Source organism: Allobosea sp. RCC_152_1, from assembly GCF_041360765.1.
GTDB classification, from domain to species: domain Bacteria; phylum Pseudomonadota; class Alphaproteobacteria; order Rhizobiales; family Beijerinckiaceae; genus Allobosea; species Allobosea spartocytisi.
The window spans coordinates 1-55,332 of record NZ_JBFUPU010000012.1 but is presented as its reverse complement, the minus strand read 5'-3'; the positions used below and the strand labels follow the sequence as shown (position 1 = coordinate 55,332).

Genomic DNA, 55,332 nt, shown 5'->3' with positions numbered 1-55,332 from the left:
TGGCGGCCTCGAGAGCATCGAGAACCTCGTTCCGGATCCGCGAGAACGCATCCGAGCGCCGGTCCCGCAGCCTCGGCAGGTCGATATCGAAGGTTCGGAAGATGCGCCCCGGCCGCGGCGCCATGACCACGACGCGGTCGCCGAGGAGCACGGCCTCATCCACGTCGTGCGTGACCAGCACGGCCGTGATCCGCTCCTTCGCCCAGATCCGTTGCAGCTCCTCCTGCAGATGGGCCCGGGTCAAGGCATCGAGCGCGCCGAAAGGCTCGTCGAGCAGCAGGACGCCGGGCCGGTTGACCAGCCCGCGCGCGATCGCGACACGCTGCGCCATTCCGCCCGATAATTGCCGGGGCAAGGCCTTCGCGAAGGCGGACAGACCAACCAGCGCCAAATGATCGGCCACGCTGCGCCGCTTCGCATCCGCATCGATCGGTGCGTTCTCGAGGCCAAGCGCGACATTGTCCTCGACGGAAAGCCAGGGAAACAGGCGCGGCTCCTGGAAGACCAGCCCGCGGCTGAGGCTCGGCCCCTCGATCCGCCTGCCGTCATGGAGCGCCTCCCCTTGCGCGGTCTCGAGGCCTGCCACGATGCGCAGCAAGGTCGACTTGCCGCAGCCGCTTGCCCCGACGATGGTGACGAACGAGCCCTCCTCGATCGTCAGATCGACGTCGGCGAGCACCTTCAGCGGCGATCCGTCCACCTGGAAGGTTTTGCTAAGCTGGCGGATCGACAGACGATTTTCCGACAAAACTGACCTCCGACGGACCCGATTGATGGAAGAATATTCCATGTCCATATAGTTGACTATTTTGATAAACTAAGAAGACTAATGCGGCAAGGAGCCAATCGATGCCGCTGCGACATCAGAAGAGCCGACAACTGTCCCTGGGCGCTTTCCTGCTGACGGACGGCCACCATGTGGCGGCCTGGCGCAGTCCGCAGACGCCAGCGGGGGCCGCGTTCGATTTCGGGCATTTCGCCCGCGTCGCCCAGGCCGCCGAGCGCGCCGCCTTCGACCTGGTCTTTCTGGCGGACAGCTCCTCCATTCGCTTTCCGGAGAGCCCCTCCCTGCACCGGACATCGCGAGCCGCACAGCTTGAACCGATCACGCTGCTCTCGGCGCTGGCCCCTCTGACCAGCCGCATCGGCCTCGTCGCGACGGCCTCGACGACCTACAATGACCCGTTCAACCTCGCGCGCCGCTTCGCCTCGCTCGACCTGTTGAGCGGCGGCCGCGCCGGCTGGAATCTCGTGACCTCGGTCAATGAGGCCGAGCCCTTCAATTTCGGGCGCGACGCGCCGTTGCCTCACGCCGAGCGTTACGCCCGCGCGACCGAGTTCGCCGAGGTGGTCGAGGGGCTGTGGGAGAGCTGGGACGCCGATGCGCTCCGCTACGACAAGGCCGAGGGCGTATTCTTCGATCCCGACGGCCTGCATGTGCTCGACCACAAGGGCCCCCACTTCCAGGTCAGGGGACCTCTGAACGTTCGCCCCTCGCCCCAGGGCCGTCCGGTCCTGGTGCAGGCGGGCGCCTCGCCAGACGGGCGCGAGCTGGCCGCGCGCACGGCCGAGCTCATCTTCTCGGCGCATCAGACGCTGGCGGAGGCCCAGGAGTTCTACGGCGACGTCAAGGGTCGACTCGCGCGCCATGGCCGTTCGCCCGACGATCTGAAGATCCTCCCCGGCGTCTTTCCCATCGTCGGGCGCTCGGAGCAGGAGGCGCGCGACACATTCGCCGCGCTCCAGGACCTGATCGATCCGGTCGTCGGCCTCTCGATGCTGAACACCGTCACCGCCGGTCTCGACCTCTCCGCCTATCCGCTGGACGGCCCGTTGCCCGACCTGCCGGAAAGCAACTCCGGCAGGTCGCGCCAGCGCCTGCTGGTCGATCTCGCCCGCCGGGAAAACCTGACGATCCGGCAGCTCTATCTGCGGATCGCGGGCGCGCGCGGCCACTGGCAGATCATCGGCACGCCGGCGCAGATCGCAGACGAATTGGAGCATCACTTCGTCAGCGGCGGCGCCGACGGCTTCAACATCATGCCGCCGCAGCTTCCCGGCGGACTCGACGATTTCATCGAGCTGGTGGTGCCGGAGCTAAGACGGCGAGGCCTGTTCCGGGAAGCCTATGAGGGCACCACGCTGCGCGACCATCTCGGGCTTCGCCGCGTCGCCCGCCGCCGCGCCACGCCCGCGCCGGTCGCGGCAGAGTAGGAGCAGGCAGAGATGGTCAAGCCGACTTCGGCGCGGGGGCAACTCAGCCTCGGCGCGTTCCTTCACCCCTCGGGCCACCATGTCGCGGCCTGGCGCCATCCCGACGCATTGCCTGACGGCGGGGTCAACATCGAGAACTACACCCGCCTGGCCCGCCTCGCCGAAGCCGCCAAGTTCGACCTCATCTTCCTGGCCGACACGGCCGGCGTGAGCGACCGCAACCTCGCCTATATCAGCCGGACCACGCGTGCCTCGCTATTCGAGCCACTGACCCTCCTGTCCGCCCTCTCCTCGGTCACGACGACGATCGGGCTCATCGCGACGGTCTCGACCAGCTTCAACGAGCCCTTCAACCTCGCACGCTATTTCGCGTCCCTCGACCTGATCAGCGGCGGCCGTTCGGGTTGGAATCTCGTGACCTCCGGCACGGAGCTGGAAGCGCTGAACTTCAGCCGCCCCGCTCATTACGGGCATGCGGAGCGCTACCGGCGCGCCGGCGAATTCGCCGATGTGGTCAAGGGATTGTGGGACAGTTGGGAGGACGACGCTTTTCTCTTCGACAAGGAAAGCGGGCGCTACTCCGATCCGGCCAAGCTCCATGCGCTGAACCATCGCGGCGAGCATTTCGCGGTACGCGGCCCGCTCGGCGTGCCGCGCTCGCCGCAGGGCCAGCCGGTGCTGGTACAGGCCGGGTCCTCGCCGGACGGCCGGGATCTGGCGGCGCGGACCGCCGAGATCATCTTCACCGCGCAGCAGACGCTCGCCGACGCGCAGGAATTCTACGGCGACGTGAAGGAGCGGCTGCAAACCTATGGGCGGGAGCCATCCGACCTCAAGATCCTGCCGGGCGTCTTTCCGGTTGTCGGGCGCAGCGAAAGCGAGGCACGCGCGAAGTTCGATACGTTGCAGGATCTGGTCCACCCCGTCGTCGGGCTCGCCTATATCGCCCAGCATCTGGGCGGGATCGACCTGTCGGGCTATCCGCTGGACGGCCCGGTTCCGGAAATCCTTGCGGAGACCAATGGTAGCAAGAGCCGCCAGCAATTGCTGTTAGATCTCGCGCGCCGCGAGAACCTTACCATCCGCCAGCTCTATCTGCGGATCGCCGGCGCGCGCGGGCACTGGCAGCTCGTCGGCACGCCGCGGCAGATCGCCGACGAGCTGGAGGAGCGCTTCGTCACGCATGGCGCCGACGGTTTCAACATCATGCCGCCTTCGCCGACCGGCCTGGACGACTTCGTCGCGCTCGTCCTGCCCGAGCTGCGGCGGCGCGGGCTCTTCCGGCACGACTATGACGGCCACACGCTGCGCGATCACCTCGGCCTGCGGCGGCCGGCCAACCGCTTCGCCAATCCCGCCGCCCAGGCGGCCGAATGATCCCTCCGAGAGGACGAGTTATGTTACGCCCCCTGTCACATCTCCTGGTCGCGGCATTGTCGCTGGCCGCGGCATCGCCGGCCTTCGCCGACCCGCTCACGCTGCGCATCGGCTTCGCCGGCATCGGCGCCGATAACCGCCCCTTCGTCGGGGGCTCGCCAAACGCCACGGCACGCGCACTCGACTTCTACGAGAAGGAATTCGCCGGGGACCCGAACGTGAAGGTGGAATGGGTCTTCTTCCGCGGCGAAGGACCGGCCGCGAACGAGGCCCTGGCGACCGGGCAGATCGACATCGTCTCGATCGGCGACCTGCCCTCGATCGTGCATCGCGCCAGCGGCGTGAAGACGAAGATCATCGCCGCCGACGGCGTTCATGCCCCGGTCTATGTGGTGGCGCGGCCGGATCTCGACATCAAGTCGATCGCGGACCTCAAGGGATTGAAGGTCGGCATCCATCGCGGCGTCTCCAGCCATCTCACGATCAGCCGCGTGCTCGATGCCGAAAAGCTGACGGAGAAGGATTTCAAGCTGGTGAGCCTGACGCCGGCCGACCAGGTCGCGGCGCTCGCGACTAAGAATATCGACGGCATCTTCGGCAGCACGGCCCTGCTGCGCAACATCCAGGACGGCACCGGGAAGCTCATCTATACCACGCGCGGCCAGGACAAGCCGTTCCAGCGCAACAATTCGCTGATCGTTCGGGAGGAGTTCGAGAAGGCTCACCCGGAGGTCGTGCAGAAGGTCGTCAACGCGCTCGTGAAGTCGGCGCGCTGGTCCTCGGACGAGGCCAACAGGCAGGCGCTCTTCGCGGCCTGGGCGAAATCAGGCACCCCAATCTCGGTCTACGAGGCCGATTTCGAGGGCGACCCGCTCAAATACCGCAACAGCCCGCTGATCGACCCCTATATCCGCGCGCATTTCGAGGTGCAGGCGAAACTCGCCAAGGATTTCGGCCTGATCCGCCGCGAGATCGACGTCTCGGACTGGTTCGAGCCGAAATACCTCGCGAACGCCCTGAAGGAACAGGGCCTCGAAACCTACTGGACGACCTACGGCCCCGACGGAAAGCCGCTGCCTGCGCAGAGCGCCTCGCGCTGACCGCAGTCGCAATCAGGGAACGATCATCATGAAACGCACGCTCGCGAAGAGCATCCTCGCGCTTCTCGCCGCTCTCGCGCTGGGCGGGGCCCCGGCCCATGCGGCGGAACAGCTCGTGATCCGACTCGGCTATGCCGGCGTCGGAACGGACAACCGCCAGTTCGCCAGCGGCAACACCTGGGCAAGCGCCCATGCCGGCGGCTTCCTCGAGGAGGAGTTCAGGAACGACCCCAACATCAAGCTCGAATGGTACTTCTTCCGCGGAGCCGGCCCCGCGGTGAACGAGGCCCTGGCCAACAAGCAGCTCGATTTCGCGTCGCAGGGCGACCTGCCCTCGATCATCGGCAGGGCGAACGGGCTGAAGACAAAGCTGTTGCTGGTCGGAGGCACCAGGAGGCCGGTCTATCTCGCCGTCCCGAAGGGCTCGCCCATCAGGTCGATCGAAGACCTGAAGGGTCGCAAGGTCGCGCTGCAGCTCGGCACCAACAACCACCTGTCCGCGGTCAAGGTCCTCGCCGCGCACGGGCTGTCGGACAAGTCGGTGTCGATCGTGAATCTCGACGCCAGCGCCGCCAATGCGGCTCTTGCCAGCAAGGATGTCGATGCCGCCTTCGGCGACACCAGCTTCATCCGCTTGCAGGAACAGGGGCTGATCGACATTCCCTACAACAGCAATCAGGACAATCCTGTCTTCGGGCGCACCGGCTCGACCTTCGTCACCGAGGAGTTCGAGAAGGCTCACCCGGATGTGACCGCGCGGGTCGTCAAGGCTTTCGTGAAAGCCGCGCAATGGTCCTCCGAAGAGAAGAACCGCGAGCCGCTGATCGCGCTCTGGGCGAAGTCGGGAACGCCGGAATCGATCCTCCGGGCCGATCTCGCCCCCGATCCGCTGGCGTTCCGTCACTCGCCGCTGATCGACCCCTTCATCGTCGAGCAGTACCGCACCCGCGTCACGCAATCGAAGGAGTTCGGGCTGATCCGCCGCGAGGTCAGCGTCGACGACTGGTTCGAGCCGAAATATCTCGACGCCGCGCTCAAGGAGCTCGGGCTCGCCACCTACTGGACGCGCTACGCCGCGGACGGCAAAGCCCTGACCAACTGAGATGGCCGGTCGACAGGAGCCGGCGAGCGATCTCGCGCTCGCCGCGGACGTGCTGATCATCGGCGGCGGCCCTGCCGCCTGCTGGTCGGCCCTCACCGCAGCGCTGGCCGGTGCCTCGGTCGTGCTGGTGGACAAGGGCTATGTCGGTACCAGCGGCGCGACAGCACCGTCGACGACGGGCTCCTGGTTCGCGACGGACCGGAAGCGGCGCGATGCGCTCGTGGAACGCCGGCTGGGCCGCGCCTGCGGCCTCGGCAATGGCGAGCGGATGGGGCGCGTCGTCGACGTGGCGACCGAGCACATCAAATTGCTGGCCGAGTGGGGCTATGCCTTCCCCGTCGACGATGCGGGAAACCCCTATCTCGCCAATCTTCGCGGCCCCGACTACATGCGCTTCATGCGGCGGCAGCTCCTGCTCGCCCGCGTCAGGATCCTGGACCACCACCCGGCGCTGGAGCTGCTCGCGGTCGGCGATCGCATCGGCGGTGCGAACGGGGTCGCGCGCCAGAGCGGCACGGCGTGGACCGTTCGGGCGGGAGCGGTCGTCCTCGCGACCGGCGGCTGCGCCTTCGGAGACCGCATTCTCGGTTCGACCGGACTGACCGGGGACGCCTATCTGATGGGCGCGGAGGCAGGTGTTTCCTTCTCAGGCATGGAGTTCTCGGCGCAGTACGGCATCGCCCCGCTCGGAAGCGCGGTGAACAAGGGCATCTCCTTCACATTCGCCAGCTTCTTTCGGGAGGACGGGACGCCGATCCCCGCCTCCGTGGCCGATCGCTATCCGCCGCTCGCAACCGCCATGGCGGACGGGCCGGTCTTCGCGGTCTTCGACCAGGCGAGCCCGGCCATTCAGGACGCCTTGCGTCGCGGTCAGCCGAACTGCTTCCTGCCGTTCGACCGCCTCGGCATCGACCCCTTCACGCAGCGCTTCCGTGTCGACCTGCGCTGCGAAGGAACCGTACGCGGTACCGGAGGCATTCGCGCAGATGAAAGCGGTGCGACCGGAATTCCCGGCCTCTATGCCGCAGGCGATACGCTGGATCGGCAGGACCTCGCCGGCGCGACGACAGGAGGCGGCGGCCCCAATGCCGGCTGGGCCATCGCGACCGGTGTCGCCGCCGGTCGGGCGGCGCAATCCTTCGCGCATGGGCTCGGCCAGAACCATGTCGATGCGCCGTCGCGGGCGCTCGGCTCCGTCGGGCTGCGTCCGGAAGGCGCCGCCGACAGGCTGGACGCTCTTGAACTGACGCGCTTCGTCCAATCCGAAATGCTGCCGCTCGACCGCAATTTCTTCCGCACGGCAACCGGCCTGACGCGCTCGCTCGATCGGCTCGATCTCGCCTGGGCGGATGCGCGCGCGTCACTCGGCGGCGGCAATGGCCTCGATCCATCCGGCTCGCTGCGGCAACGCGAGGCGGCTGCCCTGACCTTCACAGGGCGGCTTGCCTATACGGCCGGGCTGATGCGCGACGAAGCGCGCGGCATGCATCGGCGCCTCGATCGGCCGCCCGGCCTCGATGGGGACGCCCGGCGGACTCAACTGGACGGAGCCGCCCTGTTGAACGCCACCCGCTCGACCGCGATGCTCCCACCATCCGCCAGATCGCTACAGGTCGCCTGATGATCGAATTGCTGTCGGATGAGCGCTGTGTCGCTTGCGACATCTGCGTGAAGGCTTGTCCCGCGAACGTCTTCGAAGCCGTGCCTGAGAAAGCGCCGATCATCGCGCGACAGCAGGACTGCCAGACGTGCTTTCTCTGCGAAGTCTACTGTCCTGTCGACGCGCTTTATGTCAGCCCCGTCGCCGAGCCGATCTCCGTACCGGCTGAAAGCGAGCTGGCTGAACGTGGGTTGTTGGGGAGCTATGCCCGCGAACTCGGTTGGCGCAAAGGCAAGCCCGGCGGCTCGGATCGAGACCCAACCTTTCGCTTGGCCAATCTCGTCTAGGGCTTCGTCATCCGCATCGGCGGATGCCTGCACCACCGCCCCCATCATCGTGAGAGCCGACCGGGCCTGAAGACGCCCGGCAAAGGCTTCGGCCTGTGCTGTCGCCAATAGACAGTGTTATTTTCTTAAACCAAGGTCGTACGACTTTTCTTTCCCCGCCGACACTGAACAAAAAAATCTCATTCGGCTTCCACCCGGCCGCCTGTGGCGAAATCATGGCAAAGTTCCCATTTCACGGAGATCGCGCCATGTCTGCCCTGTCCCGCCTGCGAAAGAGCGCCCTCTCACTGGTAGCGACATTGCTGCTGGGCGGTGCCGCGCTCGCCAACTCGGGGCCGCTCGTCACCACCGATTGGCTGGAGAAGAACCTGAGCGATCCGAAGGTTCGGATCGTCGAAGTCAGCATGGAGCCCGGCCTTTACGAGCGCGGGCATATCCCGGGCGCGCAGAATATTGTTTGGCACACCGATCTCGTCGATACGGTTGAGCGCGACATCGCCAAACCGGAAAAGTTCCAGGCCCTCGCCCGCAAACTCGGCCTCGACAAGGACGTCACGATCGTCCTCTACGGCGACAGCAACAACTGGTTTGCCGCCTGGGGCGCCTGGGTCTTCGATATCTACGGCCTGCGCGACAACGTGAAGTTGCTCGATGGTGGCCGCAAGAAATGGGAGCTCGAAAAGCGCCCAGTCTCGACAAATCCCCTGGCGGTCAAGGCTTCCGCCTTCACCGTCGCCGAGCCCAACCGCAAGCTGCGCGCCCGCCTCGCCGATGTCGTCGCCACCGTCGAGAAGAAGTCCGACGCACGCGTGCTCGACATCCGCTCGGCCGACGAGTTCTCCGGCAAGATCATCGCGCCGGCCGGCTTCCAGGAGCTTGCATTGCGCGCCGGCCATATCCCCGGTTCCGTCAACGTGCCCTGGGCCCAGGCGGTCAACCAGGCCGACGGCACGCTGAAATCGCCGGAGGAGCTGAAGAAGCTCTACGCCAATGTCGGTATCGACGGCTCCAAGCCGGTGATCACGACCTGCCGCATCGGCGAGCGCTCCAGCCACACCTGGTTCATCCTTTCGCGCGTGCTGGGCTATCAGGTGGCCAACTATGACGGATCCTGGACCGAGTACGGCAACACCGTGGGCTTGCCGATCAGCAATCCCGCCGGCACCGTGTGGGGCGGCAAGTAAGCGGCCTCTGCGCTGATGAGCCTTTCTGAAGAAAGCGGCGCACTGGATTACCAGCGCGCCCGCGAAGCAGCCATGGCGGCCCCGGCCGCCGCGGCCGAACCCGCCTCCGGCTCATCCCGGAGCATCCTGACGGCACTCGGTTTTACCGCCGCGCTCGCCCTGGCGATCGTCGCCATCGGCCGCCATGGCGACCCTGCACCGCAACTGCAATTGTCCCTGATCCTGGGCGCCGCCTTCGGCTTCGTGATCCAGCGCTCGCGCTTCTGCTTTCTCTGCATCTGGCGCGACTGGCTCGACCGGCGCGATCCGCGCGGCCTGCTCGGCATTGTCACGGCGCTCGCTGTCGGCATCACCGGCTATACGCTGATCTTCGGCGCCTGGCTGCCGGACCCGTCAGGCTCGCGCCTGCCCCCGACCGCCCATATCGGGCCGGTCAGCCTCGCGCTCGTGTTTGCGGGCCTCGCCTTCGGTGCGGGCATGGCGATTTCCGGCTCCTGCCTCAGCGCCCATCTCTATCGTCTCGGTGAAGGCTCCCCGACGGCGCCTTTCGCGCTGATCGGCGCAGTCGGCGGATTTATCTTGGGGTTCCAGAGCTGGAATGCGCTTTATCTCTGGACGATCGCAGACGCGCCGGTGCTGTGGCTGCCTCGCCATCTCGGCTATGGCGGCGCGCTGATGGCCCCCCTCGTCGTTCTGGGAGCGCTCGCGTGGTTCCTGCTGCGCCGGAACAACTCCCCCGCGCAGCCAGCCCTCTCGCAGAACCCGCTCGCCAGCATTTTCGAGCAGCGTTGGCCGGCCTGGCTGGGCGGCCTGCTCGTCGGCCTGATCGGGGTCGCAGCCTATCTGCGCCTGTCCCCGCTTGGGGTGACGGCAGAGATCGGCTCGCGCTCGCGCCAGCTCGCCGGTGCCTTCGAATTCCTGCCGTCGAGGCTGGAAGGCCTCGACGGCTTCCGTGGCTGTGCCACCGTCGTCCGTGACGCGCTGCTGACTCCGAACGGGCTGTTCATCATCGGCCTCGTCGCAGCAGCCCTGATCGCAGCATTGGCCGCAGGTGAATTCAAACCCCGTTGGCCGACGGCCACTCAGGCGCTACGTGGACTTGTCGGCGGCGGTCTGCTCGGCTGGGGCACCGTCATCGGCCTCGGCTGTACCGTTGGCACGTTGTTATCGGGGATTTCGGCCGGCGCCGCCTCGGGGTGGGTCTTCGCGATCGCTTTGGCCATCGGCACGACAGTCGTTCTTCGGCTGGGGCGGCTCCTCGGTCTGCAACCATAGCTGTTGCGTTACGGGGGAATCGCGATCTGCCGAGCCGGATCGGCCTCGTCGGCACCGCCTCGACGAGCTATCCTCACCCGTTCCACGTCGCGCGGCTATTCGCGTCGCTCGACCTCATCCGTGGCGGCAGGGCAGCCTGGAACCAGGTGACGAGCATCACTGATCTCGACGCTCGCAACTTCGATCGTGACAAGCGTTTCACCCACGCCGACCGCGACGCCCGCGCCCGCGAATTCGCGCATATCGTCCGCTGGCTTTGGAACCATCATCGCCTCGGGTCTTGCCGAAGGCTGAGAGCCGACGCCGTCAGCTCGCCACGGCGCGCCGGATCAAGCCGGCGAGCCAGGCGATAGCCGGATCACTCTCGCCCTTCCGCCGCAGGACGAGGTCGATATCGAAGGGCGCGACCGGGTATGGCACCGGCTCGATGGCGACGCCTGCGCTCTGAGCGAAGCGTCGGGCAATCCGTTCCGCCATCGTCGCGATGAGATCGCTGCCGGCGACCGCGAACGGCACGGCGACGACGTGGGGCAAGGTCACAGCAACGCGCCGCTGCAGGCCGCGCGCCGCCAGAAACTGGTCGACCGCGCCCGCCGAGCCATCGCCGCCGATGGCAGAGAACAGAACATGCGGCCTAGCCAGATAGGCGGCTGCGTCGAGGCTGCCTAGCTCCGCGCCCGCATCACGCACGCAGACGAAATGCTCCTCGAACAGTCGCATGCGAAGGCAATGCCGCGAGGACGCCAGATGCCCGCCGACCAAGGCGTCGATTTCGCCGCGCTCCAGCATCGCCAAGGCATCTGCGGCGTCGGTGATCGGGCGAACGGTCAGGTCCACGCCGGGAGCTTCATTGCGCAGCAGGGAAACCAACGCGGGCACGACCACGAGATCGCCATAATCAGTTACGGCGATGGTGAAGCGATGGCGAGCGCTCGCGGCATCGAATATCGTCTGCGGCTGCAGCGCACTTCGCAGCAGGCCGAGCGCCTCACTGACGGCCGGCGCCAGCGTCAGCGCCTTTGCTGTCGGACGCATTCCGGCCGCCGTCCGGATCAGGATCTCGTCGTCGAACAGGAGTCGCAGCCGCGCGAGCGCGCTGCTCATCGAGGGCTGAGCCAACCCAATCCGCTGCCCCGCGCGCGTGACATGCCGCTCCTCGAGCAAGGCCTCGAAAGCGACCAGCAGATTGAGATCGATCGCCGCTAAATTCATAGGAACAATGATAGTTATTCCAATAATCGATTTCCACAATGATGAGCGAACCGACATAGGTCCCTTCAGATATCCTTCCGGACGCGATCATGTCTTGGTTCTTTCCGCGATCACTGCCGCAGCCGCGCGGCCCGTTGCTCCTGGCGCTTGGCGTCGGCCTCGGCCTCGCCGTTCCCGCACTCGCCGAAGCTGCCCGGCCCCTCATGCCGGGTGCAATCTTCGTGATCGTGCTGAGCTCCTTCCTGCGGGTCGATGGCGCTGCACTGGCAGCCGCCCTGCGTAGGCCAGGCTGGCCGCTGATCCTGCCGGCTGCCGTCATGCTTGCCTGCCCGTTGCTGGCAGCCGCAAGCGCACAGCTCCTCGGCCTGCCCCCGGAGCTTGCGATCGCGCTCGTTCTCGCCTGCGCAGCGCCCCCTTCCGGTGGAACCGCCGCTGTTGCCCGCATGCTGGGCCTCGACGATGCAGGACCACTCGTCGTCACGCTGCTCTCGATGGCGCTGGCTCCAGTGACAGTGCCGCTGGTCGCGCGCGCGATCGGAAACGTCGCGATCGATCCACTCGCCTTGGGCGTACGCCTCGCCCTTCTGGTTGGCTCGGCGGCGATCATCGCCCTGCTCGTCCGCCGCTACGCCATGCGATCGCTCCAGCGCGCCGGCAGGCTGGTCGATGGCGGCGCCGTCCTGTCGCTCGTCGTCTTCGCACTCTCTACGATGGCCGGCGTCCAGTCGCAGATCCGGGCCCAGCCCGAACTGACACTGCTTTGCGTGGCGCTGGCCTTCGCCGCCAATCTCGTCATGCAGACCCTCGGCATCGCCCTGACGCCGGGCTCGCTTCGTCAACGGCTGACTGTCGGCCTGACTCTCGGCAATCGCAATGTCGGCCTGGTCTGGTCAGGCCTCGGAGCCAGCCTCAGTTCGCCGATGTCGCTTTTCTTCGCAGCGACCCAGCTACCGATCTATCTGCTGCCATTGCTGATCGAATGGCTCATCACTATCCGCAATCCCAGCCCCGTCATGGAGACAGAACGTGTCGACAGTGCCGAATGAACTGACCGTCGAACTTGCAGAGCGCTTCGCTCGGATCGCGCTCGGCCATGTCGGGCGCGAATATCCCAACAAGCCCGACCATGTGCTGGCCGGTCCGCAGGATGCCCGCACGCCGCGCGAGCTCCACCCGATCTTCTATGGCAGCTACGATTGGCATTCCTGCGTCCACAGCTACTGGCTGCTGGCCCGCGTGCTCAGGCGTTTTCCCGATACGGCGGCAGCCACCGAGATCGCGGCGCTGTTCGACGCCCAGTTCACGCCCGACAAGGTCGCCGCCGAATGCGCCTATCTCGCCCAGCCGACGACGCGGGGCTTCAAGCGCCCCTATGGCTGGGCCTGGCTCCTGAAGCTCGCAGCCGAACTCACGCTCTTGCCAGGCCGCGACTGGTCCGCCACGCTCGCACCGCTTGCCGAGGCCTTCGCCCAGCGCTTCCGCGACTTCCTGCCATTGGCAACCTATCCGGTCCGCGTCGGTACGCATTTCAACACGGCCTTTGGATTGAGGATGGCCGCCGACTATGCCGACGCCACGCAGGACGCGGCACTGGCCACGTTGCTGCGCGAGACCGCCCTGCGCTGGTATGCCGAGGATGTCGATTGTCCTGCCTGGGGCGAGCCGAGCGGCGACGATTTCCAGTCATCGGCGCTGATCGAAGCCGAATGCATGCGCCGCCTTCTGGCACCGGAGACGTTCCAGCTCTGGTTCAGTCGCTTCCTGCCTCGCATCGAGCAGCATCAGCCGCCCACTCTGTTTACGCCGGCCTCGGTCAGCGACCGCAGCGACGGCAAGATCGCTCATCTCGATGGACTGAACCTCGGCCGGGCCTGGTGCTGGCGCGCGCTGGCGGGAGCATTGCCAGCCGACGACCCACGGCGTGTGGTTGCCACCGAAGCAGCCGAACGCCATCTGGCCGCCGGGCTGCCGCATATCGCCGGCGACTATATGGGCGAGCATTGGCTCGCGACCTTCGCGCTCCTTGCGCTCGAAGCCGGGGCGCTGCCCTCGCCCTGACCGCACTCCTCGGAGGACGGGCATCATCATGCGCTCGCCGAGGAGGTTCGTCCGGCGAGCTGATCGCCTCCCCTCTGCCAGCTATTCCCCAGCCCACGCCAGGCTGTGAGTCGGCGAAAAAGGGTAGGCCTCACTCAGTTTCGCTGCAGGTCGGGCTGTTCTGACGCTGGTTTCCAAAAGGAATCAGCAAGATGAGGTAGCGATTTCGGCCGGCCAGCTTGGTTCCAGCAGGTCTTGTCGTCGATGGTATCGCGATCGAAGGCGATCTGAAGAGTCCACGCAGGTTAAGTCACAGTCCGAGGTCCCGAAGGAGCGAAAGCCTCGACATCCCCTTTGCGGAGTTGATCTTGGGCCGCTTACGATCGGCGCGCGCCTCGTCCAGTTCCCGGGCGGATCGCTGCTGACGCTGCACCTTGTCAGGTTCGGCTAGCCGCACAGGATGCGCCGATAGCGGAAATTGGAAGGTCACCAGAAAGCGGACATTGCAAAACCAGAATCGACGCCGTGCGCGGTCGGCATCAGTTTGGACCGAATGCTTCGCTCGAACTCGATGAAATTTTCGTTTCCAACGTCAAAATTAGAAATGGTAAGCAAGTAAAACTTACAGACCGCTGACAATTTTCGGATATTATTGAGATAATTCGCGTATCGCTCTCACAACAATGCCCTTCAACTCGGTAATGACCTTTGGAAATCTAACATTCTCTCCCTCATCCAGCACCAGCTCGCGCTGAATGCCGGGCTTCACGATTTTTGCGCCCTGGAAGCGGCCGTCGTCGAAATCGGACTTGATCGAGCCATAACCCAGAATGCCCGGGGCGAGTGCGTCCCGGATCAGACTCTTGAGTGTCGGCAACCCTTCCACCTCCGCTTCGAGCCTAATCGTCAGCCCATGCTTCCGAGCAGCATCCTCGACCAATTCACGCACGACATGCCCGCGCGGCGGCAGCAAGAGCTTATGTTGGAGCACGTCGGCCAAGGCGATGGTCGGCTTCCTCAGATCGATCAGATTCGGGCGTGCGAAGACATAGAGGTCTTCGAACAGAATCGATTGCGCCGAAATGCCGCCGCGCTCACGCAGGTTCACCGCGAGATCGAAGATGCCGTCGTCGATGCCTTTGCGCAGAAAGAGGCTGGTCCCCTCGCTGAGCCTGAGCTGGATTCCCGGAAAGCGCTCCCTGCATTCGCGCGCGATTCGTGGAGCGACGGAGGTCGCGATCGAGGCGAGCAATCCGACGGTGACGATCCCGGTCGGCTGGCTCTTGCGCTCTCGCATCGCCTGCTCGGTCGCGCGCATGGCCTCCATCACGCGCTTGGCATGGGCGAGCAGCACGATGCCCGCCTCAGTAGGCTCGACGCCATCGGGGCGCCGATGAAGCAGGCGCTCGCCAACCGCCTTTTCGAGTTCGGCGATGTGGTAGGTCAAAACGGGTTGGGTCACGGATGAAGCACTGGCCGCGCCCGTCAACGAGCCCTTCTCGCAGGCATTGATGAAATAGGCCAACCGCCGGCTGTCGAGCATCACCACGCCTTCCTCGCTTTGCTCATGGGTATAGAAATTTTCGATCTCCTACGCAAAATTTTGAATTCGCTTTTTTATAACGACTGCCTCAGGCTGCCTTCAAAATGAGCCAAGCGCGGCCAAGCGCGCATGTGGAGGAAATGCCTGAGATGAAGACCGCAGCCCTTCTGCGCGCCGTTCTCGTCGCGTCCATCGTTACGGTCTTTCCCTTCGGCTACGCATTGCCCGCGGCAGCCCAGGCCGAAATCTCCGCGGAGGTGGTTGCCGCCGCCAAGGCGGAAGGCAAGCTCACGATCTACACCTCCGCCATCGATGCCGAGATGCAGGAGATCGCCGCTCAGTTCGAGAAGGTCTACCCCGGCATCAAGATGGAGTGGCTCCGCTTCCCGTCCACGACGCTATTCACGCGTTTCGTCGGCGAGCAGAATGCCAAGATCTACACCGCCGACGTATTGTTCTCCGGCTCCACCCAGCTCTACCAGCAGCAGCCGGAGCTGTTCCGGGCGCTGACGCCGGAACTGGTGCCGAATGTGAAGGCGCTGCGCGTGCCTGCCAAGAACGGCAATTATGCCGTCGCCGAGATCGTGCCGCACGCGGTCAGCTACAATTCGAGCCTGGTGTCCAAGGCGGATATCGCGAACCATCTCAAGAGCTGGGCCGGGCTCGCCGACCCGCGCTGGAAGGGCAAGATCGCGCTGGTCGATCCGAAGATCTCGACCAATGTCGTGTCCTGGCTGATCAACATGCGCGAGACCTATGGCGACGCCTGGGTCAAGGGCGTGATCGCCAACCAGTTCAAGGTCGTCGGCACGGGCACGTCGGGCGCGCAGCAGGTCGCGGCCGGCGCATTCCAGATCGTGGTGCCGACGGTGCAGAGCCATAGCGCCGACGTCAGGGCGCAGGGCGCACCGCTGGTCGTCTATACACCGGAGGGGCCGTCGCACGGCCTCGAGCAAGGCATCGCCATCCCGGACAAGGCGCCTCATCCCAATGCGGCTCGCCTCTACGTCAACTGGAAACTCGGCCGGGACAGCGCGGCGCTGATCTGCAAGAATCTGAGTGTTCCCAATGTGGAGCCGCCTGCCGGCACGCAATGCCCCGCGCTTTCGCCCCAGCATGTCGGCTCGAACGACACGCTGAGCGCCGAGCAGCAGCGCGAGATCATGGCGCAGTTCGGGCTGAAGCCCTGATCCCTCTCGCGACCCGATCCCTATTCCGCAGGACAGGTTTCCCGCGCCGATGACCGACCGCATCCAGATTTCCAATGTCACCAAGCGTTATCGACGCGCTGGCGGCGCCACAATCGTCCCCGTCGACAGTATCAGCCTCACCGTGGCGCAGAACGAACTCGTTGTCCTGCTCGGCCCCAGCGGCTGTGGCAAGACCACGCTGCTGCGCTGCGTCGCTGGCCTCGAAACACCGGATGAGGGCGAGATCGTCATCGATGGACGGGTGGTGTTCTCATCCGCCAAGGGGATCTTCGTGCCGCCCGACCAGCGGCGCCTCAGCATGATCTTCCAGTCCTATGCCCTGTGGCCGCATATGACGGTGGCGCAGAATGTCGGCTATCCGCTGGAGGGACACAAGCTCCCGGCGGCCGAGATCGCCCGGCGCGTCAGCCAGGCGCTGGAACTCGTCGGCGTCGGCGGCCTGGAAGGGCAATATCCGGGCCGGATCAGCGGCGGGCAGCAGCAACGGGTGGCGCTGGCCCGCGCGCTCGTCTCCAATTCCTCGGTCGTGCTGTTCGACGAGCCGCTCTCCAATGTCGATGCGCAGGTGCGCAACCAACTACGCTTCGAGCTGAAGCGGATGCAGCGGCAGATCGGCTTCTCCGGCCTCTACGTGACACATGACCAGGCCGAGGCGATGGAGCTTGGTCATCGCGTCGCCGTGCTTCAGTCCGGCCGGATCGCGGCGCTCGATACGCCAAGGCGCGTCTACGAGGAGCCGACCAATCACTACGTCGCGAATTTCGTCGGCGTCAGCAATTTCCTCGATGGCCATGTCCGCTCCATCACCGAGGGGAGGATCGTGGTCGAGACCCGGTTCGGCCCGTTCGAGGTAGGGGCTGCGGAGCCGCATTTCGCGCCGGGCTCGGCGGTCCAGCTCGTGCTGCGGCCGGAAAAGATCAGCCTCAATGCCGCGGCTCCGGCCGGGCAGGCCCAGAACACGGTGCCGGTGCGGATCGAGGCGCAGCTCTTCTCCGGGGCCTATACCGAATATGTCGTCAGCGCTGAGGACCACACTTTCCGCGTCTGGTCCCATGACGACGCGCTGCGCGGCTTCGCCGAGGGCGATACGGCCTGGCTGTCGATCAAGCCCGCAGCGCTGCGCCTGATCCGGCATCCCGAGGCGACGAGGGCCATATCGCCATGATGCAGGATCACACCGGCATGGAAGCGGGCAGAGGGCGCCTGCCCAGGATCTTGCAACCGCTCAATCTCCTGACCGGGCTGTGCTTTTTGGTGCTGGCTCTGCTGATCGTCTTTCCGCTGGGCCGGATGTTCCTCAGCACGCTCCTGCCCGGCGGCGTACCCAATGTCGCGGCGGTCTCCTCGCTGCTGGAGCAGCCCTGGCTTCTGCCCGTCCTGGGCAACACCCTGATCGCTGTCGGTATCAGCACCGTGCTGGCAGTGGCGGTCGGGGCGATCTTCGCCTGGCTGAACGAGCGGACGGATGCGAGCCTTGGCGTCTTCGGCACCATCCTGCCGGTCATCCCCCTGCTTCTGCCCAGCGTCGCGCTGACGATCGGCTGGGTCTTCATCGCCGCGCCGAATGTCGGCCTGATGAACGGACTGTTCGGCTGGCTGCTCGGGCCGGACGTCTTCCAGGTCAATATCTACACTTGGTTCGGGCTGATCTGGGTCTACACCATCCACGGCGTGCCTTATGCTTATCTCGTGGTCTCGGCCGCGATCAAGAACCTCGACCCGGCGCTGGAGGAGGCCTCGCGCATCAGCGGCGCCGGTATCCTGCGGACGCTCTTCCGGGTGTCCCTGCCGGCGATCATGCCGGCCCTGGCCGGCTCCTGCCTGCTGGTCGTGATTTCCGGCCTCGGCACCTACTCGATCCCTGCGATCATCGCGACCACGGCGGAAATCAGCGTGCTGCCGACGCAAATCGTGCACCTGCTGGTCAAGGACTACCCGCCGAAGCTCGCCGACGCGCAATTGCTCGGCCTGATCATGCTACTGGTCGTGCTCGGCTTCTGGTTCCTGCAGAGGAAGATCTCGTCCTCCGGCAACTTCGTCACGGTCGGCGGCCGGGCCGGCGGGGCCTCGCTGCTGCCGCTCGGCCGCTGGCGGATGCCGGCGCGAGTCCTGATGTGGCTCTACATCGCCATGGCCTCGGTGCTGCCGATGGCAGCGCTGCTGCTGGTCGCGGTCCAGCGCTTCTGGTCGCCGGTCATCGACCCCTCGAAATTCACACTGTTCCATTTCGAGCAGGTGCTCTTCGTCAACCGGGTGACCTTCGCCTCATTCCGCAACAGCCTGCTGCTTGCCGGCACCGGCGCAACCATCGCGATGTTCATCGCCATCCTCACTGCGATCTATTCGTCCTTCCGTGGCGGGGTCACCGGCAAGGTCGTCGATCTCGTCATCAAGTCGCCGGCGACCATCCCCAATCTCGTGATCTCGCTTGCTTTCCTGATCACGTTCAGCGGCGCGCCGTTCTTCCTGTCGAGCACGCTGACCATCCTGCTGATCGCCTTCATCGTCATGTACATCCCGCCGGGATCGATCGCTGCGGCCTCGGCGCTGACGCAGGTCGGCACCGATCTGCGCGAGGCTTCCTATATCGCCGGCGCCGGCGAGGGGCGGACGATCCGCAGGATCGTGTTCCCGATTGCGCTCTCTGGCTTCGCGGCGGGCTGGACCCTGGTCTTCGTTCATATGATGGGCGACCTCTCCGCCTCGGCCCTGCTCGCCGGCGTCGGCACACCGGTCATCGGCTTCGCCATCCTGACAATCTGGGAAACCGGAAGCTTCGGCCTGCTGGCGGCCTTCTCGACCATCATGTGCCTGCTCAACGCCATCGTCGTCGGCGCGATGATGCTGTTCGTGCGCTCGCGTTCATGGCGGTGAGGAAGGTCCGGCGGTGAGGAAGATGACGATGCACAACCCCATCAACGTGATCGAAGCCGCTGCGGCCTCCTTATCGCATGCCATTGGCGACGGCGTGCGGCTGGCTGCGTTGCCAGACCCCGGTCCTGCCACGGTGGCGGAAGCCTATGCCATCCAGGACGCCGTCATCCGGGCGCTTGGCGCGCGCGGCGGCTGGAAGGTCTCGCCCTTGCGCGAAGGGGCGGCGCGATGCTCGCCCATTCCGGCGCCGTTCTTCGTCGAGGCGCCCGCACTTTTCGATGCCGCCTTCCTGAACGGCTGTCTTGCGGAAGTCGAGATCGCAGTGCGTTTCAAGGAGGATCCGCTGGGGCTGGGCAGAGCCCTGAATCCTACGAACTTCGCCGATTGCATCGCCAGCGTACATCCTGCGGTCGAGCTTCTCTCCAGCCGTTTCGCGGCTCCGGAAAGCGCCCCCGATCTGCACCGTCTCGCCGATCTGCAGGGCTGCGCTGCCGTCGTCCTCGGAGCTCCGATGACAGGCTGGTCCGGGCTGGAATTCGCGGATCTCTCGTTCGACCTGTCGCTGGCGGGGCAGGACGTGCCGCTCAAGCCCAATTCTCCCACGACTGAGCAGACATTGGAGGCGCTTTGCTGGCTGGTTGACCATGCCGCATCGCGCGGCGCGCCACTCAGGGCCGGGGAGGTGTTGATCACTGGGGCCCGGCTCGGCCCCGTCGGCCTTCAGGATGTCCGGACTTGCCAGGCGCGGATCGGGCAGCTCGGTCCGGTCGCAATTTCAGCCCGCTGACAAAACGACAAGCGAAAGACAGGATCGATCATGCGCATGACGGGATGGCTCGGAAAGCTACGGTTCCTGTTCGCCGCCACGACTGGAATCATGATCGCCTCGGGGGCGTTGTCCACGCTGAAGGCGCAAGCCCAGCCCCCGCTGGATGGGCCGGCCCTCGAAGCCGCGGCCAAGGCCGAGGGCAAGCTCACGCTCTACACCTCCTCGGTCGATGCCGAGACGCAGGAGATCGTTAGGAGTTTCGAGGCGCGCTATCCCGGCATCAAGGTCGAATGGCTGCGCTTCCCCTCGACGACGCTGTTCACGCGCTTCGCCGGGGAGAGCGAGCAGAAGACCTATCATGCCGACGTGCTGTATTCCGGCTCGTCCCAGCTCTATCAACTACGGCCGGAACTGTTCCGGAAGCTGACCCCGGAGCTGGTGCCGAACATCGCCAAGGTGATCGTGCCGGCCAAGAACCCGAATTACGTCGTCGGCGAAGTGCTGCCCCACATCGTGGCCTATAACAGCACAACCGTGTCCGCGGCGGATATCAGCGCTCACCTGAAAAGCTGGAAGGATCTCGCCGACCCGCGCTGGAAGGGCAGGATCGCCATGGTCGACCCCAAGATCTCGACCAACATGGTCTCCTGGCTGATGCTGATGCGCCAGACCTATGGCGACGAGTGGGTCAAGGGCTTGACCGCCAACCAGTTCAAGGTCGTCACCGGCGGCCCTTCCGGCGCGCAGCAGGTCGCGGCCGGCGCCTTCCAGATGGTGGTGCCGAGCGTCATCAACCACTCGACCGATATCCGCGCGCAGGGCGCGCCGATCACGCTCTACAGCCCGGAAGGGCCGACCCATGGGCTGGAAATGGCGATGGGGCTGCCGCTGACGGCGCCACATCCCAATGCGGCGCGGCTCTACGTCAACTGGAAGCTCGGGCACGACGCGGCGGTGCTGCTCTGCAAGATGGGCGGGGTACCCAATGTTCCGGCTCCGACCGAGCTGCCCTGTCCGACGATGTCGCCGCGCCATGTCGGCTCCAACGACATGATCACGCCGGAACAGCAGAAAGACGTGCTCACCGCCTACGGCATCAAGCCCTGAGCCGAACGGCCGGCGTGGCATCACCCCATCCTGACATCACCCTCAACCTCGAAGGAAGCAGCATCATGTCGGCAGGTCTGATCAAGAACCCGTCCGCCCCGCAGGTCGATCCGAAGATCATCGAGCGGATCCGCGGGATCGCGGTCGCTCTCCTCAGTGACAATCTGCACCGCAATCGCGGCAGCGTGGGCTTGAGGCCCTATCACAAGCCCGCGCCGATGGCCGGCACGGCCGTGACCGTCCGGTGCCGGGGCGGCGACAATCTCGCGCCTCTTCGCGCCTATGATTTCTGCCGGCCCGGCGACGTCATGGTGATCGATGCGGGCGGAGACCTGACCAATGCCGTCTTCGGCGGCATCATGGCCTTCGGTGGCGAGAGCATGGGGCTGGCCGGCATGGTGGTCGACGGCGCCATTCGCGATGTCGCCGAGATCGGCGCCCGCGAATTCCCGGTCTATGCGCGGGGTGTCAATCATCGCGGCCCCTACAAGGATGGGCCGGGCGAGATCAACGTTCCCGTGACCATCGGCGGTATGGTGGTGCGCCCGGGCGACATCATCGTCGGCGACCAGGACGGCCTGCTCGCCTTTCCGCCAGAACTCGCCGAAGCGACCATCAAGGCGGCGCTCGCCCAGCACGCTAAAGAAGAGGCCGCGATCCAGTCGATTCGCGACGGAAAGTGGGACCGCTCCTTCGTCGATGCACTGGAAGCACGCTGCATGAACTGAGTGCGGACTATCCTGAGCCTCGTGGCCGGCTGGGAGAGCCCATCGGCTGCGGCATCGGGAGATGACGATATCCGCAGGGAGGCGAGCGCTGCGCTTGAGGAGCGCCCGCTTCCGTCCGGTCAGGCGCTGAGTCGGAGCGGAGAGCTGCCATAGCTCACGAGCGCGCCGGCTCGGTCAGGATCGCATCGACGACGCCGTCGGACAGTGCGGTTACGGGAACATAGAAGCGGCCGCGGTGATTGTTGCCGTCGGCGTCAACAGCGACGGCCGGCGCGAGGTACTGGGGATGGATATCGGCCCGTCCGAGGCCGAGACCTTCTGGACCGCGTTCCTGCGCAAGCTGGCGCGGCGCGGTCTGCGCGGCGTCAAACTCGTCGTCTCCGATAGCCATGAGGGCATCAAGGCCGCCGTCTCGAAGGTGCTCACCGCAACCTGGCAGCGTTGCCGCGTCCACTTCATGCGCAACGCTCTGGCTCACGCGGGCCGCAGCGAGCGGCGTGTCGTCGCGGCCTTCATCGCCACGGCCTTCGCCCAGAACGATGCCGCCGCCGCCAGCCAGCAATGGCGCCGTGTCGCCGACCAGATCAGGCCGACGGCCCCCAAACTCGCAGTGCTGATGGACACGGCCGAGACTGACGTGCTCGCCTATATGACCTTCCCGGCGCAGCACCGCGCCAAGCTCCATTCGACGAATCCGCTGGAGCGTCTCAATGGCGAGATCAAGCGCCGCACCGAGGTCGTCGGCATCTTCCCGAACGAAGCCGCCATCACCCGCCTCGTCGGCGCGATCCTGCTCGAACAGAACGACGAATGGGCGATACAGCGCGCCCGCTACATGACGCTGGAAACAATCACCAGCCTCAGCGATGATCCCATCGTCAGTCTGCCTGCCGTCGCAGCCTGAACAACCCGGCCTATACCGGCGATCGTCGGGTCTCGCGCCAATTACACCACGTCAAGGGACGCGACCTGGCGCCATTTCGCTTCAGCGTCCGAGAGCGAAAAGGCGTCGGTCCCAATACAGCGGCTCGTGCAGGCTCGCCGTTATCGTCGCGAATTCCGGATGAGCCGGATTGATTAACACGTTGCGGTCGAGTCGGGCCACCACGCTCGGTACAATCAAAATGGCACTCCGTTGCTCCCGGCACCATTTTTCACCAAACTCGATGCTTGAGGTCGCCGGCATGCTGTCCCAGCCGGGCAATGTTGGAGCTGAGAAGACCTCGTAGGACAATCCCCTTGGCAACATGATCTCGATATAGTGCTGGTTGGGCGGCAACCTCCCGCTACCGTGCACGAGCTTTTCGAGCAAGGCCGTCGAATAATGCTCACTGGTGTAGATCAAGGGGCTTCCGGGCGTGTTCCATCGACCGGGTGCTATCGTCGAGCCGGTGGCGTCGAATATGGGATAGGCGCCGTTCGGGTCACCTATCCGGAAGCTGATTAGTGTGCGATCGAGACGCTGGGCCGTCACGCAGCACTGCCGTATTTCAGGCGGCCCAGGACATCCAGCACCAGTTCCGCCCCGATCTCGTTTTGTATGACCACGTCGATCGGACGCCTGTCTTCCAACATCGGGTGGGATCGAAACAGGAACTCACGCGCTTCCCCCTCGTTCTGCCAGACATCCAACGCCAGGCTCCAGACGCGGGCGACACGCGCGAGCCGTGTGCCTTCGTCCGATGACAGCCGCAACGCCGTCTTACGCCGTTCATAGGTGGCCTTGGGGACCAACCGGTATTTGAACTGAGCGTCGCTTGGCGCCAGAAGATGGGCTATGCGATCAAGCGCTCCGACCGGCAATCCGCTTTCGATACGGGACATCAAGCCGAACGGAGAACGCGCGGCAATCTCTTTTGCAGGGAGTCCGAGAACATCCGCGATCGTTCCGAATGCGAGCATCATCGCCTCCATTTCAAGTGAGGCTTTACATGGCCTCAAATGAGGAATTCCGCAAGGTAGGAAGATTCTAATTGGTCACATGATCCCCCAGGCCCGATAGCGCTTTCGGCCGGTGAGCTCGCGCGGCAGGCTGCCGCCGAGCTCTCTCAACATCGCCTCGACCGCCTGCGGCGTCACTTTTAGCCGCGCGGCTGCGAGTTGCACGGTCACCAGCGGCGACGACACGAACAGGTCGACGAGTTCTGCCAGCTTCGAATTCTCCCGCCTGCCCTCACATTTCCGCAGCATCAATTCCCGTGCCAGCGACAGCCGATCGAGATCCCCCTGAGCAAACCCGGCCGCTTCGACAAAGGCGTCAAGCAGCCCCGCGACCCGGACGCTGAGCGACTGGTGCGGGCTCCACCGAAATTTTCCCCGCCTCAACCCGAGCCCAACCGACGGCAAATGCGCCACGGCCAGCCCGCGCTGCCGCAACAGGGTCGCGGCAAACGCAAACCCGAGCTCGCCGGCACGTTCCGAGGGCTCGAGCCAAAGCCAGGCATCGAGCGCGAGTGCGGCGGCGAGCGCCGCCGGCAGCCCCCTGCCCTCTTCCAAGATTTGTTGCCAGCGCGCGAGCCGCCCGGCGGCGTCATAGGCTGGATTGCGCAGCCTCAGGGCTTTGCGGCCTTCGTCGGAGGACAAATCATTCCAGGCGTCGAGCTTTTTTCGCGTGCGCGCCAAGAGCGCGTCGATCTCGGCAAAGGCCGGATCCCCGTGATCGTCCTCTTCGTCCAGATCCAGGTCATCCTCATCAGCCTGATCCTCCTCGTGGTCGTTCCGTCCGATCCGGTCCCATGGCGCCGCGATCTGTTTCGCGATCTCCCACGGGGTCGTCGCCCTGTCCGGCCGATCCGTGTCCTCCGGCTCCGTGATGCCAAGCCGCTGCCGCAGGGCGCTCGGGTTCAAGATTTCGGCCGGCTGACGCCGGGCCAGGCGCCGGCGCTCGTCCAGCATGGCGGCGGCGCGGGCGATTTCGCGCGTCGGGCTGCGCACATCCATGCTGGCGTCGTGCAGGACGAGATCCTCGAGCGGGCACAGGCCGCCGGTGAGCCCGATCAGGGCCTGGGCCTCAAAGGCGTGGCCGCGCTGCCGCGCGCCTTCGGCCAGGACGGGCTCGGCGCGGGCCACGCGCTCGTCGAAACGGGCGAGCGCGATCGCCGCGGTCTCGGAAGCTGCGGCGCAGTCCGAAACCAGCGTCTGGCGCTCGGCGCATGAGAGGTCATAGCGAATTGAATTCACACCCACAAACCTATCATATCCAACCTAAATAGCCATTCCCTTGTTTCACATCGACATCAGTCCGCGCCCGCACATCACTATCGATAATTACCTCTTATCGATAGTGATGGACATGCGCCTGGAAATCGACGATTCTGGCGCTCCAAAAATCTGCCGGCGACGTCAGCGGGGTGTCCGGTCGACGAAATCGGCCCTCGTGAGCCACAGCAGGAGCGCCGCTTGACAACAACCGCCTTGCTCTCGGCCGATTCCGAGACCCGCCGAGCCCTGCAGCTCGACGCACTTGCCGCGATCCTGCCGCTGGAGCGGCGCGATCAGCTCGCCAAAATCCTGACCGATGACGATGTCGCGACGCTGCGCCACCTGGCCCAGGAAGGCCTGGGCGAGAATTCTTTGCGCGCGCTCGCCTCGGACCTGGCCTATCTCGAAGCCTGGGCGATCGCAGCAACCGGCTCGCCCCTGCCCTGGCCGGCGCCGGAAGCGCTGACGCTGAAGTTCGTCGCGCAACACCTCTGGGATCCGGCGCAACGCGAAACCGATGCCGCGCATGGCATGCCCGACGCGATCGCCGCAGCCTTACGCTTGGACGGTCATTTGCGCAGCGACGGTCCCCACGCGCCCTCGACCGTCAAACGCCGGCTCGCCCATTGGGCGACGCTGCACCGCTGGAAAGGCCTTATGGGCCCGTTCACCGCGCCATCACTGCGGACGGCGGTGCGTCTAGCGGTGCGGGCCAGCGCCCGGCCCCGCCGGCGCAAGAGCCAGCGCGCCGTCACCCGCGATATCCTTGACCGCTTGCTTGCGACCTGTCGCAGCGATCGCTTGAGCGACACGCGCGATCTGGCGCTGCTGCTGATAGCTTTTGGCTCAGGCGGTCGTCGCCGCAGCGAAATCGCACGATTGCGCGTCGAACAGCTTTCGGAGGAGGCGCCGGTCCCGCTCGATCCCGAGGATCTCAATTCCCCGCGCCTGCCCTGCCTGACGATCACGCTCGGTAGAACCAAGACGGCAATGGCCAATGACGATGCGCGCGTCCTCATCGTGGGGCCGCCGGTCGAGGCCCTGCGCGAATGGCTCGAGCGCGCCAATATCAGCAAGGGCGCGGTGTTTCGGGCGATCGACCGCTGGGAGGGGCTCTCCGACCGCGCCCTGACCCCGCAGGCGGTCAACCTGATCCTTAAGCGCCGCTGTGCTCAGGCCGGGCTCAATCCCTGGGAATTTTCCGCCCACGGCCTGCGCTCCGGCTACCTGACCGAGGCCGCTCGCAACGGTGTTCCCCTCCCAGCAGCGATGCAGCAGTCGCAGCACCGCTCGGTGCAGCAGGCGGCGGGCTATTACAACGACGCCGAGCGGCAATTCAGCCAAGCCGCCCGCCTGGCACTTTGAAACGTTGAGTCGACGTGGTCGGCGCGAGCTCCGTCAGGCTCAGCCGAGATGGACGGGCGCCTCGCCCGGAATGCCGCTGCGAGCGACCGTTAGACACCCAGATGTTTCTTGAGCTGATCACCCACCTCAGCCATCAGGGCGGGGTTGATACGGCCAAGCTGCTGAGCGTGGGCGGCCTCGATAGTCGTGACCTTGACAGTACGGATCACACTCGGAGCCGGCAAGCCGGCCTCCTGATAGAACCGTCCCAGCGACACATCCCCGACCCATGGCCGGTTCTCGGCGCTGGTGATCATGACAACCCACAGCAGTGCATTCCCCTCCCCGATCGCGCCGTTGCTGACGACAAGCGCCGGGCGGTGTTGCCTTGTGTTGCGGTCGCTATAAGGAAATGGCACCCGGACAACGTCGCCCTGCTGGAAATCAGAGGGAGGCATAAGCTCTGCGATCGGCTTCACTGTCCCATTCGCCAAACGTGCCGAACGGATCCTCGACCACGACCGGCGCCTTGCGGATCACAACAGCTCCGCCTTCAATGCTGTAAGCGATTTCGTCGCCTTCCCGCAGTTGCAGCGCTGTCCGGATAGACTGCGGGATCGTCGTCTGCGCCTTGCTTGTCAGCTTGCTCGTGATCATGACGAGCCCTCGTAAGGAAAGTCCTTACAGTAAGGAAAATCCTTTCTTGGCGCAAGCCTACGTTGGTTATGCTGTCAGTATCGTTCGTACAAACGTCACGATCACATCCGCCAGACTAAAAGCCTCATAAATGACCGCTGGGGGCATTTAAGCGCTTTGCCTCACCACCCTAGCCGCCACCTACCCGAAGGGCACTCAGCGAGGCTCCGACGAGGTCGACTTTTCGCCTCCGGCCGAATTTGCGCGCTTTCGGAATACCCGACTTAGCGGAGCAGCGGCAGCACGATGGTCGCAGCAATCGCCACGGCGATGGCGCTCCGAATGAGGATGCCGTTGATCCGAGCCATAGAGGCTTCCGAGCTGTCAGACGTACGCATAATCTCGCCTCCCTCTCTGCCCAGCTTCGGTCTCATCCCGGCCTCGTGCAATCGGGATTGTTGACAAACCGGCAGACTCTCCTCTCGTGTGGCTAGGCAGCAACGCGGCCAGCTCCCTTCCTCCTCCCACGACGATCCACTCGCGGAGCGAACGAGGCAGCCTGCCGCAGGGACTGAGGGCTCATCTCGGGCCCGAGAGGAACGATCGCGCAGCCTTGTTTGCCCATCGCGCTGAATGCTAAACGCCCAACCCGGCCGGTAGCTCAATGATTAGAGCTTGCCGCTCATAACAGGGTCGGTGCCGGTTCGAGTCCGGCCCGGCCTACTATGCCATTCTAAAAAGCGGCCGCCCCAACACCGGGAGCTTTCCGGCTATGCCCCCTCGTTCGTCACCGAAGCTGCTACGACGCCGTAACCACGTCGGGTCTTCCGAAGGAGCCAGTCCTGCAGTGCCTCGGCTGCGGCTTCTTGATCCCCGTAGAGATCCAATCGCCGCCGACCGGAACAGCCCCGGCGCCCCCATTCGCGTACAAGCGCGACATCGCCAAATAGGGTGGGCTCAATCGCAAGGACATAGAACCGGGCCATATTCTGCGCTGGATCGGATCGGTCCAACACCAGCATCTGCAGGCGCGGCACGTCTTTGGCGAAGGAGCTGTCCATGCGCGCATCTCGCGCTCATGGCAGACACCCGTCCAACGCAAAGGATGAATCAATCTCGCGTTGACGATTCACATCATTGATGAACCACGAGGCGTCCTGCAGAACCTCGCCCTCGCCGCGAGGTCAGATCCCGGATTTGGCGCGCAGGTCCTCGACTGTCGCCGCGCTCACGAGCTCGGCTTGCCCCACCAGCACGCCGCCCTTCATCACCGAACAAGCCGTCACACCCGGACGTGTCTGGATATCCCGGTAGCGGCGAAGCGCCTCCACCGCAGAAGGGGCAGCTTCCTTGACCTTGCTACCCCGGATCGTGGCCTTGATCTGAAACACGTCTATTCCTTTGAAACACCGAAACTGCAGCACCAAGAGCCCGCCTCAGCCGCATCGTTCATGGGAGCTGGCGGCGCCGATATTGAATCGACCGCCTTGCACCACAAGAGGTCATCCGAGGCGATATCAGACCCGGATCAAATTGGCGTCGGTATAAGGCTTGAAGTTGCGGTCGACCTCGTTAGGGGCGGTGCCGCCCCCGTACTCCTTGGCGAGCAAGTAGCCACGGACATCCATCAGCCCAGGTTCGAAGCCGGACAGCATCAGCTCCATTGGCGCTTTCCCATTGAAGGGGTTTTCACCATTGATGCCTCGGAGCCATTCGAGCTCTCGTCGTTAGTCTCCTCCAACAGACGGAGGGATTTAAAAATCCCGAGCACCGCCGAAATCCGCAATAGGACGTCGGTTTCAAGGGTTAGAGGCTCGTCGGCGCGGGCAGCATCAGACCGGGTCTGAAATGCGTCCGATGTGGGCATACCCAGGAGCGTTCGGATCTCGGCAACATCGAGCTCCCAGACGGGCGCGACATTGAAGAGCGTCCGTAAGCCAGGCCCGCTCACCCGGGCCCGGTTTTCCGGACTGGCGTCGATCGGCGCCGGCGGCTTCCAATTCATCGAGCAAACCTCATCACCATAGGCCCGTTGTACCAGTCTATTGTCAGCGACGGCCCGCACATGTCAGCGATCCACGGATGCGCTATGCTCGTTTCGGTTCACGCCGGCGGCTTCCGATCAACGCCATCAGCATCGGTCCGATCGAAAATTCGTTGGCTTCCGCTTTCCGTGTCAGGCCGCGCAGATAACCGCCCGCGCTCGAGATCGCTTCCCCGCGCTGCAGGATTGCCGCAACGACAATCGAGGCTTCGGTTTCGCCCATCGCATTCTGGGCATCAAGCCAGGCGCTCGGGCTGATTCCGAGCATCGATCGCACCATCGCTGCCGTCACCAGGAAATCTCGCCAGTTCGAAATCCCGCCCCGAGCGTAATCGATGATGTCCGGGCAGGCATCGAGGACCATTCCTAACGGGAACGGCCGTTCGGTCCTCCTCCCCGGATCACGATCGATCTCGACCTCCCCACCCCTGCTTTCTGGAAAGCGAGGTTCAAGATCAGTAGGGAGATCTGGATTTGAATTCTGTTTGTGACGCTCAGAATGAGACTCATTGCCGCTTAGATTCTGGGTTTTTGTGTGAAGCTCCAATAGGTTGAGGATCTCATCCGCCAGCATCGACATCTCATCGGCGATTGGCTCCAGAACCTCGCGCGACGCAGTGCGCGGAATCCGGTCTATGATCGCCCGATAGAGCGTATGAATCTCCTGCCAGGTCGACGGCCCTTGGCCCGCCTGATGCGCCGGGACATTCTCCTCGATCGCGGCAGCGATCATCTTGGCGATGTCCCGCCGGCAGATGGTGATGCGCTCGCGCACGAGCTTCAGGGCGCGCTCATCGAGCCTGACGTCCTCGGCCGCACTCTCGATCTCGGCAGAACGAACAACCAAAGGCGACAGATCGAAGCCGAAGGCGAGCTCGATATCCCCTCCCCTCCCCTTGCGTGCGTAGCGCTTCCCGTTCGGACTATCCCGCCGAATGATGAGACCGGCATCGACGAGCACCGCTAGATGCCGCCGCAAGGTCGCCGGCGACATTCCGTGCGCTCTTAGCGCCAGTTGCTGGTTAGAGGGGAAGACGACAAGTTGGTCGCCCGTCAGCACTGTCTCTGGATGAAAGGTCAACAAGGCGTCGAGCACAGCCAGGGCGCGCTCGTTCACGCCCAGCCGTGCCTTGGCCGTGCAGACATCCCGGAATAGATTCCATTTATGGACCGCCTTATCTGGCGACCGTTCCTTCGCGAGCGCTTGAGTTGCCACATGGGCAAGCGTCAGCGTCCGCCGCCCAAAGGGCGTCGATGCAGCGTGATTCACCACGTTCCTTCACCTATGGTTAGGCAAAAGAATCCCGCCCGCCAAAATGGCGTTTCGTCTCCAAGAGACTCTTGACGGCGATTCGAGGAAGTGCGATTCTCAGGTCACCACACGAGAGAAGGGCTTCCGGGACACCGTTTCGGGGGCCTTTTTCTTTTGCTGGATTGGTTCGCTCACCGCGCGAAGATCATCGTTCCGACCTTGCGCAGCGAATGGTTCTGTCTTTTCCCTCCTGCTTCAAGCTTGTCACCTGACAAGGTTTCCATATTCAGCGTCCGCGGCGTGTCGCCTCAAAACGCTTCATCAACTCTGGCAACTCGGCGCGAAAGAACGAAGCGAACTCGTTCGCTGAATGAGCATCGACCTTCAGCCGAATCTCTCGGCTGCCAAACAGCGCCTTGCCCACGCTCCGCCCATCACTGGCCATCAGATCGAAAGCCTGCTTCTCTAAGGGCTGCTTGGCGGCAGACACCGCGCCTAAAACCAACTGAAATCTGATGTCGGAGGGTTCCGCGCGAACCTTGTCAGCTGACAAGGTTTCTCGAGCTACGGCAATTTGAGACGGGGCCTTAGCGAGCTCAGCCGCCAACTCAAGCCATCTCGGACGCCCAACCTTCGGGGCTCGCCCGATGGCGACAATTAAGTCCCCAGGCAAGGCTCTCCATACCGACCGCATCTTCGCCAACTCCGCGTCATCGATGGCGAGCGCCCCCCTAATGTCTCGGGCTCGAACACCTGCAGCCTCCATCCGACTCGCGAAAACCGCACGCTCGACCCAACTCAAATCCTGCCGGCTAGCGTTCTCCAAGCCTTGCGACACGACGAGCTCACCGTCGTCCAGGTCTCGGATGATGGCCTTTACCGGAACGCCGAGTTCGCGAGCGGCACGTACACGGCGATGGCCGTAGACCACTTGGTAGCGTCCAGGCGTCTCGGGATGACGTCGGACCTGAACCGGAACCCGCTGACCATCCTCGGCAAGCGACCGCTTGAACTCCTGAAAATCAGCGTCATCGTCGTCGGGAAGGCGATCGGGAAAGGGTGAGGGGTCAATGCTGCTGGAATCGAGCTCCACGATTCCACCGACGCCGGAATCCACAATCGCCTGGAGTCGATCGCGCTCTTCTCGGATGTCCGACAGGGTCCGCTGCGTAGCTCCAATCACGCCCGCAGGAACCCGCGGAGCTGGCGGAGTAAAATTCTCAGACGCAGTGTCAGAACGCCTGCTCTCGCTTTCCGCTTCCGATGCCGTCTGAGACAACAGCCCGAAGCTCGCCACGATTGATTGACGCGCGGGTTTCTTCATCGCCGGCCCCAACTCTCGTTGATGAGATCGACAATCCCTTCATTGACTGCGTCAAACGATTCGCGAGCGCGCTTGAACGCCTCGCGTCCGATCTCTCCTGCCTCCAGTTCATAGATGCTTCTCTTCACCAAGCCCGCGGCCTCAACGGCAGTACTTTCGACGGCCGCCGGCACCAAGACGTCATCGGGGAACAACATCCGGAGCATCGAGACGATCTCAGTTTGCGGCTTGTCGTATGGATTGTGGCGCGTGATGAGATAGCGGAAGAAATCTTGGCGCATCGAAGCGCGCTCACGCGAAATGACGTCGATGAGATCGCCCATCATCAGCAAGAACTGACCCATCGACGCGACGTCGAGCATCGCGGGATGGATCGTTATGATCATTCCTGTTGACGCATAAATCGCGGCCAGCGTCAGGTACCCGAGCGATGGCGGCGTATCGAGAACGACCACGTCGTAATCGTCCTCGACTTCCCGAATAGCCAGCCCGAGCCTCTCGAAAAAGAGCGAATCGGCTTTTCTGGCTTGAGCCAGCATGCGGGGCGTTTCGTACTCGAACTCCATCACTTCCAGATTGCCCGGTATGAGATCGACGCCGGGAAAGTAGGTTTTCCGGATCACGTCTCGCAGCGGGCGGCGGAGCTCGTCATATCGAAGAGCGGCCCAAACTGTCTCATTGGCAGCAACGTCCATTTCGGGCTGCGCGCCGAACATGGCTGAAAGCGAGGCCTGCGGATCGAGGTCAATCGCGAGAACTCGATACCCATGCAGCGCCAAATAGTGCGCAAGGTGCACGCTGGTCGTCGTCTTAGCCGAGCCGCCCTTGAAGTTGGCAATGGCCAGGATCTGCAAATGCTCCCCCCGCCGCCGATGCGGAAGAAAGCGAAGAGCTTCGGAGGGCTTCTGCGCGCCAAAGAGCTGCCTCAGCTCGTTGACCTGAGCGAGAGTGTAGGCTCGGTGATTGTTTTCCAGGCGAGCGGGCAGGGGCCCCTTGCCCTCATTCGACATAAGCTTCAGCGTCGAATCGGGAATCGAGGTGAGCTTCGAAACCTCATTCGTCAAAAAATGACGGAGGCTCTTCTGCGCGTGCGGCGGGTACATGCGTTCGCGCAGCGCATTTAGCTGCTGCGAAAGGACCCGCGCGTGCTTCCAAACGCGCTCGGCAGGTGCCAGCGACTGTATGGATTTTTGCGCCACGGCTTCGGGCATTGGCGTAAGAATTCCTCTTTGTCGGGCAAAGGCCGCTTTATCGGCCTTCTCCCGATAAGCTACGCCATGATTCTAGCTGTCGGTCCAGAGATTTAAGGTTAACGACCTGTTGACGACCAAAGATATTTGGCCAGTTTGAATGCCATCCACGCAGCAAAGGATCACCGCATCCCATCGAAGGATCAAAACGCCGCTGCTTCTTCCTGCGGCTCAATGAACTTTGCCGAAGGGGAGGGGAGGGGAGGCGGCAAGCCCCAGCAGCACCAGACGTTCTGATTCGGCGCGGCACCATCGTTAGTAGCCATTGCGACCGCGCTCGCAATCGAAGAACTCGCTGTCTGCCGTGGCTATCGAGAGCGGCCGGATCGCGTGTGAATCCTATATGGGGAAGGGGGCCTTCGAACCCCTCGAAACCCGCAATGGTCATTTCTGACCAGTGAGGGAAGGCTAGCCATGTGCCTCACTCGGCGCCGCTTTCAGCCGAGGAGCTTCACGATGCTTGTGGTCATTCCCGGCTCGGACATCGATAGGCATGTCGCCCTGATGGATCGGGTCTTCCGCTTCCGCCACTCGATTTTCGTCGACGAAAAAGCCTGGATAGACTTACGCCGGCCAGATGGGCTTGAGCGCGATCAATTCGACGATGAGCATGCGGTCCACCATGTGTGCCTACGAGGCGACGAGATTGTTGGATATCAGCGGCTGCTGCCGACGACACGCCCCCATCTGCTGACGGAGGTTCTTGGCGACCTCTGTCGTGAGCAGCCGCCAACCGGGCCGCGCGTCTTCGAGTGGACGCGGTTTTGCGTTGCGCCCGGATGGCGCGACTTTCGCCCGCGGCCCGACGGACCCTTCCTCGAACTCGTCCAGGGTCTTGTGGAATGGGGTTTGAGGCGCCGGGTCGACACCGTCACGGTTGTGATCGATTGGCGCCTCATGGTCAAAGCGATGCAGTTGCGCTTCTTCGCCAGGCCGCTCGGGTTTCCGAAGAAAATTGGTCGAGACGAAGTTGTCGCGCTGCGCATGTCCTTCAATCGTGAAACCCTCGACACGATCCACGAGGCGCGCGGTTCCAAAACTTCCGTGGTTTCCGAGATCCCCCTCCCGACGGCGGCTTGATCTTCTGTTCGAGCAGGGGGCAGACGATGATCCGCATGACCGATGCGAAGGTCGTGGCCGGCGAGTTGCGCACCCGATATGAGCACGTGCGCGCCGTCACACTGATGGGAAGAACCATGCAGAAGGCTTTGTTCGGTGGCCGGTCTGACGAGGTGGTATTCTGGGCGCTGGTTTACGCTTACTATTGTGACGAGGATCTTAGCCCCGCCGTCGATAAGCAGATCGATGCATTCGGACCGTTGATCCTAAGGGATCTCCTTGACCCGCCTGCGCCAAAGTAACAGCGTACCAAGAAGCGATACCACGACGCTTCGCCTCGATCGGCGACAGGCACCGGCCTTTCTCCATGACGGCCATGTCGAATTGCAACATGCAATGGGAGCTGCCCCAAAGTGTTGCGTCGGATATTGATTAGCGATCTCGAAGTGATAGCGAAGGTCTTGCCGAGCGCAGAGTTCGCAGATTTCGATGGGTTGCTCGTGATCGACCGTGTCGTCAGTGAAGGACCATCCGTCGAACGCAGCCGCAGGGTTCTCGTCACTGAAAGGGGAGAGAATGCTGTCAGGAAACCACTGCATGTACTCGCTCATGATGGTGTCGCCTGTTATTTAAGAGCGCTTATCTTAGCTGAACTACTGTTTAAGCCAAGGGCGAATTGCTTAAATTGCGCCGTTCTCGCATAATGGGGCATGTCCGAACCATCTCCTAACCTCCGGCTAGGCCGCTTCATGTCAAGATGATTAGCCATCAACCGCGATGGTCTTCAACACAGCATCGTAGAGCGATCGCCTCCGCCAACGGGATAGTCGCGCTGCATTCGAGATGTAATACCGACGCCCTCAAGCGGTCTGCGATAATCTATTTGGAGTTTCGCCGGGAACTGAAAGACGCAAGCAAGGGCCCCGATTTCCGCGCCCGACGAGATGGCACCGAAAGAAGCCAGCGGCTCGATAGCTACGAGCGAAACCAACGCGCCGCTAAACCTCCGTCGAGCGCACGATGACCGACGCATCGAAAGGGGAGGGTGGGTTGGCCGCGACCCCGATCGACGTCGGATAGTCGCCCGGCTCTGTGGGCGCTGGCACACAGCTCGTCATTGGATCACCCGTAAAGCAGGAGGCATCGTAGCCAGCGCCTTTGACCAGATAGGTACAAACGCTGACGCCGTTGCCGTCCTTGACGTTGCGCGCATTGCAGTCGCCGCTCGCGGCATAGTTGGCGAGCTTGCCGCCTTTACCGCAACCGAATTGGCAGGCCATGAGGATTGCCGACTGGTCGATCGTAGCGCAGCGGCCGCCGGAGCAGACCTGCTGGCCGACGAGTGAATCCATGCCGTTCTTCTGGACCTGCGACCAGGAATTCTGCTGATAGCGCGTCCAGGCGGCGACCTGCGCCTGCGGGTCGTTGAGAAAGCTTTGGGCGCTGCCAGTGTAGTAACGCTCGAAGGTTCCGGGACAGAACTGAAAGGCCCCCAGACAGCCATATTGATTGGTCGTACCGAAATTCCCCTCGGCCGCAGAGACCTTCGCCGCGAAAGGCGCGCAGTACGCCGGGATGCCCGCGGCGATCAAACTCGCGGCGGATTCTCCGGCGAAAACGAGCGCCGAGGAGAGGCAAAGCGCGACGCCGGCTTCGAAGAGGGCAGGGCGCTTCATCATCGCTTGGCCTCGTCGATGTCGAAGCGGAAATCACCGTTCAGCAGCGTCTTCCCGTCGTCACTCAGCCGGAAAGGATTCCTGGCGAACTCGGCCTGCGGACCATTGACCGGCAGGCCGGCCAAGCGTGGATCGTTCGGGGGGATGATCTGGCGCATCATGTCGTCGACGAGCACGACGCGGCCGCCACCAGGCTCGAGGCGCAGCAGCCGAGTCGGGCAGATGGCGGGCGCACAATCGTCGTTCCAGATTTGCGAGATCAGGAATTCGCGGCCCATTGTGCGGAGCTGGTACTCGTGGATCGTCACGGGGCCGCCAGAAAGGGCCTCCCCTGTCCAGATCCCCTCGGGATCGGCCGCAACGTTGCGATAGCTCACCTTGTAGGTGAAGTTCGCCTCGGCCGCATCGGACAGGTTCGCGATCGCGATGCTGGCGGCAGCCAGGGCGACAATCCCGAACAATCCTGGTCTCATGGGTCCCTCCTTGGGTGGTGGCTGCTCATGGGCGCACGAGCGGAATGTTGAAGGAGCAGCCGTCGACGACCCGGTGATTGACGACCATGCCGAGCTTCAGGCGCCTCGCGCCAACGTCATAGGCGCCGTAAGCGGCTGCGACAGACGGATTGATCGTGCTGTTAGCCTCGGGTTCGAGATAGCAGCCGCGACCGGCATCGAGTGTCTCGACGCGGATGCCGTTGTAGATCGCAATCCGCATCGGGCAGAGCTTGACCAGGACCTGCGCCTTGGCGTCGCGCAGCTTGGGTGAGCAGCCGAGCGCGGTGTTCAGCACCGTGAGGACGACCGATCGCTGCTCGCTCCAGATGACGAAATGCGCCGCCGTCGCCGGCGCATTGCCATCAACAAATCGCCGATCGCCGCGCGCCCTATAGGCTTCGTTGTTGGCGTCGAGCTGATCCTTCCAGATGTCGGCATAGGTCGCATTGCGCGGCGTTGGCCGCTGCAAGTCGGAATAGGCGAGGGGGCGCCACGCTCCCGGATCCGGCGTTAGTGTCTGTGCCAGCAGCGGCGCGGTATTCACCGGGTTCAGGGCCAGCGCGATCAGGACCGGCATGCGGTGCCGGCGAGCCGAGCCGTGCGGCGGGCCCTTGTATTCGCTGTCCCTTCTCCCGATCGCAGCCAGATCAGCCATCACCGGCCCCTATTGGTATCGAGACCGGCCAGGTAGCCACCGCCAGATATCGCGGGGCGAACCCTCCCGATCCCGCCAGGCGACGGGCGCGCGCGGCGGATCGAGCGGCTGCATCGTCCAGGCCGAGCGGTGGTAGTAGACATTCACCGTCTCGCGCCGCAGCCGTCGGCCATCCCCGTCGAGCAAGTCTGTCGCGCAGTGAACGACGGGGCCGCGATAGCGGGTCACCCGCGCGGTCTGCGCGTCGACGGCGCCCGGCTTGCAGCCGAACAGGCGTACTGCCGAAGGATACGAACGGCCTGGAGCGGCCGCGCTGATCCATCGGAGATAGGCGGCATTGGCGTCTGCTTGCGTGGGGTAAGGGAAGCGCTCCGTCAGGATCGGCGCAAAGGTCGAATTGTCGGGCGCGTATTCGAGCCTTCCGGGAACGACATGCGCCGGCGTCTGCAACGCGTGCCGTCCCAGGGCCGTTTCCGTGGCGATCGATGGCACCGGCTCCGGGGCCGACGTCGAACATCCGGAGACCGCCATCGCGAGCGCGATGATGGACCACGTCGAGCGCACCATCATGGCATAGCCTCGCGCCCGACAGCCCGAGCTCCGTCGGGCCAGCGCGCCCGCCAGTCCCAGGGCATCTCGAACGTGCTCGACCACAGACCGCGGTAGGCCTTGCGTGCCTGCTGTTCGGCCTGGCCATAGCTTGGCGGGACTTCCCGGTCGTTCCTGGCCGAGGGAGTCAGAACCGCGACGCCCTCGCGCAGCATTGAAGCTGCGAGATCCGGATGATGGGCGGTGGCGCAGCGCGCGAGGCGCTCGTCGCCCTCTTCGCGGATCACGGCACAGGCGAGCCAGCGGTTGAGGGTCGCGTTCACCAGCCAGGCCGCCGCAACCGTTCCACAGGGCCAAGCCTGGCGCTCCAGAGTCGCGATCTGGCCGGGCGCGCAGGTCTCGATGCCATGGAGTCGAAAGACCACCTTCGTCTCGATGTCGCGGAGCCGGGTGCCGTCGATGACCTCGACGCGCAGGGGCGGCGACTGCGCCGGCAGCTTTGGACGATAGATTCCGGTGCTCGAGGCCTGCGCCAAGCACGGCGCGACAAAAGCGAGCGCAAGGCAGCCGACGCCGGCGTCACGCAGCCGCGCCATTGCGAGATTCCCATATCGAGCTCGAGGCGGCAATCTGAAGTCTCCTGATGGAACGATCAGCGTTGTGACGGCATGCCGACCGAACGCGAGCTGTCCTCACGCAAACCGCGCAGGATGACGGCATTGGGGTCGGGGAGATCGGGAAAGGCCCAGAGGCCGGCACGGGCTTGTCGGGCGATGCGCTGGGCCACGAGATAGGGTTCATGCACCGGCTTGCCGTCCGGCTTCAGCGCGGCAAAGGCGAAGCCCGTGGCGATCAAGGCCGTGCCGAGATCGATCCGCGAGCCTGCGCCCGATCCTTCGCTGCGCGCGGCGATGCAGAAGACGAAGACCGTGCGGCCCTGTGACAGTGCGGCCGCGTCATGGCACTGCGGCTTCAGATCGCGGGTCAGTGCGACGAGCATGGCAAGCGACGCTTCGCCGCAATCTCGGCGGATGCCCCGAGCGTTTGTGAAACTGGTGCCGCGCAGACAGGACTGCACGCCGTAGAGGCGATAGGTCGTGCCCGCATCGGACCAGCTGTCGCCGGTGAGATACTGCGCCTGCGCCGGAATCGGGAACCAGCGTGACGCCGTCTGCGCCGACGCGCTGGCGGTCGCGAGGATCGTCATCGCGATCGCGACGGATTTCGCTCGCCTCATCTCAATAGCCCTGCAGCGAGAAGTAGAAGCGCTGGGCGCCGTTCGCCGTGACGAAGTCGACGAAATACGGTTCGCTGCGCATCGCGCGCGGGGTCGTCGGATAGCGCGTGCGGCAGCCCGCATCCGTTGAGCAGTCCTGCCGCGGTTTCGACAGGTCGGCGCAGAGATTGCCGTGAGGGGTTTCGGTTAGTGCCGTCCCGACATCGTCCCCAGCCAGGACAGGCGTCTGGCCAGCGGAGCAAGCCTGATAAGGCTCATAGCCAAGGCCGCTGGCGCGGGCTTCCGGGCAGTTCGGCCAACTCCCGCCCTTAGCGAGAATCCGAAACAGGGTCTGCATGACCGGCACGCAATAAGGGATGCTCGGCCAGCCCGGCGAGGTTGCGGCCGAGCAGAGCAGCACCTTGCAGCCGAACGAAGCGTCTTGGCCTGCCGCGGGGCCGACCAAGAGCGACCCGCATGCACTAAGCATCACCATCATCCGAACAGCTCTCACGCGTTCCTCCGCGATCGGGGTTGACCAGCTCGTGCCAAAGCAGCTATGTCTAATATCTATTATAATAGATGTTAGATTGGAAGAGCCGAGAGATGCAGATTCGAGGCCTGACAGTCGGATTAACGATCTTCGCCATCGCCTCCGCGGGCGCTCGCGCGCAGGAGCGGCCACCGCCGCAGCTGGCCGCCGTGGATATGTCGGGGCGTGTGATCCCGGTGTCGCCGATACCCGCACCAGCCGCACGCAGCGACAGAGCGCGAGCCACGCCGCCCTGCTCCATCGACAAGGCGTTGCCTGCGGCGGAGGCGCGCGCGCTGGTGACCCGTGTCGCCACGGAGGAGGACTTTTATCCCGACTTCGTGCTCGCGGTCGCCAAGATCGAGAGCCGGTTCGATTCGGTGGCGATCTCCGAGAAGGGCGCCTTCGGGCTGATGCAGCTCATGCCGGAGACGGCAAAGCGTTTCCAGGTCGATCTCTGCGACCCGGTCGGCAATGTCCGCGGCGGTATCCGCTTCCTGCGCGCTCTGCACGAGAAGTACCGCAACCCGTTCTACATCCTCGCCGCCTACAACGCCGGCGAGGATGCGGTCGAGAAGAACCGCGGCGTTCCGGCTTATCCGGAGACCGTGCGTTACGTCGCCGAGGTCATCAACGACTTCTACACATTGCCCGCGCCCGGCCGCACGGTCGCCGGCAGATCTCCGTCGAAGGCACCGCCAGGCGCCGGCTGGAACGACGGCTTCGTCATGCACATCGACTGAATGGAGGCACCGATGATCCTGTCGCCTACCTTGCGTACCCTTGCCGGCACCGTTCTCGCCGGCACCGTTCTCGCACTCGGCGCCAACGCCGCGTCCGCCCAATCCGGCGGCACCCTGCAACCGGTCCAGTCGACCCTGCAGCAACTGGTCTCGACGATGACCGGACCGATCGCGACCTCGCTTGCGACGCTCGCGGTGATCGCCTGCGGCTTCTTCGCCTGGACCGCGCGGCTGACCTGGGGCATCGCCGGCAGCGTCATCTTCGGCATCGTGCTGGTCTTCGGCTCCGCCCAGATCGTCCAGTTCTTCCAGTCGGCAGTCGGCCAATGACGGGTAGCGAGCTCGAGGATCCGCTGATCACACCTTTGGTCAAGGCGCTGACACGGGCGCCTACGCTGATGGGCGTGCCCTACATGTATTTCATGCTGAACGGCGTCGTGACCAGCGTCTGCTTCCTCGTCTCGCACAATCTGATGATGCTGCTCGTCGCAATCCCGCTGCATCTGCTCGGCTTCGTCATGACGCTGCGGGACGGTCGGATCTTTGAGATCCTCTTCGTCAAATCAGCGAAGTGCCCGCCGCGTTCACGCTCCTTCTGGAGCGCCGACAGCTACAGTGTCTGAGGTGGCGTCGTGGTCGCCCGCGCTCTGCTCGATGAACTCACCTTCGGCGCCGTCGCGCGGCGCGAACGCCCGGTTTCCTCGCATGTGCCCTATACCAGGCATGTCGACGACCATATCATCCGCACGCGCGACGGTCTGGTCCTGACCATCTTCAAGCTCGAAGGCTATTCCTTCGAGACCTCCGATCTCAGCGAGGTCAATGCACGCCTGCTCGGCCGCAACGACGTCGTGCGCACGTTGGCGAATTCTCGCTTCGCCCTCGTTTCCCATATCGTGCGGCGCGAGGTTCAGCCCCGGATCGACTCCAGCTTCGACAATCCGTTCTGCCGGGAGCTCGACGAACGCTATAATGCCGCGCTGTCGAAGCGGCGGATGTTCGTCAACGATCTCTACCTGACGCTCGTCCGCCGCCCGCTGCAGGGCCAGGCAGGTACCTTCGAGTTCATGCTGGCGAAGCTGCTCGGCCGCAAGGACGAGTCAGGCGCATCGGTTGCGCAGCAAACAGCGCTGAGCGAGTTGCGCGACGTCGCGACCGCGATCCGCGAAAACCTGTCGGGCTACGGCATCCGGCAGCTCGGCGTCGTCGATCGCGAGGGCGTCTGGTTTTCCGAACCGCTCGAGTTCCTGGTCCAGTTGCTGAATGGCGGCCTGCCGCGGCCGATGCATCTGCCGCGCATGGATCTGGCAGAGGCGCTGGCGATGAAGCGCATCTTCTTCGGCCGCAACGCGATCGAGCTGCGCGGTGCCGGCCCCACCGACACCCGCTTCGGCGCGATGGTCTCGATCCGGGAATATCCGGCCCAGACCGGGCCCGGTTCCTTCGACAATCTCTTGCGCGTCCCGCACGAATTCATCGCAACTCAGAGCTTTGCGATCGTCGACCGGCCGGAAGCGGCCAAGCAGATCGAACGTGTCTCCCGTCAGGTCGACATGTCGGACGAGGCCGGCTCGATCGTCGCCGAGCATCTCGACGCCGCGCGCGACGAACTCCTCGCCTCCGAGGCGATCTATGGCGAGCACCACATGACGGTGATGTGCCTTGGTCGCGATCTCGCCGAGGTCGGCGCGGCCGTCACAGCGGTCGGCGCGGCGCTAACCGATCGCTCGGTCATCTGGGTGCGCGAGGACCTCAATTGCGAGCCGGCCTTCTGGGCCCAACTTCCCGGCAACTTCGCCTATATCGCCCGCAAGTCGATCCTCTCGTCGAAGAATTTTGCGGGACTGACCTCGCTGCACAATTATCCCAGCGGCAGGCCTGCGGGCAATCATTGGGGACCGGCGATCTCGGTCTTCGAGACGACCTCGCAGACGGCCTATTATTACAACCATCATATCCGCGACATCGGCAACTTCACCGTGCTCGGCCCGACCGGCTCGGGCAAGACGGTGTTCCTCTCGTTCATCGCGGCGCAGACCCAGCGGATCGAACCGCGGCCAAAACTCGTCTTCGTCGACAAGGATCGCGGCGCCGAGATCTTCATCCGCGCGCTTGGCGGCCGGTACGAGACGCTGGTGCCTGGCGAGCCGACCGGCTTCAACCCGCTCTCGCTGCCGGATACCGCACCCAATCGCGAATTCCTGTTCCAGCTCTTTGCCTTCATGCTGAGGCCGAGCAATGGCGGCAAGCTCTCGGCCTCCGAAGAGCAGGTGATCCGCAATGCGATCGCGGCTTCACTCGGCGCCGGCCCTGAAGGTCGAACGCTGAAAGCCTTCTCGACCCTGCTGCGCGGGCGGATCCGGGCGGGAGAGGGGGATCTGCTTGCCCGGCTCGAAAGCTGGATGCGGGCCGACCAGCGCGGCTGGCTCTTCGACAATGACGCGGACCGGTTCTCGATCTCGAGCGTCTTCGGCTTCGACATGACGCGGGTGCTCGACGATACCGTCATCCGCACCGCGGCGCTGATGTACATCTTCCATCGGACCGAGGAGCTTTTGACCGGCGATCCGGTCATGATCTTCCTCGACGAGGGCTGGCGCCTGCTCGATGACGATGTCTTCGCCTTCTTCATCCGCGACAAGCTGAAGACGATCCGTAAGCAGAACGGCATCATCGGCTTCGGCACGCAATCGGCGGCCGATATCGTTCGCTCGAAGTCGTCGAACACGCTGATCGAACAGACCAGCGCCAACATCTTTTTCCCGAACCCGAAGGCCGACGACGACAGCTACGCCCAAGCCTTCCGCTTGTCCGGCCGCGAGATCGCGTGGATCCGCTCGACCGCGCCGGAAAGCCGCTCTTTCCTGATCAAGCACGGGCGCGACAGCATCGTGGCACGGTTAAACCTCGCCGGCATGCCCGATCTCATCAAGGTCTTGTCCGGACGCACCGAGACGGTGGCCGAGCTCGACGCGCTGCGCGCCCGCGTGGGTGAGGACCCTACAACCTGGCTGCCGATCTTCCTCGGGAGGGAGGCTTCATGAAGCGGGCACGCCTCACTATTGCGCTCGTGACGCTGCTTGCCGCGGCGCCCGCACTCGCGAATGTCCCGGTCAACGATGCCGCCCTGCTGACGAAGCAGTCGGAGACCGCCGGGACGACGGTCAAGCTCGTTCCGATCACGAGCCAGCGCAAGGAGGCCAACAAGGGGGTCAAATGCGCGCTGACGACGGGCAAGAAGGCCAACCTCACCAACCCGGCCATGCAACCGCAGAGCGGTGACGGTGCCCGCAAGATCCTGGCCTACAGCCCGCAGAGTTCCGTCACGCCGGCTGCTGGTGCGAAGGGCACGGCCCTCAACAACCAGACGCTCTTCCAGTCCGCCGGCAATGTCGTCGGTGGTCTCGATGCCAGCCGTTCGACCCTGCAGGCGGCGCAGAATGGCTTTCGCGCAACGGGTCAGCAGGTTGGCGCGACCGACACGGTGATGGCGGCCCTTGATGCAAACAGCGCGGCCCGGATCCAGAACAACCTCGCCTGGAACGAGGCGATCAACTCCGCGAATTTATGGGTGACGGCGCTGAATGCCCTCAATCTCGCGCGCGGCAGCGACGGAAGTCGCGCCGCCGGCGGGATGCGGGCAGGTGGCGCCCCCCATTCGGCGTCAACGGGAACGGTCTGTCCGACCGGCACGCCCGGTTCGAGGACCGCCCCCGATCCATGCCGCACCCCGTCAGGCTGTCGGTTGCCGGAAGCCGGCACCTCAGGCGATCCGGCCTGTGCCACACCCCGCTACGTCGATACTGCCGGCAACGTCCTGTTCTTCCTTGAGCAGATCCAGAACGCGGCCACCGCCGCAAACAGCCGATAAGGGAGAAATCGATGCAACCCCGCTTGCTGCTCTCAGGCCTTGCGATCGCCATCGCGAGCCCGGTCTTCGCGCAAGTCCCGACCCGCGACGACGCCAATCTCGCCAAGGCCCAGGAAATCGCCTCGACGACGCGTCAGATCCTCGCCGCCGACCAGCAGATCATGCAACACACGCAAAGGACGCTGGCCGCAGTCACCGGAGACCGCTCGTCTCAGGCGCAAGGCTCGCTCGCGCAGATGGCGCTCGGCGGTGGCTTCTCCATGGGATCGGCCCCCTCACTCGGCTCGGTTATCTCGGGCGGGATGCTCTCCTTCGCCGGGATGGGCTCCGGGTCGCAGAACATCGTGTCCTCGCTGATCAACGGGCTGCAGCTCGTGCAGACCATCACCGGGCTCGTCGGCGGCAAGACCCATCCGGTCGACACCGCCTACAAGAACTCGGTCAATGTCGCGGCGACCCTGTCAGGGCTGATCGATTCCACGCAAGGCGCGGTGAGGCAGCGTTCTCAGGCATTCTCCCAAGGCGGCCAGGAAATCGGCAAGGCCCAGGATCTCAAGGGCAGCGTCGATCAGAACACGCAAGTTCAGATCCAGACCGGCCAGACCATCAATGAGCTCAGCGGCACGGTGAACACGGCCGCGGCCGCCGCCAACCAGGCCAATCTCGATCGCCTCGCGGCGGAATCGGCAGCGGCCCGCGCCATGAAGTTCACTCCATGACAGGCGACACCGGCAAGGTCGTGCTGTGGTGCCTCGGCGGGTTGGTCATCGCCTTCGTCGCGGCCGCCATCGGCTTCTCGACGGCTCGCTCCATCCGCCCCGCGACATCCGCCATCACGCAGAGTTCGGACGACGCAGCGAAGGACGCCTCACGCGCCACGACGTTCACGCAGTCGAAGGCGCTGAAACCGTGAAGATCCTCCACAGGCTGACGACGCTCATGTTGCTGACCGGCCTTCTCGGCGGCTGCGCCTACAAGCCATTGAAGGCGCCGTGCGCCGCCGATGAGGACGGTTCCTCGATCGCCTCATACGCGGGGAGTGAACCGCTGCTTCCTGCGGTGTTCACCTCGCTGACGCCCTGCGGCCCGATGCGGCCGATCTGAGGAGAGCGATGGGCAACAGCTTCAGCGTCACGACGCTTCTGCAATCCGTCGACCAGATCGGGCAGAACTATGTCTCGAACGCCTATCAGGCGCTGGCGAACGCGTCGACTTCCGGCGGCGCCACCAGCGTCGCCGGGCTATTGCTTACGCTCTACGTGATCTTCTGGGGTATCGGCATCTGGCAGGGAACCGCGACCGGCGGCGCGGCCGAGCATGCCTTCAGGTTGCTCCGGGCCTTCATCATCTACGCACTGGCCACAAGCTGGAACGATTTCCAGACCCTGATCTACAACGCCATGAACAGCGGCCCCTCGGCCATCGGCAACGCGCTGCTCAGCGTCGTCACCACCGCCAACAACACCGGCACCTCGGCCAATCTCACCTCGGTCAACGGCGTCCAGAATGCCCTGCAGAACATGTGGGACACGACGAACAGCGCCACCGAAGCCTTCCTGCAGAATGCCGGCATCACCAATTGGGGGCCCTACATCTTCGCCGCGGTCTTCTATGTCGCGATGGCGATCCTGATCGGCTTCGCGATCTTCCTGATCATTCTCTCGAAGATGTTCATGTGGCTGCTGCTCGCGCTCGCGCCGCTCTTCATCATCCTGCTGCTCTTCGGCGTGACGAGCCGCTTCTTCAGCGGCTGGCTCGGCGCGATCGCGCAGTATTTCGTGGTACAGGTCCTCGTCTACGCCTTCCTCGCCTTCTACGTCTCGCTGATCCAGCAATCGATCGATGCGCTGAACGGCCTCGCCGGCAGCAAATCCGCGACTTGGGCCACGATCGGTCCGGTCGTTTTGCTCGCCATCATCGGCGTCCTGCTGCTCGCTCAGATCAACAACGTCGCCGCGGCGATCGCCGGCGGCGTTCCGGTCCACGCTCCGCGGATCGGCGCCGTGCTGGCGACAGCGACCGGTTATCGTCTCGGCCTCGCCGCCAACCGGACCCGGCTCGATCTGCGCAATCCCTTCAAGCCAGCATCGCTGTCGCGGCGCGAGGAACTGACCGCCCGTGAGCGCGCCCGCGTTGGCCTGCGCGCCGGCTCCTGGGCTGAGACGGCCGAATTCCGCCGGCTCGCCGACCAGATTCGCAATCAGGCTGCCGCGCCGCGAACCCGCGAGCGGGGAGGGCAGTCATGAGCGAGGTCGCCGCATCGGAAAAACCTCGGGTCGATCCGCGCTATTATGCTGAGGGCACGAGCTGGGAACATGATCTCGCTCGCCGCAACCGCAATTCGCGGGCGCTTGCCTGGATCGTCGCGGCAGTGATGTCGATCGTCGCCATCGTCGCGCTTGGCCTGCTCGCCCTGCTCGTGCCGCTCAAGACCTACGAGCCCTATATGGTCGTGGTCGACAAGACGACGGGATTCGTCGAGGTCAAGCGTCCGATGGCGGAGGGCGCGCTGACCCAGGACGAAGCCGTCACCATGTTCAGTGTCGTGCGCTATATCAAGGCGCGGGAGACCTATGATCCCCGCGCGCTCAAGGACAATTTCGACCTCGCCCAGTTGCTTTCGGCCGGCGATGCCTCGCGCGAGCTCACGGAGATCTACTCGCCGGCGAACCCGAACAATCCGGTCAAGCTTTTCGGCTCGAACACCGAGGTCGCGGTCACCATCAAATCCGTGACTTTTCCGAACAACCGCACGGCGCTGGTGCGCTTCTCGACCGACCAGAAAGCGGCGACCAACATCCTGACACGCCACTGGGTCTCGCTCGTCCGTTTCCGCTACACCGCGACGCCGATGCGTAACCAATGGCGCTTCGACAACCCGCTCGGGTTCCAGGTGCTCGAATATCGCCGCGACCAGGAGACGGCTCCTTCGCCGGCCACCGCCGGGAGCCAGCCGTGATCCGGCGCATCCTGCTTGGCCTCGCGATCTCGGCCCTGCCGATCTCCGCAGCTTGCGCCGAGGCGACGCCGAGGCCGGGCCGAACCGACGCGCGCATCCGCGACGTCGCCTACGATCGCGACGATGTCACGGCGATCGACGCCAGCTACGGCACCTCGACGATGATCCAGCTCCAGTCGGACGAGAAGATCGAGACCCTCGCGCTTGGCGATGCGATCGCCTGGAAGGTCGAGCCCAATCGCAAGGGCGACATCATCTTCGTCAAACCGGTCGAGAAGAACGCCCAGTCGAACCTGAATGTCGTCACCACCAAGCGTGTCTATGTCTTCCTGCTGCGCTCGAACACGCATCCTGTCCAAAACCAGACCTACGCCGTGCGCTTCCGCTTCCCGGATGACGAGGCCGATGCGCGCCTGCTCGCGGCCGCCAAAGAGCGCGCCGCCCATCCCAATCTGAAGGCCCTCAATATCGCCAATGCCAATAGCGAGTACGGCTACAAGGGTGCTTCCGCCAACAAGCCCGTGACCGTGTTCGACGACGGGACCAAGACCTGGTTCCGTTTCGAGGGTGAGACGCCGGCGATCTATATCGTCGACGGTGACCGCAATGAGAGCCTGGTCAATTTCCGGACGGAAGGGCCGTATGTCGTCGTCGACAAGGTCGCCGCGCAGTGGACGCTGCGCAATGGCCAGGAGGCGACCTGCATCTTCAACCGGCGCCGCACCAATCTGCACGAACCGACCGGGCTCGAGCCCTATGGGCCACGGCGCGTCGACGCGACGGGACAATAAGGAGGAGCGATGCCGAGCGCCGAGGACTATCGCGCTTTCGAGCTGGAGGCCGCCGCCGCGACCTCGGTCGCGCGCAGCCGCACCGTGCTCGGGCGCCTGCTTACGGTCGGCGTTCCGGTCGGAGCGGCCGTCGTCGCCGGCTGGCTGATCTATCGCACCACCAGTCAGCGCTCGACCATCATGACCGCGCCGGACAAGGAGGAGTTCACGACGACGCAGTTTCCCGCGCCGTCGCTGTCGACGCCGCGGCCTCAGACCGACCAGGGCACGATCGTCATTCCGCAAGCGCCGGTCGAGCCGGCGGCGCCTCCGCCAGCACCACCGCAGACCATCCACCCGCCGCCCGCGCCCGAGCCTCCCTTCCCGGCCGCAATGCCAAATGACGACGAGGCACGCCGTCTGGCCGAGCTCGAACGCCAGCGTCTGGCGGAGGAGGAGCGCCGCAAATGGGAGCGCCTGCGCGCGTCACAGGTTATCTCGGACAATAGCGCGACGGCCGCCGGCGCGATGAATCCCGAGAGCGCATCCGGACCAGCGGCAGCCGCGGACGACGACCCCAATCGTCGCTTCCTCGCCTCCGTCTCCGCCGCCGGCGTCGATGTCGCGCGCGCGACCAGGAACAACCGGATCGACGCATTGGTAGCCCAGGGCACGATGATCCGCGGGGTGCTCGAGACCGCCGTCCAGAGCGATCTGCCGGGCATGGTACGTGCCGTCGTCGCCGAGAATGTCTGGTCCTTCGACGGCCGGCGTATCCTGATCCCGGCCGGGAGCCGTCTCGTCGGCGAATACAAGTCCGGACTCACCCGTGGTCAGACCCGTGTCTTCGTCGTCTGGACGCGATTGCTGCGCTCCGACGGCGTCTCGGTCCAGCTCGGTTCGAACGGCACCGACGATCTCGGCCGGGCCGGCAGCGCCGGCACCGTCGACAACCACTATCTCGAGCGCTTCGGCGCCGCGATCATGTTGTCGCTCGTCGGCGGCGCCGCGCAGTTCCTGAGCGGCTTTGGCCAGAACTACGACATGACGGGCAACGGCACGGTCATCACCACGACCGATCCCGCGACCGGCGTGGTCACGCAGACCCAGACCGGCGTCGGTCAAAACCAGCTCTCGCTTCAGGCGAGGCAGATCGCTGCCCAGAATGTCTCGCAGACCCTGACCAATATCGCCCAGGAGGCACTGAAGAACTCGATCAACATCCCACCGACGATCCATCTCGACCAGGGCACAAGGATCATCGTCTTCGTTCGGCGGGACCTCGATTTTTCGTCCCTTTACCCCGATCCGGTGAAGGAGGCGCTGCGGGAGCTCAGGCGTGAGCGCACCAACCAGAAATCTCACCGTCTTCCTTGATCGCGCGCTTGGGCCGCTCCGTCCCTGGCTCGACGACGATCAGGTCGTCGAGATCTGCGCGAATGGTCCCGGCATGGTCTGGGTCGAGCGTTTCGGTCAATCGGAGATGGAGCGCCACGAGGTTCCAGAGTTGACCGAGCAGGCGATCCGCCATCTCGCCGAGCGGATCGCTGGCCATTCCGGGCAGAGCGTGAATGAGGAACATCCGCTGTTGTCGGCAGCGCTTCCGACCGGTGAGCGCTTCCAGGGCGTCATTCCGCCGGCGACCCCCGCCGGCGGCGCCTTCGCGATCCGCAAGCAGGTGATCAAGGAGATGCAGCTCGACGATTATCGCAGGCTCGGCTCGTTCAGGCAGGTGGAGAGGGTCGGGGAGAGAATGCTCAGCGAGATCGACCGGGCGCTTTGCGAACATCTCGAGGCCGGGCGGATCGAAGAGTTCATCCGGCTCGCCGTGGTCAACCGCTATTCGATCCTGCTCTCGGGCGGGACGAGTTCCGGCAAGACGACCTTCCTCAACGCGATCCTGAAGGAGGTACCGGCCGACGAGCGGATCATCACCATCGAAGACACCCGCGAAGTCAGGCCGATCCAGCCGAACCACCTGCCGCTGATCGCCTCGAAGGGTGATCAGGGCGAGGCGCGCGTCACTGTCGAGATGCTGTTGCAGGCGTCGCTGCGCTTGCGCCCCGACCGGATCTTCCTCGGCGAGATCCGCGGCGCCGAGGCCTATTCCTTTCTGCGCGCGATCAATACCGGCCATCCCGGCAGCATCACGACCGTTCATGCCGATAGTCCCACCGGCGCTTTCGAGCAGCTTGCCCTCATGGTGATGCAGGCCGGGCTCGGCCTGAAGCGCGCGGAGATCATCGCCTACATCAAATCCGTCCTGCCGATCGTGATCCAGCAGACCAAGATCGGCGGCTGGCGCGGAACGTCCGCGGTTTATTTCACGCGGATGGCGGAATGGCTGGAGGAAGGTCAGCGAGGGCAAGAGGGCCATGGCGCGCATCGTCGCCTATAGGATCGGCGTCGCCGTCCTGGCGCTGATCGCCTTCTGGCTGCTGTGGAGCCTCGCCTATGAGGTCATCGTCGGTTTGCGCTGGGCGCCATCGCGCTTTCCAAGCGAAGGGGCGCAACGCTGGGCCTTGCTTCGGATGCAGAACGCCGACCGCTCGTCCGGCTTCGCCTTGATCGCCTGGCGGCATTTCTGCGAGCGGCTCGTCTATCCGCCGACGCAAACGGAGGCGTTGATCCGCGGCGGCTATGCTGCCGGCACCGTCGTTGCGATTGGCATCGGCCTCGTCATCGTCGGATTGGTCAACCGCCGGCAGATGCCCTTTGGCGCGGCCCGCTTCGGCACCATCATGGAGGCCGCGAAGCAGGGACTGACCGGCAAGCAGGGCATCATTCTCGGCACGTTGAACGGTGTCACCATCTGCTCGGACGAGCCGGGCCACATCCTTGTCGTTGGCCCATCGCGATCGGGCAAGGGCACCGGCTTCGTGCTGCCGAACGGCTATCTCTGGCAGGGTTCGGCCGTCTTCTTCGATCCGAAGCGCGAGAATTTCGAGGCGCTTGCAGGCCATCGGCGGCGGCAGGGCGACAAGGTCTTCATGTTCTCGCCGGGCTCGCCCGACACCCATCGCTATAATCCGCTGGATTTCGTGCGGCGCGACGAGCGCATGGCGACCGATTGCTTGGTCGTCGCGAGCTTCGTCATTCCGGAGAAGGCCGACGACACCTGGGCCGGGGCAGGGCGCCTGCTGCTCTCGGCCCTGATCGGCTATGTGCTCTCGTCGCCACTGACGGCATCAGCCCAGCATATGCGCAGCGTCGCCCGCATGACGACGACCGGCAAGGACATCTCGACCGTCCTGCGCGCGATCGTGCAGACTGAATCCCAGCATCTGCCGACCTGGGTCATCGACAGCTTCAATCAGTACATCGCGCTGGAGCCCGAGACCCGCAACAGCGCCGTGTTCAACGTCAATATGGCGATGAGCCTTTGGAACAATGGGCTGATTTCAGCGGCGACCGAGACCTCCGATTTCGATATCCGTGAACTTCGCAGGCGGCCGATGACGATCTTCATCGGCTGCACCATTGCCGAACTCGCGATCTTCCGACCGCTGATCCGAATCCTATTCCAGCAGATCCACGACCTCCTGATGGAAAAGATCCCGGGCCCGGATGAACCGCATCGGGTGCTGCTTATGCTCGACGAGTTTTACCATGTCGGGCGCATGGACTCACTGATCTCGAAGATCACCATTTCTGCCGGCTACGGTTTTCGGATGGCGATCATCTTGCAGGATATCGCCCAGCTCGACGAGCTCTATGGCCGGAATACGCGTATCACCACGCTCTCTGGGTCGCAGATCAAGCTTTTCATCCAGATGAACGATCTCGAGACGTCGGAATTCGTGTCGGAGATGCTCGGCGAGACCACCCAGATCTACAAGACGCCGGTGATGCGACCCGGGCAGGGGATCTTCTCGCCTCGCGTCTGGGCGCCCCATTATACGCCGCGGCCGCTCCGCAGCCCGCTCGAGCTGCGCGAGATGTCGGCGCGGCTCTCGATCCTGATGGTGAAGAACTCGCCATCCTTTGAGCTTACCAAGATCCGGCATTACCTGGATCGGCCGTATCGGCGGCTCTATGAGGCCTCGAAAGGAGCGCCACCGCAGCTACCGAGGCTGCGCCCTTGGCATGACGAGAAGGTGGTGGGAGCGATCGACGCATCGGCGACGATGAATCAATCCGAATTGGGGCAGCCGTCCGGGGCTGCTCCCAAGCCAGAATGGAACGGAGGAACCACGCCGCCGACAAGCCGGGAAACACCGACACCGCATCCCGAACCTACGGCGGGCCGCACTGAGCGCTCCATGGTTGGCAAAACCGCTGAGGCCCGGTCGAACGCGGAACCATCCAGGAAATTGAGCCTTGGCTCGCCGCCCGCTACCGTTGGAGAAAATTGCGATCTACGGGCGATGATCGCGTCCGCTAGCGCTGAACAGGACGCTGTCTTCGCAACAATGATGCAGACTCTTGAAAGTTCTGCTCCAAACAGCTCCATTACTCGAGCTGTGGAGACCTTTGCGATGCTGCAGCGCGGGTTTGGTGACCCCGGCCTACCGCGCCGGTAGTCCCTCAGAGCGTCGGCACCTCTCGTAGCGCCTACGTTTTGAATGGGCGAGTTTGGCCCGTTGCCGACATCTGGAACGTCCGCTTCCCGACGCTCCAAAGCAGGAACACGTAGTGAAACCGCTGCTGGTGCAGAACCCGGCAGTTGCCCAACATTTGCCGCGTGAAGAAAGGTAACGACGTCTTCGAGAACAGGCGCTTGCCATTGCAGAAGCCGGGACAGCGCCGTGGCCGTGCCGGCATGGCCGAGCCCCTGATAGATCTTCAGCGAGACCGAGCGCGCGCCCGCCTTTCGGAGCGCCAGCGCCAGGCGCTCGCTGTTGCGCGGAAGCACCGTCGTGTCCTCCGATCCCGTAGCCAGAAAGACCGGCGGTGCGTCGCGCCTGGCCAAGTTGACCGGCTGCGTCTAGGCGGGTCGGTTGTCCAAGCGCAGCGGCACGGCCCGGGCTCTGTCGATCAGGCCGTGCGCTATGTCGCCGAAGCTAACCTCTTCACGATCCCGGATGTGTTGGTCCCGTTTTCCGCCGCCGATGCCGTCGTCGCGGAAGGCGAGATTGACGCTGCCGGCGACGCCGACGACCGGGAAAGCCAATCTCGTGGGCAACGCCCAACATTCTCTGCGCTCTGCTGTGCCGGCGCTGAGGACGGGCGTGCTGCCTGCGCTGTCACCGATGAAAGGTGGCTGACGCTTCGCCGGTCCTTGCTAACCCATTCCGTTCGCCGCTCGTTCGATGATTTCCATCGGGGCGAGGATTTCCTCGAAGCGAGGGGCCTCTCCAAAAATCATCGGCGTCATGTTCGCATAAGCAGGCCACCGAGGATAAAGAGCAGTGCGAGGACGTCGCTGCCAACCAGCTGGCGACGCTCTAGAATCTCCTCAAGGAGAGCGAGGGCCTGCCAGATCTCAGCTGCGTCGCTACGCCCCAGGAGACGGATCCGGATGATTGGAAGGCCGCCCTCGATCAAGCCGAGCAACTCCTAAAGTCGGCCCAGGAAAAGGCCGCAGCGGACGCGCTGCTGGTTCTCGGTTCCCTCCCGCCGCTCACCAATAACAGCCAGATCAAGCGCTTTGGCGAGGCTATCAAGGCGGCGGAGAGTTGCTTTAGCAACGCCGCGCTCAAGGGGCTTCCTTCGATGCAGCTTGCACAAAGCCTTGGCGAGCTGAGCGAAGAGGAGCTGGCGGCAGTGCGGCGGTATTGCTGGATATTGAGCGGGAGGCGGCGGCTTTTGTCGCGCAGCTTTCCAATGCCGAGCGCGCCGATCGGATCCGCCTTTGGCCTGGTGACTGCGTGCTTCCGGACCACGCCTTCACCGCTTGCCCACCTGTTTTGCGCGAACGTGCGCGGACATTTTTGAAAGTCCGACGCGAGCTGGGCACCAGGTTCGTGATCGAAATTCATGGCAAGGATTCGTTTCGGGCAGTTTGGGGTTGCCTGTTATCGAATTTCATGAATTATCCCGTTATGAATCATTTTTCATGATTGAGCATTGAAATTCATGCGGGCGGGGCAACGGAAGCCATTTTCAAGCGTCGTGACTGTTTTTCACGGCAGACGCTTGCCGGAAGCGGCAACGCCAGTCGGCTACGCGGCCTTGATCGAAGCCTATGATCTGGCCGTTCCCGTCCCGCTCACCCTGGCGGCGATCGGTCCTCGTCATAAAGTCTACAAGGCCGATGGCTGGAGCATCTACACGCCGCGTCACGTGCCAAGCGCCGATCTCGTGGGGCACCTGACCTTCGCCCTGCGTTACGAAGGGCTTGATCTGGCCGTGCTGAAGGCGTTGTTTCGCGCCACCGGCCCCGACGCGATTGTCAGCTTGGTGCAGGCCGCTCCGACCGGTGCCTATGCCCGGCGGGTGTGGTTTCTCTATGAATGGCTATTGGAGGAGCGGCTCGATTTGCCCGATGCAGGGCAGGGGGCTTACGCCCTGGTCGTCGACCCGAAGCTGCAATGGGCGACCGGGGGCACGACCTCGACGCGTCATCGCGTGAAGAACAATCTGCCGGGCACGTCCGCCTTCTGCCCGCTGATTTTCCGAACACCAGCGCTGGAAGCCTTCGTTGCCCGCAATTTGGCCGAGGAGGCCCGCGGCCTTGTTGCGGAGGTGCCGGCGGATCTGCTCGCGCGGACGGCGGCCTTCCTGCTGCTCAAGGATTCACGATCGAGCTTCCAGATCGAGGGGGAAGATCCGCCGCAGGATCGAATCCAGCGCTGGGGCCAAGTCATCGGGGAGGCAGGTCGCCGACCGGTCGACCGGGGTGAGCTGGAGCGGCTGCAGCGCATCGTCATCGGCGATGCACGCTTCGTCCATTTGGGGTTGCGTCAAGATGGCGGCTTCGTCGGCGAGCATGAGCGCAATACGGGCGCGCCCATTCCCGACCATATCAGCGCACGGCATCAGGATCTGCCTGATTTGGTCGCAGGACTGACTGCTTTCGACAGGGGCGCGGCCCAGGCGCTCGATCCGGTGCTTGCCGCCACCATTCTGGCTTTCGGCTTCGTCTATATCCACCCATTTGAAGACGGTAACGGTCGCCTGCATCGCTATCTCATCCATCACGTGCTTGCCGAGCGCGGTTTCAATCCGCCGGGCCTCGTCTTTCCCGTTTCGGCGGTGATCCTCGACAGGATCGACGACTATCGCCGGACCTTGGAGAGCTATTCTCGACGCTTGCTGCCGCATGTGCGCTGGCGACCGACTGATCGCGGCAATGTCGAGGTGCTGAACGACACGATCGATTTCTACCGCTATTTCGATGCAAGCCCGCATGCAGAGTTCCTGTTCGCCTGCGTCGCCCGTACGGTCGATGTCGACCTTCCGGCTGAGACCGCTTTCCTGCGGGCCTATGACACGTTCAAGGGCCATGTTGCAGGGATGATCGATATGCCGGACAGATTGCTGGACCTGCTGTTCCGGTTCCTGAAACAGAATGAGGGGCGGCTATCGAAGCGGGCGCGTGAGCGCGAGTTCGCCGCCCTCACGGACGAGGAAGTGGCAAGGATCGAGGGCATCTATAACGACCTCAGCGCCGACTTTTGATAATTTGCGACATCCTTCTGCTCCGGACGCTCTTGCCGATAAGGCCAGAAGCTAAGGACGCTTCGACAGCGCCCCGTAGCATCGAGGATATCGCTGGGGTGGCCATCGTCGTCCGGCCTGGGATCCAACAAACCGAAGCTCCCATTCCCCTCGACTAAATAGATATTGGTGCCGCGATAGGTCATCATACTCGGATTGTCCGCGACGATTCGGGAGATGCCGGGCATCACCGATAGCGTAGCCCCTGCGTCGGTGGAGGCTCGGTCAAAAACGCCATTCGCCAATGTTTTCCATCCGCGGCGATAAAAGTTGCATGAGCGCTACCTAGCTCGCACGATGCCGCTGTGCGATCCAGAACGAGAGCTACCCGTTAGCCAAAACGCAACATGCACGAAACCGCTCCTGAGTTCCATAAGATACCTTATGCGAACACGGGGTGTAGGCACCCGTTAGAAAGGTCACCGGTCTCCCCGTTAGAGATGTCACTCGTTCAGAGTGCTGGGTTCTGGGGAGC

The 55,332-nt window shown here is 64.1% G+C and carries 59 protein-coding genes, 1 tRNA gene and 2 pseudogenes (1 of these 62 only partly in view); 37 read left to right on the top strand and 25 right to left on the bottom strand.

Translation table 11 applies throughout. The features are described 5' to 3' along the window. Positions 1 to 790, bottom strand: partial view of an ABC transporter ATP-binding protein gene (locus AB6806_RS26335; protein WP_370955939.1) — the 5' portion only. Its footprint begins 89 nt before the window's first position; only the first 790 of its 879 coding nucleotides appear in the window; it begins with the start codon at positions 788 to 790; its stop codon lies beyond the left edge, outside the window. Positions 791 to 849: 59 nt separating this feature from the next. Here AB6806_RS26335 and AB6806_RS26330 point away from each other — a divergent pair, with 59 nt between their 5' ends. From AB6806_RS26330 to AB6806_RS26290, 9 genes are all read left to right on the top strand, one after another. Beyond that, positions 850 to 2,214: an LLM class flavin-dependent oxidoreductase gene (locus tag AB6806_RS26330; protein ID WP_370955938.1), complete on the top strand. Its 1,365-nt coding sequence runs from the start codon at positions 850 to 852 to the stop codon at positions 2,212 to 2,214. Positions 2,215 to 2,226: 12 nt separating this feature from the next. Then, the gene (locus AB6806_RS26325) at positions 2,227 to 3,591 is read left to right on the top strand and encodes an LLM class flavin-dependent oxidoreductase (RefSeq protein ID WP_370955936.1); all 1,365 of its coding nucleotides are present in this window, start codon (positions 2,227 to 2,229) and stop codon (positions 3,589 to 3,591) included. Positions 3,592 to 3,611: 20 nt separating this feature from the next. After that, positions 3,612 to 4,691, top strand: coding sequence for an ABC transporter substrate-binding protein (locus tag AB6806_RS26320; RefSeq protein ID WP_370955934.1), 1,080 nt, complete (start codon positions 3,612 to 3,614; stop codon positions 4,689 to 4,691). A 28-nt stretch (positions 4,692 to 4,719) separates the two neighbouring features. Beyond that, positions 4,720 to 5,793 carry an ABC transporter substrate-binding protein gene (locus AB6806_RS26315; RefSeq protein WP_370955932.1) on the top strand — a complete coding sequence of 358 codons (1,074 nt, stop codon included), beginning with the start codon at positions 4,720 to 4,722 and terminating at the stop codon, positions 5,791 to 5,793. Position 5,794: 1 nt separating this feature from the next. Further along, entirely contained in the window at positions 5,795 to 7,414 is a 1,620-nt protein-coding gene (locus AB6806_RS26310) for an FAD-binding protein (protein WP_370955931.1), read from the top strand. Beyond that, complete coding sequence (locus tag AB6806_RS26305; RefSeq protein ID WP_370955930.1) at positions 7,414 to 7,740, top strand: 4Fe-4S binding protein; 327 nt, start codon at positions 7,414 to 7,416, stop codon at positions 7,738 to 7,740. The genes AB6806_RS26310 and AB6806_RS26305 overlap by 1 nt, the downstream gene beginning before the upstream one ends. 257 nt (positions 7,741 to 7,997) lie before the next feature. Next, entirely contained in the window at positions 7,998 to 8,924 is a 927-nt protein-coding gene (locus AB6806_RS26300; RefSeq protein ID WP_370956088.1) for a sulfurtransferase, read from the top strand. A gap of 15 nt (positions 8,925 to 8,939) precedes the next feature. Then, positions 8,940 to 10,199 carry a YeeE/YedE family protein gene (locus AB6806_RS26295; protein ID WP_370955929.1) on the top strand — a complete coding sequence of 420 codons (1,260 nt, stop codon included), beginning with the start codon at positions 8,940 to 8,942 and terminating at the stop codon, positions 10,197 to 10,199. Then, positions 10,121 to 10,552 carry an LLM class flavin-dependent oxidoreductase gene (locus AB6806_RS26290; protein ID WP_370955928.1) on the top strand — a complete coding sequence of 144 codons (432 nt, stop codon included), beginning with the start codon at positions 10,121 to 10,123 and terminating at the stop codon, positions 10,550 to 10,552. The genes AB6806_RS26295 and AB6806_RS26290 overlap by 79 nt, the downstream gene beginning before the upstream one ends. Here the strand turns inward: AB6806_RS26290 and AB6806_RS26285 are convergent. Then, positions 10,506 to 11,468, bottom strand: a complete 963-nt coding sequence (locus tag AB6806_RS26285; protein WP_370955926.1) for a LysR family transcriptional regulator — start codon at positions 11,466 to 11,468, stop codon at positions 10,506 to 10,508. The two genes, AB6806_RS26290 and AB6806_RS26285, sit on opposite strands and share 47 nt — an antisense overlap. 32 nt (positions 11,469 to 11,500) lie before the next feature. On the opposite strand from AB6806_RS26285, the gene AB6806_RS26280 reads away from it, so the two are divergent. Next, a complete protein-coding gene (locus tag AB6806_RS26280; RefSeq protein WP_370955924.1) occupies positions 11,501 to 12,457 on the top strand; it encodes a hypothetical protein in 957 nt (318 codons plus the stop codon). Then, a complete protein-coding gene (locus AB6806_RS26275; protein ID WP_370956087.1) occupies positions 12,447 to 13,469 on the top strand; it encodes a DUF2891 domain-containing protein in 1,023 nt (340 codons plus the stop codon). Before AB6806_RS26280 ends, AB6806_RS26275 begins: the two co-directional genes overlap by 11 nt. 628 nt (positions 13,470 to 14,097) lie before the next feature. Here the strand turns inward: AB6806_RS26275 and AB6806_RS26270 are convergent. Then, positions 14,098 to 14,991, bottom strand: a complete 894-nt coding sequence (locus AB6806_RS26270; protein ID WP_370956085.1) for a LysR family transcriptional regulator — start codon at positions 14,989 to 14,991, stop codon at positions 14,098 to 14,100. 149 nt (positions 14,992 to 15,140) lie between these two features. Between AB6806_RS26270 and AB6806_RS26265 the strand changes: the two genes are divergently transcribed. The 7 genes and pseudogenes from AB6806_RS26265 to AB6806_RS26235 all read left to right on the top strand — a co-directional run. Further along, positions 15,141 to 16,181: an ABC transporter substrate-binding protein gene (locus AB6806_RS26265; protein WP_370955922.1), complete on the top strand. Its 1,041-nt coding sequence runs from the start codon at positions 15,141 to 15,143 to the stop codon at positions 16,179 to 16,181. A gap of 49 nt (positions 16,182 to 16,230) precedes the next feature. Further along, positions 16,231 to 17,367 (top strand): ABC transporter ATP-binding protein, encoded by a 1,137-nt coding sequence (locus tag AB6806_RS26260; protein ID WP_370955921.1) that lies wholly within the window; start codon positions 16,231 to 16,233, stop codon positions 17,365 to 17,367. Further along, on the top strand, positions 17,364 to 19,076 hold the full coding sequence (locus tag AB6806_RS26255; RefSeq protein ID WP_370955919.1) for an ABC transporter permease: 1,713 nt from the start codon (positions 17,364 to 17,366) through the stop codon (positions 19,074 to 19,076). The genes AB6806_RS26260 and AB6806_RS26255 overlap by 4 nt, the downstream gene beginning before the upstream one ends. Before the next feature lie 28 nt (positions 19,077 to 19,104). Next, positions 19,105 to 19,863, top strand: coding sequence for a hypothetical protein (locus AB6806_RS26250; RefSeq protein ID WP_370955917.1), 759 nt, complete (start codon positions 19,105 to 19,107; stop codon positions 19,861 to 19,863). Positions 19,864 to 19,893: 30 nt separating this feature from the next. Continuing rightward, positions 19,894 to 20,952 (top strand): ABC transporter substrate-binding protein, encoded by a 1,059-nt coding sequence (locus tag AB6806_RS26245; protein ID WP_370955916.1) that lies wholly within the window; start codon positions 19,894 to 19,896, stop codon positions 20,950 to 20,952. Positions 20,953 to 21,017: 65 nt separating this feature from the next. Beyond that, positions 21,018 to 21,680 carry an RraA family protein gene (locus AB6806_RS26240; protein ID WP_370955914.1) on the top strand — a complete coding sequence of 221 codons (663 nt, stop codon included), beginning with the start codon at positions 21,018 to 21,020 and terminating at the stop codon, positions 21,678 to 21,680. Between the two features lie 214 nt (positions 21,681 to 21,894). Then, a pseudogene (locus AB6806_RS26235) lies at positions 21,895 to 22,584 on the top strand (IS256 family transposase); the annotation flags it as partial. An 81-nt stretch (positions 22,585 to 22,665) separates the two neighbouring features. Here AB6806_RS26235 and AB6806_RS26230 read toward each other — a convergent pair. The 3 genes from AB6806_RS26230 to AB6806_RS26220 all read right to left on the bottom strand — a co-directional run bounded on the left by AB6806_RS26230 (position 22,666) and on the right by AB6806_RS26220 (position 24,866). Continuing rightward, on the bottom strand, positions 22,666 to 23,154 hold the full coding sequence (locus AB6806_RS26230; RefSeq protein ID WP_370955912.1) for an RES family NAD+ phosphorylase: 489 nt from the start codon (positions 23,152 to 23,154) through the stop codon (positions 22,666 to 22,668). Continuing rightward, the gene (locus AB6806_RS26225; protein ID WP_370956083.1) at positions 23,151 to 23,582 is read right to left on the bottom strand and encodes an antitoxin Xre-like helix-turn-helix domain-containing protein; all 432 of its coding nucleotides are present in this window, start codon (positions 23,580 to 23,582) and stop codon (positions 23,151 to 23,153) included. The genes AB6806_RS26230 and AB6806_RS26225 overlap by 4 nt, the downstream gene beginning before the upstream one ends. Positions 23,583 to 23,657: 75 nt before the next feature. Next, on the bottom strand, positions 23,658 to 24,866 hold the full coding sequence (locus AB6806_RS26220; RefSeq protein ID WP_370955910.1) for an RHE_PE00001 family protein: 1,209 nt from the start codon (positions 24,864 to 24,866) through the stop codon (positions 23,658 to 23,660). Positions 24,867 to 25,094: 228 nt separating this feature from the next. Between AB6806_RS26220 and AB6806_RS26215 the strand changes: the two genes are divergently transcribed. Beyond that, a complete protein-coding gene (locus tag AB6806_RS26215; RefSeq protein WP_370955908.1) occupies positions 25,095 to 26,246 on the top strand; it encodes a site-specific integrase in 1,152 nt (383 codons plus the stop codon). A gap of 89 nt (positions 26,247 to 26,335) precedes the next feature. Here AB6806_RS26215 and AB6806_RS26210 read toward each other — a convergent pair whose 3' ends face one another. Beyond that, positions 26,336 to 26,704 (bottom strand): type II toxin-antitoxin system PemK/MazF family toxin, encoded by a 369-nt coding sequence (locus AB6806_RS26210; RefSeq protein ID WP_248311060.1) that lies wholly within the window; start codon positions 26,702 to 26,704, stop codon positions 26,336 to 26,338. Then, positions 26,670 to 26,882, bottom strand: a complete 213-nt coding sequence (locus AB6806_RS26205; RefSeq protein WP_370955906.1) for an AbrB/MazE/SpoVT family DNA-binding domain-containing protein — start codon at positions 26,880 to 26,882, stop codon at positions 26,670 to 26,672. The genes AB6806_RS26210 and AB6806_RS26205 overlap by 35 nt, the downstream gene beginning before the upstream one ends. Positions 26,883 to 27,511: 629 nt before the next feature. Here AB6806_RS26205 and AB6806_RS26200 point away from each other — a divergent pair. Further along, positions 27,512 to 27,584 (top strand) — tRNA-Ile (locus tag AB6806_RS26200). Between the two features lie 47 nt (positions 27,585 to 27,631). Here AB6806_RS26200 and AB6806_RS26195 read toward each other — a convergent pair. The 7 genes from AB6806_RS26195 to repA form a co-directional block, all read right to left on the bottom strand. Continuing rightward, entirely contained in the window at positions 27,632 to 27,922 is a 291-nt protein-coding gene (locus AB6806_RS26195) for a WGR domain-containing protein (RefSeq protein ID WP_370955904.1), read from the bottom strand. A gap of 123 nt (positions 27,923 to 28,045) precedes the next feature. Next, positions 28,046 to 28,252 carry a hypothetical protein gene (locus AB6806_RS26190; RefSeq protein ID WP_112761562.1) on the bottom strand — a complete coding sequence of 69 codons (207 nt, stop codon included), beginning with the start codon at positions 28,250 to 28,252 and terminating at the stop codon, positions 28,046 to 28,048. A 126-nt stretch (positions 28,253 to 28,378) separates the two neighbouring features. Next, on the bottom strand, positions 28,379 to 28,525 hold the full coding sequence (locus tag AB6806_RS26185) for a hypothetical protein (protein ID WP_370955902.1): 147 nt from the start codon (positions 28,523 to 28,525) through the stop codon (positions 28,379 to 28,381). Then, complete coding sequence (locus AB6806_RS26180) at positions 28,516 to 28,866, bottom strand: hypothetical protein (protein WP_370955901.1); 351 nt, start codon at positions 28,864 to 28,866, stop codon at positions 28,516 to 28,518. The genes AB6806_RS26185 and AB6806_RS26180 overlap by 10 nt, the downstream gene beginning before the upstream one ends. 82 nt (positions 28,867 to 28,948) lie before the next feature. Beyond that, a complete protein-coding gene (gene repC / locus AB6806_RS26175; protein WP_370955899.1) occupies positions 28,949 to 30,178 on the bottom strand; it encodes a plasmid replication protein RepC in 1,230 nt (409 codons plus the stop codon). A gap of 265 nt (positions 30,179 to 30,443) precedes the next feature. Further along, a complete protein-coding gene (repB, locus tag AB6806_RS26170; protein ID WP_133565321.1) occupies positions 30,444 to 31,481 on the bottom strand; it encodes a plasmid partitioning protein RepB in 1,038 nt (345 codons plus the stop codon). Continuing rightward, positions 31,478 to 32,692, bottom strand: a complete 1,215-nt coding sequence (repA, locus tag AB6806_RS26165; protein WP_051987388.1) for a plasmid partitioning protein RepA — start codon at positions 32,690 to 32,692, stop codon at positions 31,478 to 31,480. The genes repB and repA overlap by 4 nt, the downstream gene beginning before the upstream one ends. Positions 32,693 to 33,187: 495 nt before the next feature. Here repA and AB6806_RS26160 point away from each other — a divergent pair, with 495 nt between their 5' ends. Both AB6806_RS26160 and AB6806_RS26155 read left to right on the top strand, forming a co-directional pair. Beyond that, a complete protein-coding gene (locus AB6806_RS26160) occupies positions 33,188 to 33,811 on the top strand; it encodes an acyl-homoserine-lactone synthase (RefSeq protein ID WP_133565325.1) in 624 nt (207 codons plus the stop codon). 26 nt (positions 33,812 to 33,837) lie between these two features. Then, positions 33,838 to 34,092, top strand: a complete 255-nt coding sequence (locus tag AB6806_RS26155; RefSeq protein WP_038357965.1) for a hypothetical protein — start codon at positions 33,838 to 33,840, stop codon at positions 34,090 to 34,092. Between the two features lie 696 nt (positions 34,093 to 34,788). Here the strand turns inward: AB6806_RS26155 and AB6806_RS26150 are convergent. From AB6806_RS26150 to AB6806_RS26120, 7 genes are read right to left on the bottom strand one after another with little or no spacing between them, the layout of a single operon-like run. Then, positions 34,789 to 35,469, bottom strand: a complete 681-nt coding sequence (locus AB6806_RS26150) for an acyltransferase (RefSeq protein ID WP_370955896.1) — start codon at positions 35,467 to 35,469, stop codon at positions 34,789 to 34,791. Beyond that, entirely contained in the window at positions 35,466 to 35,927 is a 462-nt protein-coding gene (locus tag AB6806_RS26145; RefSeq protein WP_370955894.1) for a hypothetical protein, read from the bottom strand. The genes AB6806_RS26150 and AB6806_RS26145 overlap by 4 nt, the downstream gene beginning before the upstream one ends. A 37-nt stretch (positions 35,928 to 35,964) precedes the next feature. Further along, positions 35,965 to 36,615, bottom strand: a complete 651-nt coding sequence (locus AB6806_RS26140; RefSeq protein ID WP_370955892.1) for a hypothetical protein — start codon at positions 36,613 to 36,615, stop codon at positions 35,965 to 35,967. A 9-nt stretch (positions 36,616 to 36,624) separates the two neighbouring features. Then, the gene (locus tag AB6806_RS26135; protein WP_370955891.1) at positions 36,625 to 37,185 is read right to left on the bottom strand and encodes a hypothetical protein; all 561 of its coding nucleotides are present in this window, start codon (positions 37,183 to 37,185) and stop codon (positions 36,625 to 36,627) included. Further along, positions 37,182 to 37,760, bottom strand: coding sequence for a thermonuclease family protein (locus AB6806_RS26130; RefSeq protein WP_370955889.1), 579 nt, complete (start codon positions 37,758 to 37,760; stop codon positions 37,182 to 37,184). Before AB6806_RS26130 ends, AB6806_RS26135 begins: the two co-directional genes overlap by 4 nt. Positions 37,761 to 37,816: 56 nt before the next feature. Further along, complete coding sequence (locus AB6806_RS26125; RefSeq protein ID WP_370955888.1) at positions 37,817 to 38,401, bottom strand: thermonuclease family protein; 585 nt, start codon at positions 38,399 to 38,401, stop codon at positions 37,817 to 37,819. A 1-nt stretch (position 38,402) separates the two neighbouring features. Then, the gene (locus AB6806_RS26120) at positions 38,403 to 38,870 is read right to left on the bottom strand and encodes a hypothetical protein (RefSeq protein WP_370955887.1); all 468 of its coding nucleotides are present in this window, start codon (positions 38,868 to 38,870) and stop codon (positions 38,403 to 38,405) included. A gap of 341 nt (positions 38,871 to 39,211) precedes the next feature. Here AB6806_RS26120 and AB6806_RS26115 point away from each other — a divergent pair, with 341 nt between their 5' ends. From AB6806_RS26115 to AB6806_RS26050, 14 genes are all read left to right on the top strand, one after another. Further along, entirely contained in the window at positions 39,212 to 39,655 is a 444-nt protein-coding gene (locus AB6806_RS26115) for a lytic transglycosylase domain-containing protein (RefSeq protein WP_370955885.1), read from the top strand. A gap of 12 nt (positions 39,656 to 39,667) precedes the next feature. Then, positions 39,668 to 39,985, top strand: coding sequence for a TrbC/VirB2 family type IV secretion system protein (locus AB6806_RS26110; protein WP_370955884.1), 318 nt, complete (start codon positions 39,668 to 39,670; stop codon positions 39,983 to 39,985). Continuing rightward, entirely contained in the window at positions 39,982 to 40,278 is a 297-nt protein-coding gene (locus AB6806_RS26105; RefSeq protein ID WP_370955883.1) for a VirB3 family type IV secretion system protein, read from the top strand. The genes AB6806_RS26110 and AB6806_RS26105 overlap by 4 nt, the downstream gene beginning before the upstream one ends. A gap of 9 nt (positions 40,279 to 40,287) precedes the next feature. After that, positions 40,288 to 42,699: a VirB4 family type IV secretion/conjugal transfer ATPase gene (locus AB6806_RS26100; RefSeq protein WP_370955881.1), complete on the top strand. Its 2,412-nt coding sequence runs from the start codon at positions 40,288 to 40,290 to the stop codon at positions 42,697 to 42,699. Further along, complete coding sequence (locus tag AB6806_RS26095) at positions 42,696 to 43,526, top strand: hypothetical protein (protein ID WP_370955880.1); 831 nt, start codon at positions 42,696 to 42,698, stop codon at positions 43,524 to 43,526. Before AB6806_RS26100 ends, AB6806_RS26095 begins: the two co-directional genes overlap by 4 nt. A gap of 11 nt (positions 43,527 to 43,537) precedes the next feature. Beyond that, on the top strand, positions 43,538 to 44,245 hold the full coding sequence (locus AB6806_RS26090; protein WP_370955879.1) for a type IV secretion system protein: 708 nt from the start codon (positions 43,538 to 43,540) through the stop codon (positions 44,243 to 44,245). Continuing rightward, positions 44,242 to 44,439, top strand: a complete 198-nt coding sequence (locus AB6806_RS26085) for a hypothetical protein (RefSeq protein WP_370955878.1) — start codon at positions 44,242 to 44,244, stop codon at positions 44,437 to 44,439. The genes AB6806_RS26090 and AB6806_RS26085 overlap by 4 nt, the downstream gene beginning before the upstream one ends. Next, positions 44,436 to 44,630, top strand: coding sequence for a hypothetical protein (locus AB6806_RS26080; protein WP_370955876.1), 195 nt, complete (start codon positions 44,436 to 44,438; stop codon positions 44,628 to 44,630). Before AB6806_RS26085 ends, AB6806_RS26080 begins: the two co-directional genes overlap by 4 nt. A gap of 8 nt (positions 44,631 to 44,638) precedes the next feature. Next, a complete protein-coding gene (locus AB6806_RS26075; protein WP_370955874.1) occupies positions 44,639 to 45,772 on the top strand; it encodes a TrbL/VirB6 family protein in 1,134 nt (377 codons plus the stop codon). Next, the gene (locus AB6806_RS26070) at positions 45,769 to 46,485 is read left to right on the top strand and encodes a VirB8 family type IV secretion system protein (protein ID WP_370955873.1); all 717 of its coding nucleotides are present in this window, start codon (positions 45,769 to 45,771) and stop codon (positions 46,483 to 46,485) included. The genes AB6806_RS26075 and AB6806_RS26070 overlap by 4 nt, the downstream gene beginning before the upstream one ends. Next, on the top strand, positions 46,482 to 47,276 hold the full coding sequence (gene virB9 / locus AB6806_RS26065; protein ID WP_370955871.1) for a P-type conjugative transfer protein VirB9: 795 nt from the start codon (positions 46,482 to 46,484) through the stop codon (positions 47,274 to 47,276). The genes AB6806_RS26070 and virB9 overlap by 4 nt, the downstream gene beginning before the upstream one ends. Before the next feature lie 9 nt (positions 47,277 to 47,285). Further along, positions 47,286 to 48,632, top strand: a complete 1,347-nt coding sequence (virB10, locus tag AB6806_RS26060) for a type IV secretion system protein VirB10 (RefSeq protein WP_370955870.1) — start codon at positions 47,286 to 47,288, stop codon at positions 48,630 to 48,632. Continuing rightward, positions 48,595 to 49,653: a P-type DNA transfer ATPase VirB11 gene (virB11, locus tag AB6806_RS26055; RefSeq protein ID WP_370955869.1), complete on the top strand. Its 1,059-nt coding sequence runs from the start codon at positions 48,595 to 48,597 to the stop codon at positions 49,651 to 49,653. Before virB10 ends, virB11 begins: the two co-directional genes overlap by 38 nt. A gap of 133 nt (positions 49,654 to 49,786) precedes the next feature. Then, the gene (locus tag AB6806_RS26050) at positions 49,787 to 51,778 is read left to right on the top strand and encodes a type IV secretory system conjugative DNA transfer family protein (RefSeq protein ID WP_370955867.1); all 1,992 of its coding nucleotides are present in this window, start codon (positions 49,787 to 49,789) and stop codon (positions 51,776 to 51,778) included. 233 nt (positions 51,779 to 52,011) lie between these two features. On the opposite strand, the pseudogene AB6806_RS26045 reads toward AB6806_RS26050, so the two are convergent. The 3 genes and pseudogenes from AB6806_RS26045 to AB6806_RS26035 form a co-directional block, all read right to left on the bottom strand. After that, a pseudogene (locus AB6806_RS26045) lies at positions 52,012 to 52,167 on the bottom strand (prolyl oligopeptidase family serine peptidase); the annotation flags it as partial. A gap of 15 nt (positions 52,168 to 52,182) precedes the next feature. Next, complete coding sequence (locus tag AB6806_RS26040; protein ID WP_370955865.1) at positions 52,183 to 52,368, bottom strand: hypothetical protein; 186 nt, start codon at positions 52,366 to 52,368, stop codon at positions 52,183 to 52,185. 370 nt (positions 52,369 to 52,738) lie between these two features. Then, on the bottom strand, positions 52,739 to 53,176 hold the full coding sequence (locus tag AB6806_RS26035; RefSeq protein WP_370955863.1) for a hypothetical protein: 438 nt from the start codon (positions 53,174 to 53,176) through the stop codon (positions 52,739 to 52,741). A gap of 97 nt (positions 53,177 to 53,273) precedes the next feature. Here AB6806_RS26035 and AB6806_RS26030 point away from each other — a divergent pair, with 97 nt between their 5' ends. Then, positions 53,274 to 54,818, top strand: coding sequence for a Fic family protein (locus AB6806_RS26030; RefSeq protein WP_370956081.1), 1,545 nt, complete (start codon positions 53,274 to 53,276; stop codon positions 54,816 to 54,818). Positions 54,819 to 55,332: the final 514 nt, after the last annotated feature.

What these genes read in the sequence shown, in the direction of transcription:
- AB6806_RS26330 (WP_370955938.1), top strand. Translation starts at nt 850, where the DNA reads ATGCCGCTGCGACATCAGAAGAGCCGACAACTGTCCCTGGGCGCTTTC.
- AB6806_RS26325 (WP_370955936.1), top strand. Translation starts at nt 2,227, where the DNA reads ATGGTCAAGCCGACTTCGGCGCGGGGGCAACTCAGCCTCGGCGCGTTC.
- AB6806_RS26320 (WP_370955934.1), top strand. Translation starts at nt 3,612, where the DNA reads ATGTTACGCCCCCTGTCACATCTCCTGGTCGCGGCATTGTCGCTGGCC.
- AB6806_RS26315 (WP_370955932.1), top strand. Translation starts at nt 4,720, where the DNA reads ATGAAACGCACGCTCGCGAAGAGCATCCTCGCGCTTCTCGCCGCTCTC.
- AB6806_RS26310 (WP_370955931.1), top strand. Translation starts at nt 5,795, where the DNA reads ATGGCCGGTCGACAGGAGCCGGCGAGCGATCTCGCGCTCGCCGCGGAC.
- AB6806_RS26305 (WP_370955930.1), top strand. Translation starts at nt 7,414, where the DNA reads ATGATCGAATTGCTGTCGGATGAGCGCTGTGTCGCTTGCGACATCTGC.
- AB6806_RS26295 (WP_370955929.1), top strand. Translation starts at nt 8,940, where the DNA reads ATGAGCCTTTCTGAAGAAAGCGGCGCACTGGATTACCAGCGCGCCCGC.
- AB6806_RS26285 (WP_370955926.1), bottom strand. Translation starts at nt 11,468, where the DNA reads ATGTCGGTTCGCTCATCATTGTGGAAATCGATTATTGGAATAACTATC.
- AB6806_RS26280 (WP_370955924.1), top strand. Translation starts at nt 11,501, where the DNA reads ATGTCTTGGTTCTTTCCGCGATCACTGCCGCAGCCGCGCGGCCCGTTG.
- AB6806_RS26270 (WP_370956085.1), bottom strand. Translation starts at nt 14,991, where the DNA reads ATGCTCGACAGCCGGCGGTTGGCCTATTTCATCAATGCCTGCGAGAAG.
- AB6806_RS26265 (WP_370955922.1), top strand. Translation starts at nt 15,141, where the DNA reads ATGAAGACCGCAGCCCTTCTGCGCGCCGTTCTCGTCGCGTCCATCGTT.
- AB6806_RS26260 (WP_370955921.1), top strand. Translation starts at nt 16,231, where the DNA reads ATGACCGACCGCATCCAGATTTCCAATGTCACCAAGCGTTATCGACGC.
- AB6806_RS26255 (WP_370955919.1), top strand. Translation starts at nt 17,364, where the DNA reads ATGATGCAGGATCACACCGGCATGGAAGCGGGCAGAGGGCGCCTGCCC.
- AB6806_RS26250 (WP_370955917.1), top strand. Translation starts at nt 19,105, where the DNA reads ATGCACAACCCCATCAACGTGATCGAAGCCGCTGCGGCCTCCTTATCG.
- AB6806_RS26245 (WP_370955916.1), top strand. Translation starts at nt 19,894, where the DNA reads ATGCGCATGACGGGATGGCTCGGAAAGCTACGGTTCCTGTTCGCCGCC.
- AB6806_RS26240 (WP_370955914.1), top strand. Translation starts at nt 21,018, where the DNA reads ATGTCGGCAGGTCTGATCAAGAACCCGTCCGCCCCGCAGGTCGATCCG.
- AB6806_RS26225 (WP_370956083.1), bottom strand. Translation starts at nt 23,582, where the DNA reads ATGCTCGCATTCGGAACGATCGCGGATGTTCTCGGACTCCCTGCAAAA.
- AB6806_RS26205 (WP_370955906.1), bottom strand. Translation starts at nt 26,882, where the DNA reads ATGATCACGAGCAAGCTGACAAGCAAGGCGCAGACGACGATCCCGCAG.
- AB6806_RS26195 (WP_370955904.1), bottom strand. Translation starts at nt 27,922, where the DNA reads ATGGACAGCTCCTTCGCCAAAGACGTGCCGCGCCTGCAGATGCTGGTG.
- AB6806_RS26185 (WP_370955902.1), bottom strand. Translation starts at nt 28,525, where the DNA reads ATGGAGCTGATGCTGTCCGGCTTCGAACCTGGGCTGATGGATGTCCGT.
- AB6806_RS26180 (WP_370955901.1), bottom strand. Translation starts at nt 28,866, where the DNA reads ATGAATTGGAAGCCGCCGGCGCCGATCGACGCCAGTCCGGAAAACCGG.
- repB (WP_133565321.1), bottom strand. Translation starts at nt 31,481, where the DNA reads ATGAAGAAACCCGCGCGTCAATCAATCGTGGCGAGCTTCGGGCTGTTG.
- repA (WP_051987388.1), bottom strand. Translation starts at nt 32,692, where the DNA reads ATGCCCGAAGCCGTGGCGCAAAAATCCATACAGTCGCTGGCACCTGCC.
- AB6806_RS26160 (WP_133565325.1), top strand. Translation starts at nt 33,188, where the DNA reads ATGCTTGTGGTCATTCCCGGCTCGGACATCGATAGGCATGTCGCCCTG.
- AB6806_RS26155 (WP_038357965.1), top strand. Translation starts at nt 33,838, where the DNA reads ATGATCCGCATGACCGATGCGAAGGTCGTGGCCGGCGAGTTGCGCACC.
- AB6806_RS26150 (WP_370955896.1), bottom strand. Translation starts at nt 35,469, where the DNA reads ATGATGAAGCGCCCTGCCCTCTTCGAAGCCGGCGTCGCGCTTTGCCTC.
- AB6806_RS26140 (WP_370955892.1), bottom strand. Translation starts at nt 36,615, where the DNA reads ATGGCTGATCTGGCTGCGATCGGGAGAAGGGACAGCGAATACAAGGGC.
- AB6806_RS26135 (WP_370955891.1), bottom strand. Translation starts at nt 37,185, where the DNA reads ATGATGGTGCGCTCGACGTGGTCCATCATCGCGCTCGCGATGGCGGTC.
- AB6806_RS26130 (WP_370955889.1), bottom strand. Translation starts at nt 37,760, where the DNA reads ATGGCGCGGCTGCGTGACGCCGGCGTCGGCTGCCTTGCGCTCGCTTTT.
- AB6806_RS26125 (WP_370955888.1), bottom strand. Translation starts at nt 38,401, where the DNA reads ATGAGGCGAGCGAAATCCGTCGCGATCGCGATGACGATCCTCGCGACC.
- AB6806_RS26120 (WP_370955887.1), bottom strand. Translation starts at nt 38,870, where the DNA reads ATGCTTAGTGCATGCGGGTCGCTCTTGGTCGGCCCCGCGGCAGGCCAA.
- AB6806_RS26110 (WP_370955884.1), top strand. Translation starts at nt 39,668, where the DNA reads ATGATCCTGTCGCCTACCTTGCGTACCCTTGCCGGCACCGTTCTCGCC.
- AB6806_RS26105 (WP_370955883.1), top strand. Translation starts at nt 39,982, where the DNA reads ATGACGGGTAGCGAGCTCGAGGATCCGCTGATCACACCTTTGGTCAAG.
- AB6806_RS26095 (WP_370955880.1), top strand. Translation starts at nt 42,696, where the DNA reads ATGAAGCGGGCACGCCTCACTATTGCGCTCGTGACGCTGCTTGCCGCG.
- AB6806_RS26090 (WP_370955879.1), top strand. Translation starts at nt 43,538, where the DNA reads ATGCAACCCCGCTTGCTGCTCTCAGGCCTTGCGATCGCCATCGCGAGC.
- AB6806_RS26085 (WP_370955878.1), top strand. Translation starts at nt 44,242, where the DNA reads ATGACAGGCGACACCGGCAAGGTCGTGCTGTGGTGCCTCGGCGGGTTG.
- AB6806_RS26075 (WP_370955874.1), top strand. Translation starts at nt 44,639, where the DNA reads ATGGGCAACAGCTTCAGCGTCACGACGCTTCTGCAATCCGTCGACCAG.
- AB6806_RS26070 (WP_370955873.1), top strand. Translation starts at nt 45,769, where the DNA reads ATGAGCGAGGTCGCCGCATCGGAAAAACCTCGGGTCGATCCGCGCTAT.
- virB10 (WP_370955870.1), top strand. Translation starts at nt 47,286, where the DNA reads ATGCCGAGCGCCGAGGACTATCGCGCTTTCGAGCTGGAGGCCGCCGCC.
- AB6806_RS26050 (WP_370955867.1), top strand. Translation starts at nt 49,787, where the DNA reads ATGCAGAACGCCGACCGCTCGTCCGGCTTCGCCTTGATCGCCTGGCGG.
- AB6806_RS26035 (WP_370955863.1), bottom strand. Translation starts at nt 53,176, where the DNA reads ATGAATTTCGATCACGAACCTGGTGCCCAGCTCGCGTCGGACTTTCAA.
- AB6806_RS26030 (WP_370956081.1), top strand. Translation starts at nt 53,274, where the DNA reads ATGCGGGCGGGGCAACGGAAGCCATTTTCAAGCGTCGTGACTGTTTTT.